Source organism: Mastigocoleus sp. MO_188.B34, assembly GCF_030065675.1.
GTDB lineage: Bacteria > Cyanobacteriota > Cyanobacteriia > Cyanobacteriales > Nostocaceae > Mastigocoleus.
Map to the genome: position 1 here is coordinate 1 of NZ_JASJDK010000020.1, position 57671 is coordinate 57671.

General features: G+C 35.3%; 54 protein-coding genes and 1 pseudogene (1 of these 55 running past the window's edge). 25 read left to right on the forward strand and 30 right to left on the reverse strand.

From position 1 onward, the window contains the following. Positions 1-729: pseudogene (locus tag QNJ50_RS07475) on the forward strand (hypothetical protein); the annotation flags it as partial. Between the two features lie 345 nt (positions 730-1074). Here the strand turns inward: QNJ50_RS07475 and QNJ50_RS07480 are convergent. From QNJ50_RS07480 to QNJ50_RS07490, 3 genes are all read right to left on the reverse strand, one after another. Next, complete coding sequence (locus tag QNJ50_RS07480; protein WP_300633717.1) at positions 1075-2214, reverse strand: mechanosensitive ion channel domain-containing protein; 1140 nt, start codon at positions 2212-2214, stop codon at positions 1075-1077. 23 nt (positions 2215-2237) lie between these two features. Continuing rightward, the gene (locus QNJ50_RS07485) at positions 2238-3395 is read right to left on the reverse strand and encodes a mechanosensitive ion channel domain-containing protein (protein WP_300633718.1); all 1158 of its coding nucleotides are present in this window, start codon (positions 3393-3395) and stop codon (positions 2238-2240) included. Between the two features lie 647 nt (positions 3396-4042). Then, entirely contained in the window at positions 4043-5041 is a 999-nt protein-coding gene (locus QNJ50_RS07490) for a YsnF/AvaK domain-containing protein (protein WP_300633719.1), read from the reverse strand. Between the two features lie 570 nt (positions 5042-5611). Here QNJ50_RS07490 and QNJ50_RS07495 point away from each other — a divergent pair. From QNJ50_RS07495 to QNJ50_RS07505, 3 genes are all read left to right on the forward strand, one after another. Then, positions 5612-6211, forward strand: a complete 600-nt coding sequence (locus tag QNJ50_RS07495) for a hypothetical protein (protein ID WP_300633720.1) — start codon at positions 5612-5614, stop codon at positions 6209-6211. A gap of 362 nt (positions 6212-6573) precedes the next feature. Continuing rightward, the gene (locus tag QNJ50_RS07500) at positions 6574-7038 is read left to right on the forward strand and encodes a CsbD family protein (RefSeq protein ID WP_300633721.1); all 465 of its coding nucleotides are present in this window, start codon (positions 6574-6576) and stop codon (positions 7036-7038) included. Between the two features lie 149 nt (positions 7039-7187). Continuing rightward, the gene (locus QNJ50_RS07505) at positions 7188-7958 is read left to right on the forward strand and encodes a hypothetical protein (RefSeq protein WP_300633722.1); all 771 of its coding nucleotides are present in this window, start codon (positions 7188-7190) and stop codon (positions 7956-7958) included. Between the two features lie 74 nt (positions 7959-8032). On the opposite strand, the gene QNJ50_RS07510 is transcribed toward QNJ50_RS07505, so the two are convergent. Beyond that, a complete protein-coding gene (locus QNJ50_RS07510) occupies positions 8033-8569 on the reverse strand; it encodes a YetF domain-containing protein (protein ID WP_300633723.1) in 537 nt (178 codons plus the stop codon). Positions 8570-9045: 476 nt separating this feature from the next. Here QNJ50_RS07510 and QNJ50_RS07515 point away from each other — a divergent pair, with 476 nt between their 5' ends. The 7 genes from QNJ50_RS07515 to QNJ50_RS07545 all read left to right on the forward strand — a co-directional run bounded on the left by QNJ50_RS07515 (position 9046) and on the right by QNJ50_RS07545 (position 14814). After that, complete coding sequence (locus QNJ50_RS07515; RefSeq protein ID WP_300633724.1) at positions 9046-9333, forward strand: hypothetical protein; 288 nt, start codon at positions 9046-9048, stop codon at positions 9331-9333. A gap of 76 nt (positions 9334-9409) precedes the next feature. Further along, the gene (locus QNJ50_RS07520; RefSeq protein WP_300633725.1) at positions 9410-9775 is read left to right on the forward strand and encodes a hypothetical protein; all 366 of its coding nucleotides are present in this window, start codon (positions 9410-9412) and stop codon (positions 9773-9775) included. Between the two features lie 432 nt (positions 9776-10207). Further along, a complete protein-coding gene (locus tag QNJ50_RS07525; RefSeq protein ID WP_300633726.1) occupies positions 10208-10747 on the forward strand; it encodes a Dps family protein in 540 nt (179 codons plus the stop codon). 120 nt (positions 10748-10867) lie between these two features. Next, the gene (locus QNJ50_RS07530; RefSeq protein ID WP_300633727.1) at positions 10868-11632 is read left to right on the forward strand and encodes a ChaB family protein; all 765 of its coding nucleotides are present in this window, start codon (positions 10868-10870) and stop codon (positions 11630-11632) included. Between the two features lie 305 nt (positions 11633-11937). Next, the gene (locus tag QNJ50_RS07535) at positions 11938-12933 is read left to right on the forward strand and encodes a sigma-70 family RNA polymerase sigma factor (RefSeq protein WP_300633728.1); all 996 of its coding nucleotides are present in this window, start codon (positions 11938-11940) and stop codon (positions 12931-12933) included. A 257-nt stretch (positions 12934-13190) separates the two neighbouring features. Further along, positions 13191-13658 (forward strand): TspO/MBR family protein, encoded by a 468-nt coding sequence (locus QNJ50_RS07540; protein WP_300633729.1) that lies wholly within the window; start codon positions 13191-13193, stop codon positions 13656-13658. Between the two features lie 166 nt (positions 13659-13824). Continuing rightward, a complete protein-coding gene (locus tag QNJ50_RS07545) occupies positions 13825-14814 on the forward strand; it encodes a mechanosensitive ion channel family protein (RefSeq protein WP_300633730.1) in 990 nt (329 codons plus the stop codon). A 93-nt stretch (positions 14815-14907) separates the two neighbouring features. Here QNJ50_RS07545 and QNJ50_RS07550 read toward each other — a convergent pair whose 3' ends face one another. Both QNJ50_RS07550 and QNJ50_RS07555 read right to left on the reverse strand, forming a co-directional pair. After that, entirely contained in the window at positions 14908-15873 is a 966-nt protein-coding gene (locus QNJ50_RS07550) for a YegS/Rv2252/BmrU family lipid kinase (protein WP_300633731.1), read from the reverse strand. A 392-nt stretch (positions 15874-16265) separates the two neighbouring features. Next, positions 16266-16448: a CsbD family protein gene (locus QNJ50_RS07555; protein WP_300633732.1), complete on the reverse strand. Its 183-nt coding sequence runs from the start codon at positions 16446-16448 to the stop codon at positions 16266-16268. Between the two features lie 783 nt (positions 16449-17231). Between QNJ50_RS07555 and QNJ50_RS07560 the strand changes: the two genes are divergently transcribed. Beyond that, a complete protein-coding gene (locus tag QNJ50_RS07560) occupies positions 17232-17666 on the forward strand; it encodes a response regulator (RefSeq protein ID WP_300633733.1) in 435 nt (144 codons plus the stop codon). On the opposite strand, the gene QNJ50_RS07565 is transcribed toward QNJ50_RS07560, so the two are convergent. From QNJ50_RS07565 to QNJ50_RS07575, 3 genes are all read right to left on the reverse strand, one after another. Continuing rightward, complete coding sequence (locus QNJ50_RS07565) at positions 17620-18027, reverse strand: Na-translocating system protein MpsC family protein (RefSeq protein ID WP_300633734.1); 408 nt, start codon at positions 18025-18027, stop codon at positions 17620-17622. The genes QNJ50_RS07560 and QNJ50_RS07565 overlap by 47 nt on opposite strands. 536 nt (positions 18028-18563) lie before the next feature. Continuing rightward, positions 18564-18980 carry a DUF2294 domain-containing protein gene (locus QNJ50_RS07570; protein ID WP_300633735.1) on the reverse strand — a complete coding sequence of 139 codons (417 nt, stop codon included), beginning with the start codon at positions 18978-18980 and terminating at the stop codon, positions 18564-18566. Positions 18981-19214: 234 nt separating this feature from the next. Continuing rightward, positions 19215-19580, reverse strand: coding sequence for a phage holin family protein (locus tag QNJ50_RS07575; RefSeq protein WP_300633736.1), 366 nt, complete (start codon positions 19578-19580; stop codon positions 19215-19217). 266 nt (positions 19581-19846) lie between these two features. On the opposite strand from QNJ50_RS07575, the gene QNJ50_RS07580 reads away from it, so the two are divergent. Then, positions 19847-20041 (forward strand): YqaE/Pmp3 family membrane protein, encoded by a 195-nt coding sequence (locus QNJ50_RS07580; RefSeq protein ID WP_300633737.1) that lies wholly within the window; start codon positions 19847-19849, stop codon positions 20039-20041. Between the two features lie 302 nt (positions 20042-20343). On the opposite strand, the gene QNJ50_RS07585 is transcribed toward QNJ50_RS07580, so the two are convergent. The 9 genes from QNJ50_RS07585 to QNJ50_RS07625 all read right to left on the reverse strand — a co-directional run bounded on the left by QNJ50_RS07585 (position 20344) and on the right by QNJ50_RS07625 (position 27843). Further along, complete coding sequence (locus tag QNJ50_RS07585; protein WP_300633738.1) at positions 20344-21108, reverse strand: histidine kinase; 765 nt, start codon at positions 21106-21108, stop codon at positions 20344-20346. Positions 21109-21442: 334 nt separating this feature from the next. After that, complete coding sequence (locus QNJ50_RS07590) at positions 21443-21811, reverse strand: hypothetical protein (RefSeq protein ID WP_300633739.1); 369 nt, start codon at positions 21809-21811, stop codon at positions 21443-21445. A 313-nt stretch (positions 21812-22124) separates the two neighbouring features. Beyond that, positions 22125-22379 (reverse strand): hypothetical protein, encoded by a 255-nt coding sequence (locus QNJ50_RS07595; RefSeq protein WP_300633740.1) that lies wholly within the window; start codon positions 22377-22379, stop codon positions 22125-22127. Positions 22380-22747: 368 nt separating this feature from the next. Then, positions 22748-22972, reverse strand: coding sequence for a hypothetical protein (locus QNJ50_RS07600; RefSeq protein ID WP_300633741.1), 225 nt, complete (start codon positions 22970-22972; stop codon positions 22748-22750). Between the two features lie 355 nt (positions 22973-23327). Then, positions 23328-24134: a glucose 1-dehydrogenase gene (locus tag QNJ50_RS07605; protein ID WP_300633742.1), complete on the reverse strand. Its 807-nt coding sequence runs from the start codon at positions 24132-24134 to the stop codon at positions 23328-23330. Positions 24135-24841: 707 nt separating this feature from the next. Then, a complete protein-coding gene (locus QNJ50_RS07610) occupies positions 24842-25192 on the reverse strand; it encodes a hypothetical protein (RefSeq protein ID WP_300633743.1) in 351 nt (116 codons plus the stop codon). Between the two features lie 183 nt (positions 25193-25375). After that, positions 25376-25675 carry a metalloregulator ArsR/SmtB family transcription factor gene (locus tag QNJ50_RS07615; RefSeq protein ID WP_366914231.1) on the reverse strand — a complete coding sequence of 100 codons (300 nt, stop codon included), beginning with the start codon at positions 25673-25675 and terminating at the stop codon, positions 25376-25378. A gap of 910 nt (positions 25676-26585) precedes the next feature. Next, complete coding sequence (hemJ, locus tag QNJ50_RS07620) at positions 26586-27170, reverse strand: protoporphyrinogen oxidase HemJ (RefSeq protein ID WP_300633745.1); 585 nt, start codon at positions 27168-27170, stop codon at positions 26586-26588. A gap of 271 nt (positions 27171-27441) precedes the next feature. Beyond that, positions 27442-27843, reverse strand: coding sequence for a GFA family protein (locus tag QNJ50_RS07625; protein ID WP_300633746.1), 402 nt, complete (start codon positions 27841-27843; stop codon positions 27442-27444). Positions 27844-28252: 409 nt separating this feature from the next. On the opposite strand from QNJ50_RS07625, the gene QNJ50_RS07630 reads away from it, so the two are divergent. The 4 genes from QNJ50_RS07630 to QNJ50_RS07645 all read left to right on the forward strand — a co-directional run bounded on the left by QNJ50_RS07630 (position 28253) and on the right by QNJ50_RS07645 (position 33568). Then, positions 28253-29002, forward strand: a complete 750-nt coding sequence (locus tag QNJ50_RS07630; protein WP_300633747.1) for an ATP-binding cassette domain-containing protein — start codon at positions 28253-28255, stop codon at positions 29000-29002. Continuing rightward, entirely contained in the window at positions 28999-29634 is a 636-nt protein-coding gene (locus tag QNJ50_RS07635; protein ID WP_300633748.1) for an ABC transporter permease, read from the forward strand. Before QNJ50_RS07630 ends, QNJ50_RS07635 begins: the two co-directional genes overlap by 4 nt. Positions 29635-30538: 904 nt before the next feature. After that, positions 30539-31531 (forward strand): effector-associated domain EAD1-containing protein, encoded by a 993-nt coding sequence (locus tag QNJ50_RS07640; protein ID WP_300633749.1) that lies wholly within the window; start codon positions 30539-30541, stop codon positions 31529-31531. Positions 31532-31762: 231 nt separating this feature from the next. Then, positions 31763-33568, forward strand: coding sequence for a HEAT repeat domain-containing protein (locus tag QNJ50_RS07645; RefSeq protein ID WP_300633750.1), 1806 nt, complete (start codon positions 31763-31765; stop codon positions 33566-33568). 67 nt (positions 33569-33635) lie between these two features. On the opposite strand, the gene QNJ50_RS07650 is transcribed toward QNJ50_RS07645, so the two are convergent. From QNJ50_RS07650 to QNJ50_RS07670, 5 genes are all read right to left on the reverse strand, one after another. Beyond that, the gene (locus QNJ50_RS07650) at positions 33636-35612 is read right to left on the reverse strand and encodes a DUF3857 domain-containing protein (protein ID WP_300633751.1); all 1977 of its coding nucleotides are present in this window, start codon (positions 35610-35612) and stop codon (positions 33636-33638) included. 474 nt (positions 35613-36086) lie between these two features. After that, on the reverse strand, positions 36087-36431 hold the full coding sequence (locus tag QNJ50_RS07655; RefSeq protein ID WP_300633752.1) for a hypothetical protein: 345 nt from the start codon (positions 36429-36431) through the stop codon (positions 36087-36089). A 334-nt stretch (positions 36432-36765) separates the two neighbouring features. Next, the gene (locus QNJ50_RS07660; protein ID WP_300633753.1) at positions 36766-39849 is read right to left on the reverse strand and encodes a GAF domain-containing protein; all 3084 of its coding nucleotides are present in this window, start codon (positions 39847-39849) and stop codon (positions 36766-36768) included. A gap of 846 nt (positions 39850-40695) precedes the next feature. Further along, a complete protein-coding gene (locus QNJ50_RS07665; RefSeq protein ID WP_300633782.1) occupies positions 40696-41313 on the reverse strand; it encodes an NUDIX hydrolase in 618 nt (205 codons plus the stop codon). 221 nt (positions 41314-41534) lie between these two features. After that, entirely contained in the window at positions 41535-42740 is a 1206-nt protein-coding gene (locus tag QNJ50_RS07670) for a phosphoglycerate kinase (RefSeq protein ID WP_300633754.1), read from the reverse strand. An 89-nt stretch (positions 42741-42829) separates the two neighbouring features. On the opposite strand from QNJ50_RS07670, the gene QNJ50_RS07675 reads away from it, so the two are divergent. Continuing rightward, positions 42830-43240, forward strand: coding sequence for a universal stress protein (locus tag QNJ50_RS07675; RefSeq protein WP_300633755.1), 411 nt, complete (start codon positions 42830-42832; stop codon positions 43238-43240). A 331-nt stretch (positions 43241-43571) separates the two neighbouring features. On the opposite strand, the gene QNJ50_RS07680 is transcribed toward QNJ50_RS07675, so the two are convergent. The 7 genes from QNJ50_RS07680 to QNJ50_RS07710 all read right to left on the reverse strand — a co-directional run bounded on the left by QNJ50_RS07680 (position 43572) and on the right by QNJ50_RS07710 (position 51590). Then, the gene (locus tag QNJ50_RS07680) at positions 43572-44429 is read right to left on the reverse strand and encodes a 2OG-Fe(II) oxygenase (protein ID WP_300633756.1); all 858 of its coding nucleotides are present in this window, start codon (positions 44427-44429) and stop codon (positions 43572-43574) included. A gap of 272 nt (positions 44430-44701) precedes the next feature. Further along, positions 44702-47065: a peroxidase family protein gene (locus QNJ50_RS07685; RefSeq protein ID WP_300633757.1), complete on the reverse strand. Its 2364-nt coding sequence runs from the start codon at positions 47063-47065 to the stop codon at positions 44702-44704. A gap of 706 nt (positions 47066-47771) precedes the next feature. After that, a complete protein-coding gene (locus QNJ50_RS07690; RefSeq protein WP_300633758.1) occupies positions 47772-48242 on the reverse strand; it encodes a hypothetical protein in 471 nt (156 codons plus the stop codon). A 35-nt stretch (positions 48243-48277) separates the two neighbouring features. Continuing rightward, positions 48278-48883, reverse strand: coding sequence for a VWA domain-containing protein (locus QNJ50_RS07695; RefSeq protein WP_300633759.1), 606 nt, complete (start codon positions 48881-48883; stop codon positions 48278-48280). Positions 48884-48944: 61 nt separating this feature from the next. Beyond that, positions 48945-49547 carry a VWA domain-containing protein gene (locus QNJ50_RS07700; RefSeq protein WP_300633760.1) on the reverse strand — a complete coding sequence of 201 codons (603 nt, stop codon included), beginning with the start codon at positions 49545-49547 and terminating at the stop codon, positions 48945-48947. A 350-nt stretch (positions 49548-49897) separates the two neighbouring features. After that, the gene (locus QNJ50_RS07705; protein ID WP_300633761.1) at positions 49898-50782 is read right to left on the reverse strand and encodes an RNA polymerase sigma-70 factor; all 885 of its coding nucleotides are present in this window, start codon (positions 50780-50782) and stop codon (positions 49898-49900) included. A gap of 229 nt (positions 50783-51011) precedes the next feature. Further along, positions 51012-51590: a carboxymuconolactone decarboxylase family protein gene (locus QNJ50_RS07710; protein WP_300633762.1), complete on the reverse strand. Its 579-nt coding sequence runs from the start codon at positions 51588-51590 to the stop codon at positions 51012-51014. A 164-nt stretch (positions 51591-51754) separates the two neighbouring features. On the opposite strand from QNJ50_RS07710, the gene QNJ50_RS07715 reads away from it, so the two are divergent. The 7 genes from QNJ50_RS07715 to QNJ50_RS07745 form a co-directional block, all read left to right on the forward strand. Beyond that, positions 51755-53536 carry a M61 family metallopeptidase gene (locus QNJ50_RS07715; protein WP_300633764.1) on the forward strand — a complete coding sequence of 594 codons (1782 nt, stop codon included), beginning with the start codon at positions 51755-51757 and terminating at the stop codon, positions 53534-53536. Positions 53537-53895: 359 nt separating this feature from the next. Continuing rightward, positions 53896-55131, forward strand: coding sequence for an NAD(P)/FAD-dependent oxidoreductase (locus QNJ50_RS07720; RefSeq protein WP_300633766.1), 1236 nt, complete (start codon positions 53896-53898; stop codon positions 55129-55131). A 239-nt stretch (positions 55132-55370) separates the two neighbouring features. Beyond that, positions 55371-55862 (forward strand): hypothetical protein, encoded by a 492-nt coding sequence (locus QNJ50_RS07725; RefSeq protein ID WP_300633768.1) that lies wholly within the window; start codon positions 55371-55373, stop codon positions 55860-55862. 178 nt (positions 55863-56040) lie between these two features. After that, entirely contained in the window at positions 56041-56244 is a 204-nt protein-coding gene (locus QNJ50_RS07730) for a hypothetical protein (RefSeq protein WP_300633770.1), read from the forward strand. A gap of 214 nt (positions 56245-56458) precedes the next feature. Further along, positions 56459-57163: a protein-L-isoaspartate(D-aspartate) O-methyltransferase gene (locus tag QNJ50_RS07735; RefSeq protein WP_300633771.1), complete on the forward strand. Its 705-nt coding sequence runs from the start codon at positions 56459-56461 to the stop codon at positions 57161-57163. A 14-nt stretch (positions 57164-57177) separates the two neighbouring features. After that, the gene (locus tag QNJ50_RS07740; protein ID WP_300633773.1) at positions 57178-57315 is read left to right on the forward strand and encodes a hypothetical protein; all 138 of its coding nucleotides are present in this window, start codon (positions 57178-57180) and stop codon (positions 57313-57315) included. 241 nt (positions 57316-57556) lie between these two features. Then, positions 57557-57671, forward strand: the start of a protein-coding gene (locus tag QNJ50_RS07745) for a SprT family zinc-dependent metalloprotease (protein ID WP_300633774.1). It continues 542 nt past the right edge of the window; only the first 115 of its 657 coding nucleotides appear in the window; its start codon is at positions 57557-57559; its stop codon lies off the right edge, out of view.

Genomic DNA, 57671 nt, shown 5'->3' on the forward strand with positions numbered 1-57671 from the left:
AGTAGACTATATACACGTGAAGAAAAAAATAGTTATGTGAGGAAACTTGCTAAAAGCTTAAATAAACCACCTGAGTTATTAAACTTAAAGTTAATTGAAATTCCTACTGCATCTAATGAACTTATTAGTTCCTTAGCAGAAGAAAAAAAAGAAACGATAGAATCAGCAGTAGTTACAATTCCTAAATTACATGCCGATTTTGCTCAAGAAATAGAATCTGCAGTGAGCGATCTGCGACTACCACCACCAGCAGAAATGGTTGATTATGAGGTTACCATTACTCGTGCAAGGGCATTAAATGTTCGAATGATTTATTTAAGCGAACGTGACATTAACCCAGATGCAAAGGTGATGCTAGCAGATGAGATCAAAACAAGATTAGAGTATCCATCTGCGGTAGTCAGTACGAAGAGAATTCCTCGGTTCGTGGGAGATATATCATTTACTAAAAATAAATCTCAACTCACCCAAATCGATATACAAAAATTGGATAATGTCGCTAAAATTCTACAACAACAACCGACTTTACGTTTAGAAGTAAAGACTCACAAACAAATTGACGAATCCGAAGAAATTTTACGCGATCGCTCCCAAGTGATTACCCAATATCTACGTTCGAGATGGCAAATCAAACCTGAGAGAATAATACTCACAAACGGAGAGATTTATCGATTTAATGCGGTACTCAAATTAACAACAAAATCTTCAAATAAAACCTTTACTGTTTAAAATCTGCATTAATATGATTTATCGAGTAATTAACTAAAAAATATTTCCAACAGCAAGGTGGAAGAATTTATGTAGAATCTCAAGTAGGACAAGGTTCTACATTTTCCTTTACTTGGCTAAAAACTAAACCGGAATAATGTAAATTCTAGTAGTAAGCGTATAGTTAGACTGCTATCTTTTCTTAAAAGGGAACGGGGAACAGGGAAGAGGTAAAATATCCCATTATAAAAAAGTAGTATTATATATTCAATAACAATTGCTCCGCAGAATATATTCAAAATCAGTTTGGCGGTGGAATTAGATTAAAAAATCAAATGTTATTATTTGTCTGAATAGATGCCTGACCTAAATCGTCATTGGTGAATCAATATAAATCATTGGTTCTGGCATAGAAAATTTAAGGTCATAAGTTGATAGCTTGAAAGCGATCGCTTGATCAGCCAGTTCAACTAAACGTTTGCGCAATTTGAGAGAATCTTCTCCCGAACTCGTAAGGAAAAAGTTAACTCTAACCCGAGTTTTTAACTGATCTTCGGTGTTAGAAAAATAAATTCTCGTATTACCTTTACTTATACCCCAAAATGTATCTGTACTTTCGATAATTACTCTTTTTACTAAAGCTTGTTCGCTTTCTTTGAGTAACCTAGAAAAATCCAGATAAAACATCGCTACAACTTTTTTACCCCTAGTAATATTTTCGATATGCTTACTAGCCATAATTGAGTTAGGAACGATGATGATTGTGTTTCTAGCAGCGGTGCGAATTTTAGTCGAGCGCAAACCAATTGATTCGACTCGTCCATAAACATCTTCACCATAGGGATTGAAGTTTACCTGAATATACTCTCCTGGTTGATAAGGACGATCCAAAAATAGCTCTAAAGTACCAATTAATCTTTCTAAAGCTTGTCGCGCTCCAAAAGCTACCGCAACACCCCCAATACCGATACTAGTTAAAATTGCAGTTAGGTTAAGTTGTAAACCTGAAGCAAAAATAATGACAGCAAGTAAGATAATTATGACATTAGTTAGAGTTTCAAATACTAAAGCTACTTCGTTAACTTCTCCACCTAAACGTTGAACAAGATCGATCGCATGAAGGCGAATTGCACGTTGAGTCAATCGTGAAGCAAACCAGGCGATACTAATAGCTAAAGCCAAATATATAAAAAAGCCCAATAATTGATAAATTAATTGATATTTCCACAGTATATTCAAACAAAGAGCAATAAAAACTAGAGTTCCAATATTAATAAGAGAGTTTTTGACTGGTTTAATAGATTCAGCATTAAAACCTTTGATATCTAAGCGAAAGAACCGCACCACAAACTTCATTATCCAGCAGAAGAACAAAGGCAAAAATCTCCCAAATATGGGTGCTATAAAAACACCAAACAGAAATAGTCCAAATCTCCAAAATAATTCTAGGAAAAAGTTTTGCGTCTCCTCATTCAGTTGTAGAAATTCAAAATTGAATCCTGGCATAATTTGCTTTGCTATTTTATGATTTAGATATTCATGGGTTGGGTAATATCGAGGGTTTGTTCTTCAAAATAGCAATTTACTCCATAGTTCTGTAGTCGTTCGATAATATTTTCTCTAGCAATCTCGAGTAAATTCTTCCGTAACTCCATCGAGTTTTCAGCTGCTCCGAGAATATAAAAAATAAGTTTAGCCTGGACATAACCCTGACCTGAAGCATCGGTTAAATCTTCAAAAGCAATTTGTGTTAAGGTGCGATCGATTCCTAAGATATCTTGAGTGCTTTCTAGTATTGATTGGTGAGTTAGGGCTTTTTCCTCATCAGACATCGTCTTAAAAAAGTTTAACTTCACCACAGAAATTACTCTTCTTGCCCTGGTCATATTTTCGATTTTAATTTGAGCAAGTTCGCTGTTGGGAATCACAGCTAAAGTGTTTTTACCTGATAATCGAACTTTGGTAGAACGCCAACCAATTGATTCCACTCTCCCGATAGTGCTATCGGGTAAATGTATATAGTCGTCAACCACAAAAGGACGATCAATAATCAGGACAAGACTCCAAAGTATTTGTTCGATAATTTTTTGGGATGCAAAGGCGATCGCTACACCTCCAAGTCCTAAACTGGCGATGAGACCGAGCAGGTTAATTCGATGTATTTGTGCAAACACAAAGATAACACTTAAGATTATTGATGAATTACAGAGAAATCTGCCAAGAACAATTAACTCACTGTTTATTTTATCTTGGTTTTCTAACGTGACTCCCAACAAATAATTATCAAATAGTTCTTTAATTAGAGTAAACCCAAGAAAAATAACATTTAAGGCGATAAGTAAGCTAATGGGGAATTCAAAAAAATGTAACCATTCAGGAGCAGGGAGAATCAGAATAACTATGTCAGCGAGACTAATAATAGTAATACAGCTTAGCCATGTCTGATGAGGCAGAATTACGTTCTGATAAATGTTTTGGGTTTCAATCGAGAATAAACTAACATTTAGCGAACCAATTGCTTTGGGTAGTTGTGAATAAGATAAACTTACTACAAGGACAAAAGTCAATAAAGTAATTATACCCGTTATTAAAGTCATGCTTACCTGAAGTATATCTGGTAAATTAGTAACAAACCCGGGGGGTATACAGCGAGTGAAAATTTCAAATACTTCTAAGTAATAATTCATACTAAGCTAGCTCTAATGAAAGAAATTAACCATTGAAGAGTAAGAGGATGTTTTAAAAGTATACTTTGTTACAAGTATTCACGGTTGAGATCCCCCAACCCCCTTAAAAAGGGATTTAGGGGGATCCAAGATATATTAAGTAAATAATATGACTTTTGAAACATCCTCTAAGAGGGGAAGAGGGAGCAGATTTTAATTATCCTCTTTTTCTCTATTCGATATTGGTGTTCTCTACTGCTTGGAATTTCTTCCCTTAGCTTAATTCTGTCAAGTTCAATCTTGTAATTAGAATCATATGCAGCAAAATGTTCGTTCTAAAGAGTAAAATACAGTGCCTAGTACATAATGAAGGGTGCACCAAAAGCTAAAACAACTGTCACTAGTGGCGACAGTTAAACATCTTTTATATCTGGCAAATACTGAAAATCCTCAGTCTAAAGACGTGAGGAGTAAAAAGTAATCTCTCAGGCTCATACTTTGCTGTTACTCCCTTATATAGTAAGGCTTGAAGCCTCACTACGAATAAAATTCTAGGAAGAAATTAAATATACAAAGATATTCAATCTAAATACCGATTCACTCTATTTTTGCAAGATATCGGAACGTACAATTCATGACAGCCCAAGTATAAAATCTGAGATTAGTATTTAACCCTGTTTTTTAACTACTGGGTTACCATCAACATCAACTTCCAATTCTTCACGACGAAGTTTTTCTTTTGCTTCTACTGTATCATGCTCAACTTCTTTACGAACTTTAACTTCTTCACGAACAAAAGCTTGTTTTTGTATATCCGCTGACTCTTCATAAACTTCCATGCGAGCAACTTTTCCACCGGAAAAGTCAGTAGCGCCAGGAGATACTTGACCTAGATTTGTGGGGTTACTTCGCTCAACCACAATTCTCTCTTTTTCAACGGGAACAGAAACACTCGCAGTTTCTGTTTCTACGCGTTTACCTACTGATAACTCACCAGCCTTAGCCCGCTCTTTATCTGCGACCAGACGTTCTTCATACAGCTTTATATTTTCAGTTTCTTGAACTCCAGTATATTCAGAACTAGCAACTGGTGTAACCGCTTCTGGCGATGAAGAACCTTGTGATGGTGTATTGTAAATTCCAAATTCTTCAACACCACATTCCTGCATATATGTTTCAGCTCTGATAACTTCTTTCGCAGTTCCAGTCACCATCACTAAAAAGCTACCACTAGCGACCCGATCGCCATAGATTTTTGCTTTTTCCTCAGGGATACCTAAACCGATCAAAGTACCAACCAAACCACCTGCTGCTGCACCAATAGCACCACCTGCTAGAGTCGTCGCGATTGCAGTTGCTTCAGCTCCGGCTAAAAGAATAGGACCAACACCAGGAATAGCTAACGTTCCTAAACCTACTAATAAACCAGCGATCCCGCCTAAAGCTCCGCCAGTCAGAGCTCCAGCAGCAGCACCATCATCAGCTTTATTACCAATCTCTTGAGTAGTTTCGGTTCCAACTATTTCATCAGCGTCCCGCGCTACCACGGAAACTCTATTCATGTCAAAGCCAGCATCTTTTAATTTGCGAACTGCTTTCTCTGCTTCTTCACGACTGTAAAATAAACCAACAGCGCGTTTATATTCGCTATTATATGCGGTAGTCATCTATTAAACTCCAAAATAAAGACAATAAGAATTTTCTACTCCAACAAAAAAGTGTTTTTCAGGCTTCTTATTGGGAAATTTTTTTTACCTATATTTGCATCATCTCAAGTTGCCAGAAAAAAAGAGTCTATCTTTTGAGTAATTTATGAGTTGTTCAAAAGACATAAATTTTTTCCCTCAACTCAGACTTTAGGCTCTTAAGATTAGTTAATTAAAATAACAAACAGAACTTTTATATATCTCCAATTCCTCTTAAGACCTATTTCAAGCTACAAATCTTATGTCATTATGTAACAATCAATAACCTGAAAAAGCACTATATGACCTGTATATAGCTATCTTCTAGAATTCCAATTTCAAAGAGACAAATTATTTATAACTGAAGATTGATACAGTTCCTAACTGAAGAGTGATGTAGTTTGAGCAAAAGTTAGTCAATATAGGAAGTATTACAAGACATTCAAAAATTGCTTATTTAAGCCATCTCTATTTAATGGTTTGATATATTCTTCATACTTTTTTCCCGATAAGAAGTTTCTTTGTCTTTACAAGTTATAGCAGTCGAATCTTATGCAATCGAAACATTTGACCTTAGGAAAATTTCTACCTTTGTCACTATTTATGCTTCTCATTCCTCTTGCATCGTGTCAAATTAAGCAAGAAGAGGCAGGTCGCTTACCTGATGTTGATATAACACCCGGGAAACTGCCAGAATATGACGTTGAAGGACCAGATGTGAAAGTTGGAGTGACAAAACGTACTGTTACAGTACCGAAAGTCATTGTAATACAAGAACAAGAAACTGTTGAAGTTCCTTACATTGATGTTGATTTACCCGGAGCAAGCCGAAGAGAGCGAACTATAACAACTGAAGTTGAAGTCCCCTCTGCTGGTTACGATCTAGAAGTTCAAAGTGTATATGCACTAAACAACGAGCTTTGGGTAGTTTCTCGACTTGAAGAAGAGAATCCAAATGCTCCAAAAGCAACTGTGCGCGTTTCTGATAATATTGTAATCAATGCTCCAGACATACCAGTGCGTCACTATATTATTGGCAAACGTCCTCAAGGTAATTTCAACGAACAGTATACATTTATTGATAGTCGTCAGCAGATTGCTTCTCAATTAGATTCTGGACGACAGTTATATCAACAACAAGCTACTAGCTAAGAAAAGTTACGCTCTAATATACTAGTGCTTTGTCCCCTTAATTTTGACAGGTTTGTAATTGTGCTTTGGCGGATAAAACATATATTAAATAGAGCTAAAGCCCAACTACAGACCAAAAAATTACCTGTCAAAATCTCTACGTTCAAGTACTAGAGTGAATTATTTATCTAGGATAGGAAAAGTGGATTATATTTATTATTTTACTGATTAAACTACATGCATGAATCTTTAGACATAAGACTGTAGAATTAATTTTTTTACCGAATAAAGCATAATTTTTAACTAAAGATTGATTTAATTATTAATATTGATTTGGTATAAATATTTTTAGTAGATAATATTTAATTAATTGGAGACTTGTTGTGATAAATAATAGTAAAAATGAGAATCATATTTCAATATTTAAAAAGTATGTGCTATCCATCTTTTCTTGTTTATTCATGCTAACCTTTGTTTGGTCTGGCGTATTTACAAACATTAACTCTATTGCTGCAAATGCTCAAGGGTTATATGTACAGACTAGTCCAAATTTTATTGCCTTTGATTATAATGAAAATAATCTTAAACAAAAGGCAAAAGGTAATTTTGATAAAGTTTTAGGTGCTGGAAGCAGCGATAAACTGGAAGGTAATGTAGAGCAAGCTGTAGGTAACACTCAACAGAATTTAGGAAAAGTAACCGGGCAATCAAAAGGTTTAGCAAAGCAAGTTGAAGGAAGAGCCAAACAAGACATTGGTAGAACAAAAGACGCTGCACAAGATTTGGCTTCTGATATCGAAAATAAAACAGATAATGCTGTAGACAGTATCCGAGATTTTTTTCAATAACTAAACTAAATTATTGAGCAATTTATCCTCTGATATCATGATTTGCGTATTGCCGGAATACAGCTGGTAATATGCTTTTTAGCGTTTTGCTCAGATTCAAATTATTTATACCTGATTACTTACTTAATTTACCCTAATAATCATTATTCATGTTGGTAAAAATGCCGATTACTTTTGCTTTATCAGGATTCTTAGCTGTTATTTTGGCATTAATACATTTATTTTGTGGTAAGTTACGTTTTGTTGATATACCTCGTAGCCGCTGGCTTAGTGGTGCTGGAGGTGTTTCTGTAGCCTATGTTTTTATACATTTATTACCAGAGCTAAGCGAATATCAATTCTTATTAAGAAAATCGCAAACGGGGATAATTTTTTATATAGAAAACCATGTTTACCTGATAGCTTTAATTGGTTTGGGAATATTCTATTGGTTAGAACGCTTAGCAATTGTATCCTGTCAGCGGCAACAAAAAGTAGGAAAAGGCAAGGTTACAACTGTAGAAATTTTTTGGTTGAATATAGTTTCTTTTGCGATTTATAATAGTTTAATTGGCTATTTACTACTACATAGAGAACAAACAGATATTGCCAATTTAATTTCATTTACATCAGCCATGGCGCTACATTTCATTGTTAATGACCACGGCTTAAGGCAAAATCATAAAAGTATTTACGACCGTTTCGGTAAGTGGATATTAGCTTTCTCAATTATTCTTGGCTGGGTTATTGGTAGCGCGACCAAAATCACTGAAGCTGCGATCGCTGTATTATTCTCTTTCTTAGCAGGTGGAATTATTCTTAACGTTTTGAAAGAAGAATTACCAGAGGAAAGAGAAAGTCGTTTTTGGGCTTTTGCTTTAGGTGCTTGTATTTACGCTATTTTATCTAATACTCAAACAATAATAGAATTTTACCGGTAAATTAATTAACTTTAAGTTAATCTATCCTGCTATTATAGTGAAGCGATTATTGTTGAACCTCAGATATATGAGAATCAACTATTATCTGTGGGCGATGATTTTTCTTGGAGTATAATGCTAATATCTCCATTAGTTTCTAAACGCGCTATTTTTACTAAATAGTAATCGTCAATTTTTGCTTGTAGGCGCAATGAAGAACGTAAATCTTCATAGGTTATGTTACCTGCTCTCATACCTTGACGATTAATTTTACCGTCACGAATTAATATAATAGATTTTCCCTTGATTAACCTTTCAAACCTTTTTGCATGAAAAGCAATAGTTGCAAATATCCAGTGTATTCCCATTAAAACTACCCCTGCTCCTAAAGTCGGGAAAAAGGGAGCAGAACCATTAATTGCGCGACTTAATGTTGCACCAAAAATAATACTTAAAGTAACATCAAATATTGCATGTTTCCCTAAAAAACGTTTGTCTCCTCCTAATCTTACTATTCCTAATGTAACAATATAAACAACACCTGCCCTTATCCCCATTTGCCACAGGCTTAGTTTTTCAGCATGTAATCCTAGTAACTGATTTATTAAATTTCCAATTATGTTAATTATCATAGATTTTTAGTTTCATACCACATCATCAATTACCATTTCACCCTTTAAGCTGTTATTTTGTAGTCGGTGTGCATGGAGGATTTCTGGGATAAATAAAATATAATTAACTTTATTTCCTCTATATTCTCTTTCATCTCGTCACTATAAATAAGTCAACTAATTATTCAGTTTATTTACTGCAAAAATAACGAAAAAATTAATGTTAAATGAAGATATTTTTCTGCTAGATTAGATATTTATATTTTTTATATTAAATTTTATTTTCTCTTAGATTTAACGCAATCATGACTCTATCTAAAGAAATAATTATGATTAAATTTACACTTTCTTTAGATAAAATATATTTTTGTCTGTAGATTGATGATAATTAACTTGAATTTTAGGTATAAATAATATAGTGAAATTAATTAAGCTAATATATTACCTTCATGTTATTAGCTTATTTCAGATTTTAATTGATTTACTAGGTGTTTTATATGGAAACTAAACAAGAATATCAACAAAAAATGGAAGCACAACTTCAAAACTTGCAGACAAAAATTGATGAATTGAAAGTCAAAGCTTCTTTAGCTAAGGCTGATGCAAAAGATGCCTATGACGAACAAATTTCAATCCTAAACACTAAGCAACACGAAGCTAAATTAAAGTTTCAAGAGATTCAGAAATCTAGCGAAGATGCTTGGGAAGATATGAAGTCTGGTATGGAAAATGCTTGGAATGACTTGCAAACATCTTTTAATAAGGCTACTGCTAATTTCAAGTAATTTATAAAAAGATAGAAGTTTTATTATTTTTGCTGTTTATTCACAGCTTGATTACTTAATTACACGGAGGAGAAGAATGGAGAACATTCATAAATTTTTTGCAAATATTCGCCCTTTACGATTTCTAGTCGCGGTTTTTACTTGTCTTACCCTATTATTTAGTAGCGCTTATCCTGCATTTGCAATTGGAAGTTATAAAAGTAGTCCTTCAGAAGGCGAAACTAGTCTCAATCAAATTCAAAAAGAAACCGATAAAGTCGCTAGCTCAAAAGCTGGAAATCCCGATTTAGAAGAGTCTCAGGCTAAAACAAAAAAAGGATTGAATTCGGTTCAAGGTAGTGCTGATAAAAATAAAATGAAGCGTCCATCTAACTCTCAGAGTGCAACTACCGTTCAAGATAAAGTAGAAGGGTTTTTGGAAAACGTTACCGGCAATTCATAAATAGCTTTTTCTTTACTTTTCTGAAAAAATAGTTTTTTTAGGTTCCGCTCTCATCAAGTAACTTTATTATCGTTCGAAAATAATGTTTGTTTGTTGAGAGTAGCTTTTAAACTTAATATTTTGTCTGACAATCTTTTGTTTTAAGATTTGATTAATCCTTAAGTATAAGCCATGTAGTTAGCTTACGCTTAAGGATTTTAAGTATTATTAATAGCAAGTAATTATTCTTTTTGTAAAAATTTTTCTCAAAATAATTAATACTAAATTCACTATAATGTTATGGCAATGAATCTGAATAATAATTAATAATTATAAGTGAATGAATGCAAAATAAAACTCTATCTATAGATTCTAACTTATGATTGATTTTTGGGAGTGAAGGATATGTTGAAATATTAATAGATGAATGAGACGAAATGTAAAGAGTCAATTATGCGAAGTATTAATATTGGTTTAACCGAAGAACAACGTCAAGGAGTGATTAATTTATTAAATCACGATTTGGCAGATGCTTATGTGTTACTGGTGAAGACCAAAAAATATCATTGGGATGTAGTTGGACCCCAATTCCGCACCCTACACGAAATGTGGGGAGAGCAATACGAAACTCTAACTGAGAATATAGATTCTATAGCGGAGCGAGTTAGGGCTTTGGGTGGATATCCCATAGGTACAATGCAGGGATTTTTAGAAATTACAACTTTGAAAGAAAATCCCGAGAATCTTCCCTTAGCAACCCAGATGGTAGAGAGTTTAGTAGAAGATCACGAGCAGATTATTCGTAATCTCCGCGAACATATTGATAATTGCTCAGAAGATTTTCATGATGAGGGGACTGCTGACTTCTTGACTGGGTTGATGGAAGGTCATGAAGAAATGGCTTGGATGCTGCGCTCCTTTATTGAGGGAGAGTCTATCAGTTCAGACGAGCAAAAACTACAATCCCGTCAAAAAGTTGCAGCAGGTGTATAGAAGTTAGTTGAATTTGATGGGAGTAATAGAATTACTCCCTAATGTAGCTGAATTTTGCAAAGATACTAAATTATCGACTGCAACAAAATAACAAAATTAGTAGAATTTAGAGGGGTTTCGATGCCTGATTATAAAGCAGAACGTACAATCTCAGGAGTTTTTAAGCAGGAAAGTCAAATAAACGACGTAATTCGACGCTTGCTAGATAGAGGTGTACCTCGGGACTATTTATCGGTAATGGGTAATAATTTTCAGTCCCAAACGAGGATTTCAGGTTTTATTTCTAAAAAAGATGTAATTCTTGGTGGATTGCGAACCGGAGCAGTTTTCGGCTCTTTGTTTGGTTCCTTGTTAGGTCTACTCAGTGGTGTCGGTGTTTTGTTTATTCCTTTTGTTGGATCTGTAGTTGCAGCAGGTCCAATCGGAGGAGCATTACTTGGTGCTGCTAGTGGTGCTTTGGCTGGTAGTACAGGTGCAGGTTTAGCATCAGTACTCATTACCTTAGGAATGTCTGAAGATAAAGCTGCTATTTATGAAACTCGTCTTAAGGCTGGTGAATTCATCATTATGGCTGAAGTCCCAGGGGATCGAACGGGCGAGTTTCAATTATTAATGGAAAGTGCTGGTGGTGAAGAGGTTCATGTCATTGAAAAGACATTACCTCGTCCTTGTCCCGGTCGTTGTAAAGGTCCTCAAGATTTAGCACCAGAGGTTCGCTCTCATCTATCCGAAGCAGCACAAGAAACGTTTATCGAACACTACAATTCAGTTTTTGATGAGACTAACGACGAGACAAAAGCTGAAGAAGCAGCTTGGGCGCAAATTTATCAGCAATATGAAGAAGACGAAAATGGTGTCTGGTCTAAGGCTAAAGTGACAGTCTAAGGAAATGAAAGCCAGTAATGTAAAAATGTTCCATTAAGGAGAACACCCAAATTTTGAAAAACACACTATGGTGGGAGCATATCGCTCCCGTTATGGGTGACGGTAGATAAGATGTTCTCCTCAATAAAATCTCTACAAAAAATCAATACTGTTAACCAAACAGACATAATAGTATTTTTGGCGTTGCATATTTAAGGGATGATAACCAAATTTATATAAAGTGAAACTATTGATAAATAAGGAGAAATTGTTTTGCATATATTTAAATCATCCCGTATTGATGCAACACCATAATATCTAATACTATGAATACTGTAAATATACAAATAAACTCTCCTGGTTTTAGTCCCATTAACTACAACAAAGACACTTTAAGAACTTATTTACTTGAAATTGGTAGAGAACCTTTATTAACTCCTAAACAAGAAGTATTTTATGCCCAGCGAGTGCAAAAAATGAGGAATTTGCTAAATTTAAAACAAGATTTAGTAAATAAATCTCAACAGCAGCCAACACCAGAAAAATGGGCATCAGAGGCTAATATTACTGTTCCCGAATTACAGCGAATCTTGTATAGGGGAAAAGATGCGAAGGAAAAGATGGTTCGGTCAAATTTAAAATTAGTAGTATCAATAGCCAAGAAATATCAATATCATAATTTAGATTTAATTGACTTAATTCAAGAAGGAAGTTTAGGTTTACAACGTGCTGTAGAAAAGTACGACCCCTCTAAAGGTTTCAAATTTTCGACTTATGCTTATTGGTGGATTAAGCAAGGAATTACCCGTGCGATTGAATATCAAAGTCGAACTATTCGGCTTCCCAGCCATGTTTGTCAAAAGTTGAAAAAGATTAAGAAAGTACAAACAGAACTGACACAAAAATTAGGTCGTGCTCCTACGATTGCAGATATAGCTGGCTACATTTCTGTTTCAACAGAAAACTTACAAAAATATCTACAAATTGCTCGTAAACCAGTTTCTTTAGAACTGAGATTTGGAGAAACACAAGATACAGAATTACAAGACTTGCTTGAAGATCCAAATTCTTCTTTAGAAAAGAAAACTAATGAAAATTCTGTGCGGGAAATTTTACAAGCGATGATTTCTGATTTGAATCCCCAGCAACAGGAAGTGATATCCCTACATTTTGGGTTACAAGATAGTCATGAGTTATCGTTAAGAGAAGTTGCCAGGCGCATGGATATTTCTTACACCAGAGTACGCCAAATAGAGCGTCAGGCATTTTCACATTTGCGGCGAAAAACAAAAGGTATGAAGGAATTTTTTCTACATAACTAGTCCAAAGAAGAAGGAAATAATAAGCGGTGAGTAATGAGTAATAGGTAATGAGTAATGTTAGCGTAGCTAGCGTCAGCGTACCGGATCCGTTGGTAGCGCAGCTGGAGGCAAAGACGCACCTTACGGTGAACGCCGTCGCCGCAGGCTCTAGGTATTGCGGGGCGCGACCTAGCGTAAGCGTACTGTAAGTATTGCGCACAGTAATGAGTAATAAATAATCTATTAAAGATGAAGTATAAAAAAAAACAAATAAAAAAATGATTAAGTCTTGGATGATAATTGGGTCTGTAACCTTTGTGGTTGCTCTGGGGTCTAATATCCTCAGACCTAAAGACATTAAATGGTTTAAGCGCTTACGTCGTCCTTCTTGGCTAACTTTTGAAAATGTAATTCCAATTATTTGGACAGTAATTTTTATATGTGGGGCTTGGTCTGCTTATATTGTTTGGGAGAAAAATCCAGGTACCTATCAAACCTGGTTTTTGATGGGACTTTACTTGTTATTGGAAGTATTAATTGTAGCTTACTCACCCGCAACCCTGTGGTCGCGAAATCTTAAGGTAGGAACTTTTGTTGGTGCAGCTGGTTCAGCTTTGGGATTCATTGTTACCTTGATTGTTTTACCAATTTCAGCATGGGCTGCTGTATTACTATTGCCTTATCTGATTTGGAGCCCAATTGGTACTTATACGACCTGGGTAATGCATCGTTTAAATACAGTTTAAATACAATTGATGGGGAATTCAACACGAACCATTAAAAAACTATATCTAATGTTATATACGCTTTAATCTCCAGACAGAATTAAGTTTTGGATTTTTTGGTTATCATCTGCATAGGTCTTTAATTTAATAACTTTAATTTAATAACTTCTGGTCTGAGTAAAAAATTATGAATGCAGAATTATCAACTGCTTGGGAAAGAGTGCAAGCAATGATAAATGGTTTCATTACTTTGTTACCAAGTATTGTTTTAGCATTAATTCTTTTTACAATTATTTTCTTTTTAGCTAGAGCGATTAAGAGACTGGTTAGAAGATTAACTCGTAATCGCCGGAATGCACGTAATTTGGGACTCGTTTTAGGAAGACTAGCTCAAGGAGCTATAGTTTTAATAGGCTTATTTCTCTCCCTAACAATTGTTATTCCTTCTTTAAAAGTAGGGGATTTGGTACAACTTTTGGGAATTAGTGGGGTTGCGATCGGTTTTGCTTTCCGAGATATTTTGCAAAACTTTTTGGCTGGAATTTTAATCTTACTGAATGAAGCTTTTGAAATTGGCGACCAAGTAGTATTTAAAGGTTTTGAAGGTACTGTAGAAAATATTGAAACTAGAGCAACTACAATTAAAACCTATGATGGTCGTCGAATAGTCATTCCCAACGCAGAGCTTTTTACTAACTCAGTAACTGTAAATACAGCTTTTGAACATCGCCGAATACAATATGATGTTGGAATTGGATATGGAGACGATATCGATTTAGCAAAACAGTTAATTTTAGAGGCTATAAATGAAACAGAAGGCGTTCTTAAAAATCCATCACCAGATGCAATTGTAGTAGATTTAGCAGATAGTACTGTAAAAATTCGCGCTCGTTGGTGGATCGCGCCACCTCGTAGGGCTGAAGTTTTAGATTTTCGAGATAAGGTTCTAGCTGCAATAAAAAATAAGCTTACTGAGTCGGGTATTGATTTACCATTTCCCACGCAACAAATATTGTTTCACGATCAAACAGAAGAGACTGACGGAGATAGATTGCTTCAGAGAGAGGGATGGCCCGCAGGTAATGGAAAAACTCCTAAATCTCATACTATCAGCAGCTATCTCCAAAAAATTGCCCAAATTAAGCAAGTGAAAGACAAAAATCATCATAGTACGTGATGCAAGATAGTGTGTAATGGAAAAAATTCACATTTTCCAATCGTTTTGGGAATACTATATCTAGAAATGTGTTCCCTATTCCCGTTTCCTAGCTTAATCCGACTTGATTTCCACTTCAAGTCCGGGTAATCCTTCAATCTTTTCTGTCAATTCTTCTGCAGGTATAAGTGGGACAAAAACATTTAAACCTTTAGGGACACAGACCACTTCAATAGGAGTTTCACCAATCAATTCTCCATCTAAAACCACCTTTTGTGGAGGTTCGGTAGTGACTTTGACTTGCTTCACCCGTAAATAACCTATATCATCTCTTGTCACTGCATCACCGCGAAGACCGGTTTGCAGCAAATGATAAGAAGCAGCGATCGCACTAGTCCAGCTATTTGAAGTAACTATAGTTATATCTAGAAACCCATCATCGCAAATAATTCCTGCTGGACCCTGAGCTAAAACAGAAGTCGCCGGAGCAACATTTGCTACAGTTATTGCAGTTGCAGTAGTGCGAATAATTTTTTCCTCTGTTTCAATTTCAACTTCAAAACTATCTATATCATTTAGCTGTTTAATCCCAGAAAGTAGATAAGCCAGAGCACCCCATTTACTTTTAGTTTCTCGAGAAGCTCCTTCCACTGTTTCTGCTTCAAAACCAACTCCAGCAAGTAATAGCATGGGTTTATTATTACACTTGGCAACATCTAATCTGCGCAATTTGCCATTAATAATAGTTTGACAAGCTTTATCAATTATATCGGGAAGACCTAAAGCTGAAGCAAAAGCATTCGCAGTTCCTCGTGGTATTACACCCAAGGGAATATCAGTTTGTATTAGGGCTTTAGCTACTGCTGAAAGGGTACCATCACCACCAGCAGCGATGACTATTTCTGCACCATTTTTAACAACTTCTTGGGCTATTTTGTCGGTTCTTAAGTCTTTTTTAGTAAATTTAATATCTAAATCAAATGTAGGTGACAGTAAATCGCGTATTGTATTTAAATCTTGTTCGGAATCACCTTGACCTGCTGCAGGATTAAAAATTAAACTAGCTTTACGAGTCCTCATAGATATCTACGTTTTCCCAAAAGGTTTGTAATTTATATTGTCTATTCTGTCATTTTTATGATTTTCACTACTTCTTTCCCTACTTATTTATTTTTACTATTTCTCAGTAGTTTGGGGTTATCTCAATAACTAATATTTACCTCATAAGAGAGCAACTATAAATAAAATTTAATATAGTTAAATTGATAAATTTAATCTTTAACGGCAAATTATATTATGAATTATATCTAATTTTTTATAATGGCAATGCATACCTCTAAATTTCTTAATATACTAGTGATAAATAATAGGTATTAGCTTTATCAAGAATGCTATGAATAGCAAATAACATTAAATAAGTCTAGGAATTAGACATTACCTAGACTACTAATTTAACCCAATAAAAATGCAAATCAATCAATTGCTTTTTTTATCTGTTCTTTGGCATTTTCAACAGTATGTTGTGCTTTTGCTTCTGCTTGTTTAGCTTTACCTTCAGCTTTATCCTCAGGATTTCCAGTAATCTCGCCCATAACTTCTTGAGCTTTACCTTCAATGTTTTTTGCAGTTGCTTTAATTCTATCTTCTGTGCTCATGTGTATTGACCTCTCTAAAATGAAAATCTCATAAATCACATTAATAAATTAGCAATAATACATATACTTTCACTTCGGACAAAGGGTGGAATAATTGTAATATTAAATTCAGTATTTGGTTATATATTTTTAAGATTTAACTATGTCTTTCGATTGATTGTATTTATATCAATTGAATCTCATGCTTTTAATATCAAGACAGACCGCGCCTAGAGGCTAGAGGCTATACCGACGCCGAAGGCTCTAACTACGTTACCTATCGCTGCGCTACGTTCCGAACATCTGCCGACGCCGCAGGCTCTGACTAACGTCACAAGATGCGGATCCGGCGAACAAAAGCCAAAACACAGCTAAAGCTGAATAACAAAAAATGTGCAATTTTCACTCGCCATACAGGTTGTGACCATTTTTTGAATTGTTTTGACCGTCAGGAATGGCAATAGAAAATTTTATTTTTTGTAAGTACCTAACACTTGAACTTTCAATTTGACTCATGTAAAACTTTTAATACCTGGTGAATTGTATAACATAAACCAAACAATTAAATTTTTGTTAAGCTTTTAGGGTTTGTGTGTATAATGTGGAAGTAACGCTATTCAATATATCTTATATCAACTTCAACAATATTCACCTCTAAGAATCCTACCAGAGCTGCATGTTGTTAACTTGATAACGATAACCACGAGCCAATTCATCCGGACTAAACGCTATTAACCGCTGGAGAAGTGCCTCGTCTGCTATATCGTGAAGACCACAGCAGATGAAAATAATAAGGGGTAAACGATGAAATCAGATATTTCATTCTCCAAAGCACAACAGTCGGTTCGCTCACGACCTTTAATTCTGGCAGTTGAGGATCACGAGGATAACCTATTAATAATTAATTATGTTGTTGATTCTCTTGAATGTGAGTTTATGGGCGAGTTCAATGGTGAAAGAGTTCTCAAAATAGCCAAAAAGTATCAACCAAACTTGATATTGTTAGATATAATGCTACCTGACATCAGTGGCATTGATATCTTTCGAGAGCTTCAACAAGATCCGCTTACAAGTTCCATCCCTGTTATAGCTGTTACAGCTTTAGCTATGTCAGAGGAGCAACAAATGATTTCAGAAGCTGGTTTTCAGGCTTGTGTTACTAAACCTTATTTGTTAGAAGACTTAGAAAATATTATTCGCCACCATGTTCTTGAGATTGAGGCTGAACTTGTTGCTTGATGGGGTTAACTTTAGATGTTATTGTTTTGGAACTCGGTTTCATCAAAGCAATCAAGCTAACGTAATCAGCCTCGGGATGAGTCGCAAAAAGTAGTTCAGATATCTTTGTATCGACAGCTTCTTCAATGATTTTTTTTAGTTGTGGTTGTAGAATTTCCTCGATACTATCCCTGACTTTCTTTGCTATTTCTATGTAACCATTGAGTATTAGTAATTGCTCTGCTTTAGTAAGACCATTTCTTATGACTATGATTAATTGATTATCATAGGATTTGCAATGTACTTCGCTCGGTTCATGTTTGAGTTGAGTCCAAAACAGGGAGTAAATATTTTGAGATATAATTTGCTCTGTATTATTCATGACACAATTAGATAAATATATGCATCGGCGGTGCTATAGCAATAGTTAAGTTGTTAAATGTTGACACGATTTAGCCGAAGGAAAAATATTCTTTTGGGGAATATTGGTATTTGCACAAATTAGACAAGGTGAAGTGTCAAAAAACTAGCGCTGAAAAAGTAAAATCACAAGTGATATTCAAGGATTAACTTTTAGATCGGACAAAATACTTACTAAAATATCCAATCATATAGGAACTCTGTTTGGTTGATGTTCCTGTAGCGTTACACAGTCAAAATCAATTCTACAGGTAGGGAATAGATGATGGGAAAAAACGGAACTCGCAGCAATGCAAATTGCAATTCGGTGCAGTCATTTCATAGTATTGTAATTATACTGTTAGCAAAATGTCCCGTAAGTATGATTATCAAGGACAAAACGCAGGCAATAATACCTACGGTACGCTATAGTATACTCTACGCCGTCGGCGGAGAGAGTCTCTTACTATTATCACATTAATGTTAACAATCAACAAAATCTACGGAGGAGTCCCATACTTATTTTTTCTTATCCGAAGATTTAGTTTTTACCTTTGGGATCGTATCTGGGTTACGAACTGAAGGTGTTTGCGATAGAACAGCGATAATACCACTGCGAGCAGTTTCTAATGTCGCGTCAGATAATAAGTCAAGTACATTAACTTCCAGAACTTCTTCTATTAATTTCTTCAGCTTTGGTTCAATTGCTTCATCCAAACCAAAACGTACCTGTTCTGCTAAGTCTCCTTGACCTTTTTTCATCAATAATTGTTCTGGTTGAGTGATACTATCTTCTATAACAATTGCTAGAGTAGCATCAAATAACTGACAGGTAACCTTAGTAGGTCTATGTCCTAATTGATTTGAATACAAAGCTTGGATACTTTGTGAAACATTTCTCTCTAATTGTCCCCGAGTTGGTATTGCACCAGTCATTCATGAACTCCTTGTTAATCTTGACCACCATTAATAAGCCAGCATGCTGTTAATTAATACAGGTTATTACTAACAGCATGATTTCTTTAAAGAAATTACAGGCTGAAAGGAAAAAGCTGTATGAAATATAAACCTGCCCGAGTTACAAATAGTGGTGTGAATTAGTGTTGTACCTAAGATTTTTCAATTATTAATTTCTAATTGGTATTTTACTACTTAGTAATCGGTGCTTCACTACTTATCAGCAACTGGTACTTTACTGTTTAATGTGTAATTCATCAAGAAAGAACTGACCAAAGATAAAATCACAGGTCCCAGTATAAATGCTAAAGGTCCACTAACAGTAAATCCTGGTGCAAACAGAGAAGCTAACCAAAAACAAATACCATTAACGACTAAAGAAAATAATCCCAAACTGATTAAATTCAAAGGTAAAGTAAGCAAAGATAAAATAGGTTTAATGAATGAATTAACGAACCCTATTATCACACCTGCAATAATAGCTGCGGGAAATGTTGCTATATTTACTCCTGGAAAAATAATATCAACTACCAGCAAGCTTAAGGCTGTACCCAATACAGTAAAGAAATATCCTAACATAGTAATTTCCTCAATTTAATAAGCAATTTTCTTACGAGTGTTTCTCTAATTCCTTTACATATATTATGTACAATAAAGCATTTATAACCCTCTCTATAAAGATATATATATTTATTTACTATCTATGCTAAAAAGTATGTTTTTTTAAGCAAAAAAAATAACTCAAAATCTAACTCTTGAAAATTTGTAACCAATCTCTAGATAGAGGAAAAGCAACTAAATATGATTGCAGAATATAAGTGATTGTTTGTTGTAGATAAATAAATATGAAGTTATTACGAATCATTCTTGGTATCGTACTACCACCTGTAGGTGTATTTCTTACCTATGGTATAAGTCCCGCTTTGCTGATTAATATTTTGTTAACTTTACTTGGAATTCTTCCTGGTAGTATTCATGCACTTTGGGCAATTACTAAGTATTACGAAAAAGAAAATCAAGGAGGAAATGCAGCATATTAACACTTGCTATTTGCTAAGTTATTTACTAAAAAATTGTTGCATATATAGGAGCGTGAAGGAATCACGTTCCTTATTTTATATTTATCTATATTACACGTATCTGAAGAAGATTGTAGGGACGTAAAATCTTCGAGGATGTTTAGAAAGCGTTTATTGAACAAAACCCAAAACCATTGTTTATATCCCCCAGTTCGCTTGTGAAGAGGGCAAAAGTCTAACTTTCCAAGGGGTATTTAGGGGAAAGCAAGATATATTAGGTAAATAATATGACTTTTGAAGCATCCTCTTAGATCTCAAATCAGTTAACTTTTCTGGGAATGAGTTAAGGAATACCACAATTCTTTAAGAATACGCTTTAACTCCTTCTCTTTACGTGCTACTGCTGCTCCTGCCTCACTCATTTTATTTTCAAACTCTGTTTGCTTTGCTTCTACCAAAGTAGAACCTTTTTTTTCTGATTTTTCTTTAGTATTCTCATACCAAGTTTTAGCATTATCTAGATGCTGCTTAACCTCTTCGTAAGGTTCACCATAACGAGCAGCTAAATTGGCTTGTAAGACTGACAATTCGGCTTGTAATTGAGCATAACGTTTTTTCATTAGTTCAACTTCTTCGCTATTTTTGATATTCTCAACAGCTGTACTAACTATAGAACGAACATCAGAAGAAGTTTTTTCACTTACAGCTTCAATCTCCGTCAAAGCTTCCTCAACAGTTGACTGTAGTTGATTCTCATCTTCATCTAAGCGTGTTTGAAGCTTCTGAATTTCTGATTTAGTTTTTGCGATAGCTTCTCTTTGGGAGTGACTAATTCCTTCAATCATACCTTCTATAGAAGCCGTAACCTCTTCTTTTGTGTTTTGTCCTTTCTCTTTTACATTTTCTAACAGTGTGGCAAAGGTATCTCTGATAATATAACCCAATTCTCCAGAACCTTCTTTGAACTCACTAATAGATTGTGAAATTGCAGCACTAAAAATTTTTTTGATTCTTCCCGAACGCAATGTACCTTCTTCTTTTACTTTTTGTAAATCTGCTTTAATTTTATCCTTGGTAGAATCAGGCATATAAAACTCCTAAAATTTTTATAGATTCTAAAAGATATTTGACTTGATTTTATTTCGATTTTAAATAACTTTTTTTGCACTAAATTTGATTTGTCATATTACACCCCATCTTTTTTATCTAATTACATTATGATTATAGCTAAATAAAAAATATAAACATCAATAAAAGTGAAAAAATAACATTTGTTTTAAATTATGGCTTTTTAAAGTAAGGAAAATAGTTAATGCAAAAACACAAATACCCGGAAGATAAATCCCGGGCATAATTATAGAGAAAAATTCTGTAATTATTCAAATTTCTCTAGTAAAATTATTATTCTCAAGATTTATTTTCTTAAATAATACCTACTCCTTTACCACGATTATCACTTCCCATTGAGAGTTTTCCATCTTCGTCATTATTATTGATTTCAGCTAATTCTTTAGCTCTTCTAATAGCTTCTGCTTCTTCCTTTGCTTTTAAATCTCCACGTTCTTCATAATACATTTCTGGTTCGACTGCATAATTATTTGCTAAGCCCTCATTATCTATTGTGTAGCCACCTGTTGTATCTAATTCGTCTTCGGTTTCTTCTGGTTGTTGTTTGAAACCTTCTCCTTCACGTTCTATGCGTGCAGCAGTTTCAGCAGGTATAATATTGCGATCATATCCATCTTTTTCTGTTCTCTGTTTACTATCAACTACTTTTTCATTATTAGCCATAAATTTTTTATCCTAAATCTGCTTAATATTTATTATCGGATTAGTGTAGTAAATTTTGATTCCATCTCTGGAGACAAGTTAATATAAAAACTCTCTCTCTAAAGATATAAGTAGCAGTTAAAAAATATTAATCAAATAATTTTATGAAAAACTAGAATGAAGATTAGATTTTATTTATCTGGGATGATCTATAGCAATACTAAATTATTTAGGACTTATGCAAATGGCATAAGTCCTGAGGGAATCTACAACTCAAAGAATAATCGAATTAGTAGAGAAAATTCAAATCAAACTATTCTAAAAAAAATACAGATTAAAGTTTAGTTGAGGTATCAGGAGCAATCTCAACTCCTGATGTTTCTGAAATATTTTGCTCTAAAGAGATTAAGTCTGAAAAACTGTTTACATCTATACCCATTGCATTACAAGCTGTTTTTAATTCATTTTCAAAATTGCTAACACTATCACCATAGCCACAGCTTTTAGCTGCTATTTCTATTCCTTGTTTCATATTAGCACGGGCACAGTCTATTAATTCTGAACCTTTAAGGGGTGTTGATGAACTCATAATGTGTATAATTCCAATAACAAAATAACTTAAATAACACCATGGCAATTACATATTAATTTATTGCACGGGTTTATTTGAAAAAAAAAACTATTTATATTTGATTTATCTTTAATGTATCCTTACAAATCTAAATTAGTAAATTTTCTATTTCCTGTTTCTTTATTAAGAAAATATAATTTCCTGAGCCACATACTTACTGCTATATCATTTAACAATTAATTATTGCTCATATCGCAAGTAATATAATCAGTAGTACACAAAAAAAAGTCCGTTAAAGATAGCTTTGGATAAATAATAGTGTCCACAAATATCATGAGTGAACACTAATTTTTGTGTTGATTATATTTCGTATTATTTCTGAATTTTTATAAACCAGGATGTTCTTGTTTTTCTACTTTTGGTACGATATTGGGACGCTCTTGATTTTCCCAACCTGGGGGTCGTTTAGAGTTGTACCAAGCAATGGAGCCAATGGTTACAGCTGCAATAAATCCGAGAAAAATCACACCTGTTAGAGAAAAAGTATAAGTAGAAGCACCTTCTGGATTCGCAGAAATTTCTGCAAATATATAATTAAACAACAAACTCATTAAAAATATCCCCCACAATTTAACTTTGGGATGTGTGTACTTATTGATTTGCTATTAATAACTTATCTTTTTATATAAAGCTATACTTCGACCAGAAGAATATCTTTGCTCAAAATAATGTGCTTCTATTTATATACCTTCTGGATTTGAAAACTATTCCCAAGATAGAGATGAGCAAATATTCTTAATTTGAGATATTGAATTTACCTATTCTCCCAACTGATCCTAGAGATGCGATATTATTCCCAGTGCTAAGGCTTAAAAGACCAGTTCCCTACAGAATAAAGTCGCGTTTCTAGGAAATTTATATATCTCTGCAAATATAGATTTACATTCTTTGTAGTTAATTAAATAATTAAGACCAAGGTTGACGGAAATCAGGATATAAAGTCAAACCACCATCAACAAATATAGTTTGTCCGGTGATGTAAGCTGCTTCATCAGAAGCAAGGAAAGCCACTACCGCAGCCATTTCTTCGGGGGTACCAGCTCTACGCATAGGGATGTGAGTTTCTACTTCAGATTTTTCACTTGGATCGCTCGCCCAGCTATTAATAGGTGTAGCTGTTGCACCTGGTCCAATAGCATTAACCCTTATACCACGATCTGCGTATTCTAAAGCAAGAGTACGGGTAAGATTTTCCATTCCACCTTTACTGATGGAATAACCGACGTATTCTGGTCTAGGAATGATTTCGTGGACACTAGAGTTGTTAATAATAACTCCTGCTTTTTTAAGTTCTAGAAAATGTTTGAGAACTTCACGAGAACATAGATATGCACCCCGAAGATTAACTGCGATCGTACGGTCAAATTTATCTATTTCTAATTCATGGGAGGCTGCAGAACTCTGAATTCCAGCATTGTTAACAAGAATATCGATACCACCAAATTTTTCAATTGTTGTGGTAAACATATCAATTACATCTTGTTCTTGAGAAACATCTCCTTGAACTAATAAATGTTTGACACCACAATCTTGAATTTGGGTACAAGCTTGTTCCATCAGCATTTGTTCTTCGGTTTCTTTTGCTTTTTCCGCAGATTTGTAAAAGTTAACTGCTACATTTGCACCTTCTTGAGCAAAACGAATCGCAATTGCTCTACCAATCCCTGTTGCTGCTCCAGTAACCAAAATGTTTTTTGCTTTTAGACCTTTCATAATTTTTGTGCGGTGAATTTAATTCTCAAATTTGTTGCTAATCAAATTTACTTATTTAGAGTTGTTTATCTACATACATACAGAAACTTCTACTTCCTGATTCCACAGAGCTAGATACTTAGGTTCAGGATTCACATTTTTTTAGTGTTTTACGCTAGTGAGATCGTGATAGCAATACTAATTGATAAATCAATAATAATGACTTACGCGTAGCGCTATAGCTGCATGTTTTACAAAAAAAAGCATGTTTTAATATCAATGACTACGAATATTTGTAATATATATTTGTAATATAAGCTACCTTTTTTCAAAAAGGCTCTATCGCTAGTCTAATTATCTTTTTAACTTCAGATAGGTACTCATTGATAGTCACAGTTGTTTATTATAAGCCTATTAGCATGCTTTACCAACAATACAGAGTCATTGTTCTCAAAGGCTGCATAACATACAAAACCCCGTCCTCCTATGAGGCGGGGAGTTTATAATGCGTTTAATTTAAAGCCTCTAATTTGAATGTTAGGCTATAGCTAAAGCTGTCTGTAAATCTTGTTTACCTGCAGATATACAGATTTTCTATTTTTTGTTTTGCTAAAGTCATCTTCAAAGGGTGTAATGGCTTAAAAAATTCCCTATCACTAAGAGTCTCTGGTAATGGGTATAGTTTATGGGATTACTTTCACTCCTTTTCAATTAATATTTTTTGTATACTAGAACTTCTGTTGTGCTGCATCAAATTTATCCATTTTCATCACAAGCACAATCAAAGGAAATATAAGGAAAAACTTCAACAAAGAAGGGGCTAAAATAAACCCTAATATTGACAATATCGATCCACTTACTATTGCTGCAATTCGAAGAATTTCGTCTTGGAGCTTTAATCCTCCCCAGATAGAGCCAATCCCGATAACTAATAAAACCAAACAGGTTGCCAGCATTTTCAATTCTCCATATTCAAACTTGGGTTTTCTGTTACGCCAACGCTTAACAACCGTACTAAATTTAGAAATATCGAAATAAATCGATGCAAACGGTTTAAAGCTACGATCAACAAAAACCAATAAAGTTTACCCTTAAGTAGACTTAGCAAAATACCATATAAGTCTAACACTTAAATGAATGTCATAGAGATATTTGATGATTTATATACAAATTTTTACAAAAGTACATCAAGTAATTATATATGTATCAAGCTAATTATGATTTAAGCTAAATTATGGCTAAAACGAGTTAACCCTAGAGGATCATAACTCATTGGCGACTAAAGATGCAAACTCTGAGAAAGCTTCCTCGTTCCGGCGATAGTAAGTTGACTGTCCTTGACGGGTTGAGATTACCAAACCTGCTGTTTCGAGCATGGACAAATAATGAGAAACTGTGGACTGAGCCAAACCAGTTTTTTTCTGAATGTCACCAACGCAAATGCCAACTCTAGCCGTGTCTATCCCTTGTGATGGGAAATGGACTTCAGGATTCTTTAACCATTGAAGTATCTGAAGTCTTGTTTCATTAGCGAGAACTTTAAATACATCTTTCTTTTCCATGTCATCATAATATCGCGAAGGTTGGATATTTTCTTCTCTTACTAGTTCTTTATAATACGTTTGGTTTGATGTTGGTAGATAACAAATCGACTCTAATGTTATGCAAACATTAATATGACTGTTACTAAGCATCATTTAGTGTAATGGTTTCAATCCCTTTGCCTGTAACTATTTGGCTTTATAGTATCCCAATCATATCTTGAAAAAATAGGTTTTTCCATAGTCCCCATGAATCATTTTATTTGTAAATTAGGACAACATTGATAAGATATCTTCAAGAGTAAAGTAATACTTGCGAACAAGTATCACTTACTGAAATGCCTGCTTTTTCACCCAATTCATCACTCGATAAAATGGATAGTTCTGTAACCGAAAAACACATTTCAACCTAAAACTAAAGATAAGAGGTTAGAAATAATTTTTAACATCTATATATTAATTTATTATGAACCGCTACAAAATGTATATTTTTTTGGCAATAATTTACAGGTATATTGTGTAAAGTTAAAGTTTTTAGTCTTATAAGTTTTCAGTTTTGCAATTTTCATTAGGGGCTTCCCATAAATTATTATTTAATTAAATATTTCATTTGCAGTATGTGATCGCGACTTTAGTCTTAATGCACCGCACAATAAATTAATGTAAATTATGGGAACATATGGTATTTTGGCATTTTATTAGTCAAGTTGTCAGCCTTGTTTTTTCTAAAATCATCCCTAGAGACGCTGCTGCAAAGCAACGTCTCTAAACCTTCTGAGGATAACTAAAAAATAGCTATAAAGTTAGAAAAGAATATTCCATAGTTATCATACATGGTAAATCACGATGGATTTTATAGGTGCAACTTTTCCTTTTTTTAGCTTTGAATTAGGTTGTTTCCCCAAATTTTATCCAAAAGTACTAACTATTTTTAAGCTTGCTCCTGAGGGATTTGTGTTAATTGGGCTGCTAATTTTTCTTTATCTTGGCGACGTTTTTTTGCATAAAGTTGAATTGTTGCAACCATGGTGACAATCAAACCAAAAATTACCCAAACTGTGGCGTTTGTCGGTAGACTATTTTTAAAAACAGCTAACAATACAATCACCAATAGCATAACTGTAGGTGCTTCATTTAAACCACGTAGTTGTTTGCTACCCCATTTGCAAGTATTTTCTTCTAGCTGCTTCATTAAGCGTCCACAATAAAAATGATAGAACAGTAAAGCAGCAACAAAACCTAATTTAGCGTGCAGCCAACCCTGCTTTAAATACTCAGGTTGGGTAACTAATAAACCAATAGCACACCCTACGGTCACTACCATTCCAGGAGTGGTAATGATGTTATAGAGCCGTTTCTCCATAATTTGGTATTGATTTTTCAGGATGCTTTTGGCTGGTTCCGCTTCTTGATCGGCTTCGACATGGTAGATAAACAAACGTACTAAGTAAAATAATCCGGCGAACCAAACTACCACACCAATGATGTGAAATGCTTTAAACCAAGAATATGCCATAAGTTCTCCCCTTGCTCAAACGCTCGACAATTTTTGTTGTTTAATTCCTGCAAGTCATATCAATTAGGGTACGCCAAAATGCTTCACAGAAATTGCTATTACTGCTGTTAAAAATATAAAGAAGTGCAAAGTTATGATTGATTTTGGTGATTGGTGATTGGTGATAGCACTGCGTGCCACCGCAAGCGGCATATGGTAATTGGTAATTGCTGATTGGTGATTTTTAGTCGTTTCTAAATTTCTAATGCCCAACTCCTAAGCATGAATTTTCTCATAATGTCTTTCTAGAACGCAGATTCCGAATATTTTGCTCCCAATTTGCTCCATCAAAGGGTGTAATTTCGAAATCTGAAATCGGGTTACCATCAAGACAACGTAGGTTTACATCAATGCAATCTGGATGACTGCGGGGGATATAAAATGAGTGCACCCCGCAAATTTTACAGAATTTATGCTTCGCAACACCAGTATTGAAAGTGTAAGTTGTTAAAACTTCTTCACCCTTGAGGAGAGTAAACTTATTGTGCGGAACAATTAAATGCAAAAATCCTTTTTTTTGGCAAATTGAGCAATTACATTCATCTACTTGGTATTTTTCCACTACGACTTTGAAGCGAACAGCACCACAATGACATCCACCTGTATATATTTTTGGCTGCTTAGAACTTACCATAATACAAACCTCAAATAAGGTTGAAATCGCTTTTAACCTACTCCTACACAGTTTCAAAAAGCAAGATTTTTTGAGGAATTTATATCTTTGGAATAATAAAGGTTTAAGTCTGCATTTCCCAGCGTTTAATTGACGGCTTGGAGCATCCCAATCCAGAAAAAGGTAACACAGTACAAAAATCTTTCTCCTCCAAAGTGTAGTGCTATTTAGTTTTTAAAATATATGCTTTGCTTGTCATTGACTTAAAGTCTTTACCGTTGAAGCCTTGATGGTAGAGTATTTATGCTTGCACCTTTAGTTTCTTGGAAAGTTAAAATATTCAAGTTCTTATTAGTTCATAATCTACCTTGGGAAGTCAAAATCACTAAACTTAAGTTAACTTAAATCAAACTCGAGTATAAATTTATTCATGTCGTCCAACAATCAAATAGCAGTTGAATTCCGTAATGTTACTCTAGTCAAGGGCAATCGGCCTTTGGTATCCAATCTTAACTTCAGTATTAATCAAGGGGAAGCCTTGATATTACTTGGTCGTAGTGGTAGCGGTAAAACTACTACGATGAAACTAATAAATCACCTATATATGCCAACGGAAGGTGAAGTATTATTCAATGATATTCCAACTACCGAGTGGAATGAAATTAAATTACGAAGACAAATTGGTTATGTTATTCAAGAAATTGGTTTATTTCCCCATTTTACGGTAGAAAAAAATGTCGGATTAGTTCCTGCCCTAGAAGGCTGGAAACCAAAGCAAATTCAAAGTCGTGTCTCCGAACTGCTGCGGTTAGTTAGTTTAGACCCAAAACAGTTTGCTCATCGGTATCCCCATCAACTTTCTGGGGGACAACGTCAACGAGTTGGTGTTGCAAGAGCGCTAGCGGCAGATCCACCTGTATTATTAATGGATGAGCCCTTTGGTGCATTGGATCCCATTACCCGTTTGGAGCTACAACAGGAATTTCGAAGATTGCAGGAAGAATTGGGTAAAACCGTAGTTTTTGTTACCCATGATATCCAAGAAGCCTTTGTTTTAGCATCTAGAATTGCTTTGATGGATGAAGGAAAAATGGTGTTTTTGGGGACACCAGAAGAGTTTAAGCAATCTAAACACCCAGAAGCTCGCGCTTTTCTTGAATGTATTGAATTTGCACTATGAATAACTTTTTCTTGATTAAATATGGCTCAGAGATTTGGGAGAGTACTCTGGAGCACTTATTTCTTGTATTTGTCTCCATCGCCATTGCTACACTAATTGGTCTACCCCTAGGAATTTTAATTACCCGTGAAAAGAATTTTCGTCAACCAGTTCTTGGAATTGCAAATGTTTTGCAAACTATTCCCAGCTTGGCGATGTTTGGTTTACTAATTCCCATACCTGTACTTGGTGGAATCGGTAAAGTACCTGCAATTGTTGCGCTCACCCTTTATTCTTTACTACCAATAATCCGCAACACTTACACTGGTATATCCGGTGTAGATCCAGCAATTAGAGAAGCTGGGAGAGGTATGGGAATGACCGACAAAGAATTATTGATGCAAGTAGAAATACCCTTAGCGATGCCGGTTATTTTAGCTGGAGTTAGGGTTGCAACGGTAATTGCTATTGGTATTGCAACCATCGCTGCTGCTATCGGTGCTGGTGGTTTAGGGATATTTATTTTCCGAGGGATTTCTACAGTTAACAACGATTTAATTCTAGCAGGTGCTCTTCCTGCTGCTGGGATTGCTTTGTTTGCCGATCTTGCAATTGGTGGACTTGAGAAAAAGTTGAAAGTTGGGAAAAAATAAGTGGAACGGAAAATAGGGGATTATGGGAAGGGGAAAAAAGAACGACAAGTCGCAAACAATTAAGATGTTTTGCAGATAAATCGCATTTGCTGCTCGCGAATTACACACCATAGGATTTCCCCTTCCTATGTTTTGTCTTAAGTTTGAGTATAATTATTATTTTTTTAGAATAGCGATCAATTCTGTTTTTATCATTTGCTTCTGATTTTGTAGATATTTGCTAATTGGGTCATTACACATTACTCACAACAAAAATATCTCCTACAAGATTACAGTAAATAGCAAAATAGTTGACACAATCAATATAAAAAATAAATATAATTTGGAAATAAGTTAAAAATATTGAATACTTCAAGAAAACAGATAATTTAAAATATTTCAGCCAAAATTAAAGAATTTTTAGATTTCTTATTGTATTTTAGGATAATTATGTTTCTAGGGTTATAAGCCAATACAGTTCAGTTAAGACTTTTTTTAAACAAATAACACTGTAGAGACGCGACATGTCGCGTCTCTACAAAAGAAATTTAGGCTTATCTGAACCGTATTGGGTTATAAGCCACCCAATAAAATCACATTACAGCTCTAAAAATATACAAATTATGTAAAAATCAAACTTAATTCTATTATTTGTAATCGCCTGTAAAGGTATACAATAACAGTGAATTTAGAAAGCTGTCATTTGCTGTGTTACACTTGTATATATAATTTAGTTTAAATATTCGATGAATAGGTTCTACATGAGTATATTTACTAAATGCAGACATATTGGAGATACTTATAATTTGTTCTGTGCTTAAGTAGATAACAAGGATAATGAAAAATATATTTTTACCTTAAATTATCTTTTCAGAAGAACTTAGTTAAGCCTTGAAGTACCGATCATAATCATGAGTGACAGATTATGGATTTAAATGGCGAACAACGCAGTTACTTACATCAAGCAATTATGAGCGCTTATCCAACACAAGATAAATTAGCGATCATGCTTGATTTTAGTTTAGAAGAAAATCTAGTAGAAATATCAGGTGAGACAGATCTTCGTACAGTTGTTTTTAAATTAATTCAATGGGCTAAAACAGAGGGTAAATTAGAAAAATTAATTGAGAGTGCATATAACAAAAATCCCGGTAATCCAGAACTAGAAAATTTTTATCGCACAGTTTATAAAGAAGTAAAAATACTGGAAAAACTTAAAAAAGCAAGAAGTATCAATCAGAAATTAGAACAAAATTTAGAATATGAGAAAAGTAAAAACCGACAATTGAATACAGAACTTGAAAAAGAAAGGAATATAAATCAAAAATTACGTCAAAAAATTGAACTACATCTAAATCAAAATCAACAAAACAAAAGTAACTTATATAATTTAATTGTCTCTCTAAAATCTCTGCTTAAAGACCATAAATGGGAAGAAGCTAACCAAGAAACACTTAATATTATCAGTCAAATATTACATCATCTTTATAATAAAAACCCAGAAGAATCTTTGGATAAAAGAGATATTCATATTTTGCCTTGTTATTTGCTCTATCAAATTGATTTAATGTGGCAAAAATACAGCGACAATTGTTTTGGCTTAACTATTCAGAAAAACATTTGGCAAGAGAATATTTGGCAAGAGAAAGAATACACTAATTTAGAAAAATTTGGTTATTACTTAGGTTGGTATGATTATGACATGAAAAAATGGCATTTGTTGTCAGAACCAGCATTTAGAGCAAAAGTTAGTTGCAATAGGAAAAAATACAAAGGTATTTTGCCAACACTTTCTTCTGATTTGGAAGTGAATGCTATTCTTATCCCTTGTATCATAGAAAAACTTGGTATCATAGAAAAACTTGAATATTGTAATTACGACCTATTTTCTCCAATGGAGATAATTAATAATAACTGAAAATGGATAAAATTAATCACAAAACTCTGCTTGAAAAAGGAAATAATTAAGTATGTCATGAAAAATTATTATTTCGAAAATTATTTGACTAGAATATAATTCATAAAATTGCTTATAGAGAAAGTTGACTCCAGTATTTGAGGAGGTTGTGCTCCTATTTAAAACAAGGATGTAATGAGATTATTTTGAGTAATTCTTACTAATACTTTGAAAACATTAAGGATTTAGGTAATGGAACAAGCTAAAAATTCCCAAAATACCTTAGAATTTTTGGTTTTTTCGGTTGAGGAACAAGCTCACGCACTCGACTTAAATAGCTCAAAAAATAGATATGAAAGACAAGCTGCAGCTTCTAATTTAGGTTATATAGTCGCTTGGATTATTGAGAATAAATATACAACAGCTTTCTTAGAGTTATTAAAAGCAGTTGAATCTTTAATTCATGCTATGCGTAATGATTACATGAAGCCAGTTCGCGATCGAGCCCGCGAAATAGGAGGAACTATATATTATTCTCTGATCGAATACCATTCAGAAGAGGGTTCGGATTTGAGATTAACAAATATTCTAAAAAAACTTCGACGCGCTCTAATACTAGCTGGAGCAGACCTAAGCGATGAAAAAAAGGAAGAATTAACAGAAAAAGATCCAGCAATATTAATACAAATCATAAATGATTTAGAAGATATTGATATACGAGAACCTGCAATTGAAAAGCTAGGAAATTTAAAAGCCCAAGAAGCGATCGGACTCCTTGTTGATTTACTCATAAACACTGCTGAAAATCCTGATATTAGAGCATCAGCAGCATTTGCTCTCTCAAAAATAGTAACGCCTAAATTAAAAGAATGTGAATTAAATAAATACGAGCAAATTATTGCTGCTTTAATACAGGCTTTAAAATATAATGAGCCAATTGAAAATGATAATTTTGTACGTTTGCAAGCAGCAATTGCTCTAGGTAAATTAATACCTCCAGAAGCTGTAGATGCTTTACAAAAAGCTATTAAACAAGATAAGTTTAGTAATGTACGTGAAGCTGCAAAAGATGCACTCAAAAATTATATTCGAACTTCTAAGACATCTATTAGAGACAAAATTAGAGTCTTTGGATATTTGCAGCTAGCTTACCCTGAGGATACCAAAAAACTGTCAAAAGAGAATTTTCCTGAATTCGACCTCATAAAAAAATTGAATCCGGTACAAAATACTAATTTTGACAGAATGAGTGTAAACGAACTTATTAAATCCTTAAAGTACGAAAGTAATACAGATAGATGTGTTGCGATCGCTCAAACTCTAGGAAGAATTGGGGATTCTCGTGCATTGAAACCACTAATTGAAAAACTGAAAGCATTAGAACATGATTGGATTGCACGCAAGTATGTAATTCAAGCCTTGGGCGAACTGAATATTTCTAGCGATCTATTAGATGACACACAATTAGTACAAGATATTCTTGTCGAATACTTGCGGAATGATATTATATCAGATGTTAGAGATGCTGTAGAAAAAACTCTATTTAAAATATATAAAAAAAATAACTATAAAGGTGCTGAAGAAGCTTTACATAAATATTCTAGCGATCGCTTTATATTGACAAATAAAATAATAAAACAGAGAGAATACTATTCGCCAAAAAGTTTTATGGCTGATATAGAAACCACTGGAAGCAAAAAAATAAATCTCATGGCTCCAAGAGAATATTCTAATGACTATCTCACTGAATTTACAAGAGAAATTAATCAATCAGAAACTAACGAAAAAGATACACAACCAAATAAACATGTAGTAAAACTAAATAAAACTTCAGTTATTAATGCAAATATATTATTAGCGTTAATAAGTTTTTTATTGTCTATTTTGAGTTTGTCACTGGGAATTTATTTCAGTGGGAATAAAAATTTTTTAGTATGGTTTTTCATTATATTTTCATTAGGAACTAATATTTTTTTAGGTTTATTGTTGGTTTTTTTATTAGGAATAATAATTGGCAATGACAAAATCCGCGAAGTTTTCAAACAACTATATCAATAGAGCCAAAAATAAGTCTGATAAATTCCAGAATTGATAATAGTATTTGGACTTGAACCTTATATTTGTTTCAGACAGATTTTTTCTCGAAAACTATAATACTACGAGCATCATTAATCGGTTTATGGATTAATTCCTGAAAATCAGGATATTCTTCAGCCTTATAAACATCCTTATTAATAATTAAATTACGTTTTACTACAATGTATCCTTCTTTTTGTTCATAGCTACTTATATAGGAACCAGTTGTATTTAAAAAATTCCTATTCTTTGGTTGGCGGATAATTTTATATCCGGCAGGAATATTAATTTTATATTCCCAATTATAACTTCTAGCACCTACAATAAATGGATACAAGCGCTTATCAAGTGTAAGGTATCTCCTTAACCATTGAGAGTTGATAGTATTAATCCCAACAGGTGTATTGAAATATATTTGGTCTTCCACATCGACAGCATGAGGACTGTTCCATTTGGCTTCTACTTTTACAGGTACATCTAAATTATTTAGCTCGTTAGTCTTTAAAGTTCCAGCGCCACCTTCAGGAGTACCAGCTAAGATTTTATTGGCAATTTGCTTTGGTGTATTAGATGTAAAGTATTGCCTGTAACCACTATTAAAATTACCAGAATATTTTAATTCACTTTCACCTTTGATTGTTCCGTTTTTTTTGATGTTAATTGAAGCTTTCATCTCATAGCGATTATTTTCAGCCAAAGATTTTGGTGTATATTTAGTTAAGCCTTTTTCTGTGAGTAAGATAACAAACTTATTACTTACAGAATCATCTAACTCCTCTAAAGCAGCATAATTATTAGTTGGATCAGAAAAAATCTGATAATCGGGTAAGTAAATTATGGCATGATTAAACTGTGAGGATGTAGGTAATAGCAACTTTTGGTACATATCTCCCGAACTGACCAAAGTAGGAATAGATTTAATACCTATTGCTTTAAGTAAAGTATGCATTAAAAGTACATAATCTTTGCAGTCTCCATAGCCATTGCGCAGAATTTGCGTGGAAGTATGAGGAATGTAACCTGCTGATTCGTTGAGATAAACAGCTAAGTATTCAATATTTTGTGCAATCCAGTTATAAATTGACCTTGCGGCTTCAATACCCTCTTTATCCTTTGTTATTGTCAAGGCTAGTTTTTTAATTTCTGGTGTGATGATGATTTTATCCCGCCATTTATCCCAAATCATCTGACCTATTTCTTCCCAGCTATCTAGATTGGAGAATACAAACATAGAATCAAAATCCCAGGTGTTAACCATACGATTTTCAAAGTCATAGCCAGGTCTATTGGTTATTACAGCTTTAATTCTGCGAAGATTTCCCTCGTCAGTGTCTGTTACAGTATAATCTCCTCTCTTTTTCCAATGAAGTTTAAGGGATGTGGGTAATTCTATCTCTATAGATTCCTTAACTACTGGTATGGAAAAGAATGGAGTCTCAACATCACTCAAACCAACAGTAAAAGGTTTTTTCTGGGTCAGCTTCCATTGTACGAAAGTTTTAGATCCAACTTTGAGTTGGGGAAATACTATCGTCATCCTTAAATCGTTGGTGAAACCCGGTACATATTCAGGACTAGAACGAGTGAAAATATTTTCTTTGGTAACCTTAATTTTTTTCCCATTTGGTTGAATGACATAAGCATCAATTAATTCTACAGATTGGGTATCGGGAGAATAATCAAGATAATCTCTTTTCCAGTCTTCAATTCCTTGTTTAGTGAGCAAGGTTGTTTGTTGAGTTTTTAAGCAAGTATATGTATAGTCGGAATTAATTAAATATTTATTTTCATAATTGTCTATCCTTACATTGTGGATAATATTTTTATCTTTACCTACTTGAGGAATAGACTGTATTTTATTTTGCTCATCCTTAATATTGGTTCCTATTTTTATAGGTGAGCTTATCTGGCTAGAACTTATAACCTGTGCAATATCAGCACCATAGCTAAGATTAGGTACTATGTTGAGTAATATTCCACAGCAAAAGGCGATAATAAATCTAAAAAGAAGTTTGTGATATTTCATTTTTCGGAATACAAGCAATAGCCGCCAAACACTTGTATTAGAATCTACAGGTGTTCATGTAGCAAGTAGTACTATTAGCTTATTATCGCTAAATTGCTTGTGATTTAAATCACACACTATTCTGGTGTTGGTTATATTACCACGACATTTTTATTTCTTCTCGTATTTATTTCTTCTCGTACAAAGAGAAATAAGAATAATTCATTTCGCCTTTAGGTACTCGTTGATTTGGTAAATATTATATTTTTTAAAATTATATTTTTTAGAATTCTCTTTTTTAAAGAAATTATCCACCAACAGAAGATATAAACAGTTGGGACAATGTCAAAATTATTCAAAATTTAGACAAGGACAAATTTCCCGTTTCCTAACTTATCTTAAAGGAGGGGAGAGAATATTCTCATTTAACTGTATTCGCAGATCGGGAAAAATTACCTAACTAAATGATTATCAGAGATGTATTTTCTGATTTGGTTAAGCGACTAGTCGTAGCAACACATTATCATCAATGTTTTCGTATTTTTCGATCAAATTCATCACGTACTGGAGTGTGTGAGGAATTATTTCCAAGGTACAACTATCGAGCATTGATAAGTGTAAGGAAATAATATCAATATCAGACGAAGATTCCCAAGCTTCAATCTCGATCGGTTTTTCACTGTGAACATTCACACAAATAGAGTAATTATCAAGATGAGGAAGACGAAAAACAACATAAAATTGGTAACCACCTTGAAGTTTTAATTGTTTGACGGTATGAAGTCCAATCTTCTCACCTATTTTAACGATTTGTTCTAAGGTTATAGTTTGGTTAATCATAATGTTTAGTCTATTTTAGTTTTACTAAACATAGATACAGCTTTGAGAAGACCAATTACACATTAAGTTGTACTAAAATATACTATTGTTACAAAATGGAAATTTTATCCAATATTTCCTAACTTTGGTTTTATCAGATTAGGAATAGCTATATAGCTATTAGTATTTCTCATTTTTCGTTGAATATTGACCAAAGCGATCGCTGCTTGCTTGTAATTAATCTAGACTCGGTTTAAAAGCTAACGACATCCTGAGTGGGATTTAACAGTGAATGCTAAATCCCGGGCTCATGGTTTGTACAGATATATGGGATTTCTTCCCTATTGTTAGTGTTTTAGTATCGGAAAGGTTCAATAGGAAGACTTTGTCTGGTAGGAATTTCAATTAAAAATTCTGTTCCCTGACCCACCTGAGAAAAGCACTTAATTTGACCTTGGTGTTTATCTGTAATAATTTGATGACAAATACCCAAACCTAATCCTGTTCTAGAAAAAACTTCTTTTGATTCGGAATCTTTCATTTGAAAACCCTTAGTTTTAGAAGTTAAGTCAAAAATTGTTTCCCTTACCAATTCCGTCATACCTGGACCGTTATCAGTAATTTTAATGCTGATTTTGTTACCAATAGATTTAGTGACAACCCAGATAAACAAGGGGATATAAGGACATTCTGATGACCTTCCTGAATGTTCTTTTTCAATTGTGGTAAACTTCTGTTCTAGGGCACTTATGTTATAAAGCAAGATATTTATTAATGCTTGATTTAACTGTCCTGGATAACATTCAGCTAACGGTATTCTGTCATATTTCTTTATCGCCTCAATTCCAGGATATTTACCCTTGGCTTTTAATCGGTGCTCTAAAATAAGTAAAATATTATCTAACTCTTCATTGATGTCCACTAGTTTCAATTCGCTTTCATCTGCGCGGGAAAATTTTTCCAACGATCCTAAGGTCTGACTCAGATGTTTAGCTCCAATTTTCATGGAGTTAAGAGTTTCATATAAATCCGTGTTTTGCAGATCCAGATTGAGTTTTTTGAGTCGCTCTTCAATAGCTGGTGAAGCGTCAGGGTAACTGTGATGGTAGAGGCTGGTAATTTCCAGTAAGTCTCCAGTACGTTTGCTAACTTCATTAATATTCTTTAGGATTGAGTTAACAGGATCGTTCATTTCACTAACAATACCTGTCAATAACTCTCCCAGATTTGCCATTTTCTCGCCCTGGATTAAGTATTCCTGAGTTTGTTTGATTTCCTCAAATGCTTCTGCTAGTTGTGTCGCTTGATCTTTTTTCTGCTGGAGCAATTCTGCTTGCTGAATTGCAACCCCCAACTGAGCCCCAAGTTGGTTGAGTAATTCGATTTCCTCACTTTTCCAATGACGGGGATAGGAGTTTTGATAAGCAATCAATAATCCCCATAATTCTTTACCTTGGGAAATAGAAGTAAAAACTTCATGACGCGGTAGTTTCCCATCCTTATTATTTGTATTTGTAAATGTTGGTAATATCGCTGGGTGTCCTTTTGACTGGGGTTGCAAACCATCTTTAAAGGAGTCTGCAACAAATTCACCTCTCCAGTCAGAATCAAAGCGATATATTGAAACTCGATCAACTTTTAGTAGTTCCCTTACTGCTTGGGTACTAGTTTCAAAAATAGTTTGGATATCAAGAGAGCGACGTATCTTATCTACAGTTATAGCTAATAATTTTTGCCGTTCCATTGTCTGTTTATGTTCGGCAACTTTTGCTCGCATATCGCTCTGAACTTGCTCCCAATAAGCATCCTGTTTCAATGCAATTCCTAATTGTTCGCCAATTTGATAGACAAACTCTATTTCTGAAGATTGCCAGTCTCGAGTCCGCTCGCATTGATGAATGCACAATAAACCCCATAATTCACCAGCTTTAATTAAAGGTGCAACAATATTTGCACGTACTTGGAATTTTTCTAGGATTTGGATATAGCATTGTTTGAAATCATGTTTGTAAATATCTGAAATCGCACTTATTCGACCTTGGCGATAAAGTGGTACGTAGTTTTGGGCAAAGCAATGATCATAGACTTTATCTTTAAGGGCTGACTTTAAGCCCAAAGTCACATCTTCGTAAATAATTTCTCCTTCCCATTTGTTACCCGGATCGAAATGGAATATAGCAACTCGGTCGGCTTTGAGTAACTGACGTACTTCCGTAACGGTGGTTTGGAAAATATCCTCTAAAGATACAGACTGTCTGATACGGGCAATTGTACTAGTCAATGCTTTTTGCTGCTCGATTTCGTAGCGGGCTTTAGCTAATAATTCGTAGTGACTTAATGCTACAGAAATCTGGGAAGCAATTTGAGCTAAAATTTCAACTTCATCAGCTTTCCAATTTCTAGCAGAAGAATTTTGATATACCCCAATTAACCCCCAAAGCTTATCCTCTTTTAAAATTGGAATGACTACAAAAGCTTTAGCCTGAAATTCTTCTAGTAGGGTTATATGACATTCACTGAGCCCAGCCTGATAAATGTCGTCCACTGCAAAACTCTCGTTATTGGCGTACCGTCCCCCTTGAGTATCTTGGAGATAAGTATCGTCAATTGTGGGAGAAACTCCTACTAAAGGCTTCCAAGCTTGCTCGAATGACTCTGCAACGAAATTACCACTCCAATCCGAATTAAATTGAAAAATAGCAACACGATCAACCTTTAAAAGTTGTCGAATCTCTTGAGTCCCAGTTGATAATATCGTATCGATATCAAGTGAATGACGGATTTTTTCAAAAATTTCAACAACCATTTTATGTTTCTGTTTCGCAGTGGCTAGTTTTTTAGCTAAATCAGCCTTTTCAATTCGATCCAGTTGTTGAATTGCAACTGTCAACAGCCTAGCAATGGTAATTACAAATTTGATTTCAGAAGATTTCCATTCACGGGCGCTACTACATTGATGAATACATAGTAGACCCCACAACTTCTTGTCTTTAATTAAAGGGATGACCAAGTTAGCTCTGACTTGGTATTTTCCCAGCATTTCTGCATGACAATCATTAAGTTGAGCAACACGAACATCTGTGACCGCTTGTATTCTACCCTGGGAGTAATCAGCAGAAAATTTTTCGGCAAAACAGCGATCGCGAATTGTTTCTCCTAGGATTGAATCCCAATCTGCACCAACATCTTCAAAGATAAATTTCCCTTCCCAATCATCCCCCGGTGAAAATCTTAATACCGCAACCCGATCAACATTCAGTAACTGTCGAACTTGAGCAACAATAGCTTCAAATGTTGCATTCAAATCTATGGGTTCGCGAATTTCTTCAATGATATTTGCCAATACTTTATGTTGTGCTGGCTGCTCTTGAAAACCCTTAATAAAAAAATCAAGTTGTTTCTTTAATTTTTGCGAACTTAACTGCATAGCCTTAACCATTTAGAGAACTTTCTTAAAACATTATTACAACCAAATTTTTTGATTTAAAACAGCATTAAATTAGCCAAAGAAATACGTGTCTTTGCAATCATATAAGCATTCAAATAAGCAAAAATATGGTTGTTTCAGAATTTAGACGGGTAACACAGAAAAACTTTTAGTAAATTAAATCATGAAAATAATCTCTTTTTTTGAAGAATAAAAAACTTTAGAGTTTATTATTTCAGATGGTTAGATCTTACATCCATGATTTTATTTAGTTTTAAATCACTTTCAAAATATACGCAGTATCCACCAAGCGGAGCATGAGGATATTACTATAATGGTTTAAATTTACCAGGATGACTCACTATCTTAACTTTTTTTAGTTCAGCTTCCAATGAAGCAGGAATCTTTTTCAAGATAGTATTATTTTTTGAAAATGCCATCTATCAATAGATTTACTATTGAGGGTGAATGATATTATTTTTGAATTTATTCCCTTAAAATGAGCTAAAAATAAATTAATAAAAAACAAACCAGATTACAATTATTACTAATAAGATATATGGTGTAATACCACATCTATCGTATGAAATATTTCTTATATACTTACATTCTTAAAAAATGTATTAAACTGAACAAAAAATAAAATAATCCAAGCTATCATTTATTTTATTTTTTTGCAAAATTATTATTAGCGATAAAAATTATCTGAGTATATCTAAGATACTTTATAGTAAAAATCTAGGTGTGAGTAAAGTTTTATTTTTCAACTTTAAAAAATACAAATAAATCCTTCTTTGAATTTGCTTCTGCAATTGATTTTCGGTTTTTATTTAAATGTTTAATTTTAAGTTTTGAACATTAATCAAAATCTGTAGGTAAATCTGGGTGACGGTAATGTTCAAACATTAGTTGAATCTGTGCTTTTGTTACTCTTCCAATTGATAGCAGAGGTATATTATCTTCAAAGAAAAAATCAACTTCCTCAGTTTCAATGGAAGCAGAGGGGGAACCACCAATTAATTCACAGAGAAAAAAGAGTTTGTAGCAGTGAAATGGAAATGGCGTATGCCCTTGTCTATCTCGGTCGTATACGGCAACTAACTTGAGGGCGCGTGTCTTATAACCCGATTCTTCTCGAATTTCTTTGACAACAGCTTCACTCGGCGACTCTCCCACATCAGCCCATCCACCGGGTAAAGTCCATAAACCATCCACTCGTTCTTTGACTAGTAAAATTTTATTGTCACGAAATACTGCACCACGGATATCGATTTTAGGAGTTGCATAACCCACTTCCCCTGTAAATAAATCGAGAATTTGTTTATGCTTTAACTCCGAATAGGTGGATACGATTTCAGCAGTAATATTTTGTAAAGAATGGTAACGTTCAATGTCAAACTGATTTTCTGAATAAGCCAGACCATTTTGGGTGATTGCTTGTAATTTTTGCGCCCATTCCAACCATTGTGGCTTTATGGTCTTTTGTTCCTCCATATAGTTGTCCCATAAATATTGAGTGCTCCAACGCATGCACAATACCACAAATTTAGAACTAATTTTTAGCGATCGTAACTAGTAAACAACAAAGAGTAAGATAAATTACTCTATTGTTGGTAATTACTAGTTACTAGTTACTTGTTACTTATTACTTATGGTTTATTGTTTATTACCATTTGCTTCTGATAAAAACTTAGAGTTTATGCATCATCTAAAGCAGCAATTCCGGGTAATGTTTTACCTTCAAGTAATTCCAAACTCGCACCACCACCAGTAGAAATATGACTCATTTGGTCAGCTAAACCAACTTTTTCTACAGCCGCGACGGAGTCACCACCACCAATGATTGTTGTAGCGCCGGTTTTACCGATATCAGCAAGGGTGCGAGCGATCGCTTCAGTTCCAACGGCAAATTTATCAAATTCAAATACGCCCATGGGACCATTCCAAATCACAGCTTTGCAATCAGCAAGGGCTGCTTGGAAGGTTTTAACTGAATCTGGACCAATATCTAAACCCATCCAGCCATCAGGAATACTATCAATGCTCACGGTTTGGGAGTTAGCATCAGGAGCAAAGTTATCTGCAACTACCACATCGGTGGGAAGTAACAATTGTACTCCTTTTTCTTTTGCTTTAGCTTCTAAAGATTTAGCTAATTCTAACTTGTCTTCTTCTACCAAAGATTTACCAACGCTCAAACCACGGGCTTTGTAGAAAGTGAAAATCATTCCACCGCCAATGATGAGTTTGTCACATTTTTCCAGTAAGGTTTCAATTACACCAATTTTGCTGGAAACTTTAGAACCACCAATAATCGCTGCTAAAGGACGCTGGGGATTTTCAATTGCACTTTGGAGATACTGTAATTCCTTCTCAATCAAATACCCAGCAACAGAAGGACTGAGATAGTGGGTTACACCTTCTGTAGAAGCATGGGCGCGGTGAGCAGTACCAAAAGCATCATTTACGTAAAAATCAGCATTTGCAGCCAATTGCTTGGCGAAATCAGGAACGTTTTTTTCTTCTCCGGCATGAAAACGGACATTTTCTAACAAAAGTACTTGTCCATTTTGTAACCCGGTAACTTTTGTTGTGACCTCTTCACCGACACAATCATCACATTTAATTACATCTTTCCCTAATAATTCAGAAAGACGCTTAGCAACTGGAGTCAAGCGCATTTTATCGTTTACCACACCCTTAGGACGTCCAAAATGGCTTGCCAAAATGACTTTGGCACCTTTTTCTGTTAAATCCTGGATCGTTGGTAGGGCTGCTCGAATCCGCGTATCATCGGTGATTTTTCCAGATTCGTCTAAAGGTACGTTAAAATCTACCCGTACCAAAGCACGTTTTCCAGATACTTCACTCGCTGATAAATTTGCTAAAGTTTTTTTGGACACAATCAAACCCTCCCGATCGCCTTTTTGTTATTGTTTTGAAAGTATAACCATCCAAATTTTACAGACTCAGGGGGGCAGAGGTGAATGCCATGTTCAAGACAGTTTTATTTCCAGTCGATCAAAGTCAAGAAGCACGCAATGCTGCGGAGGTAGCAATTGATGTTGTAAAACAGTACGAAAGCCGCTTAATACTACTATCTGTGGTGGAAGAAATTTCCTCTGATTCGTCTGAGGAGGAAAATCCAATGAAGTCACCAACAGCTGTTGCAAAACTTTTAGAAAATGTTGAAGAAATTTTTTCAAAGCAAGGGATCGAGGTCCAAGTTATTGAAAAACAAGGGAAACCAGCATTTACTATTTGCGACGTTGCTGATGAAGTTAATGCAAATCTAATTGTTATGGGGTGTCGCGGACTAGGACTTACTGAAGAAGGAGCAAATGACAGTGTTACTAACCGCGTCATTAATCTTTCTCCTTGTCCGGTTTTGATTGTCCCGTAATAAAAATTTAATTTATTGCTGAGCTTGAAATCGGTTTTGGCATAACAAGTTATATCTAATCTACCCAGCAAGTTACCTCTTATGTTAATCAGGAGTAAAAAATATGTGGATTTTATTGATAACTACATAGCCAAATGATATTTTGATTTTGTTATTTGTTTTTGTTTTTTGTTTTATTTTCTCTTTGAAGCTGAAGAAGATAACGAAAGTACAAAGCAAATAACTTTTGATATTTATTTGATCAAGACGTAGCAACGCTACGTCTTTACAGTATAAAAAATCGAACCAGAAACCTATGATGCTAGTTTATTGGTTACTACAACTGATGCAACTAGCTCCAGTATGTCAAAGGTTTACCTTGAGTGCGGTATCCAATAAACATGGACATAGAAACTCGAGGTCCACCTTGACAGGAACGAACAGCGTGGACTCTTCCAGAATCAAATAAAATTAATTCGCCTTTTTCTGGCTTAATTAGTAGAGTTGGTCTGGGAAGAATATTACGGTCAATAATACCTTCATACTTATAGTCTTGATCGCGAATTTCTTCTTGCTTGAAGGTAGATGGTTTTAATTCCCAAACTTCTAATTCACCACCCGATTCAGGAATTTGAAGATAGATATTTGCAGATAACTGAGCAGTCAAATTTTCGAAGGGACGAGTTGGAGGAATTCCTGAATCCGAGATATCTCGCGCAAAAATATCTTGGTGGGGTGGTAATTCAAAATTATCTTCAAATACGCGTCCGATTCCCGCTAACATCGTTTTGTCATGGATATTCTCAATGTGAGCACCTGCAACCCACATCTCTTCTAATTCAAGTTTGAGCTTATCGAGGGGTGATAGATTAGGAAAACAAGCTTGTCGCAGAGTTTGGATCGAAACTTGAGCATGTTTGTAATAGCGCTGGAGCATTTCCACGCAACAACTAGTTTCAAAGAAAGTAATTGCAGTTCTCTGTACTCCCACATCTGGTGCTCTGTCATAACGCTCTAGACTTTTTTGTTTAATCAGTTCTTGGCTAATTTCTTCTGCTTCTTTTTGGGGGTAGTAGTTAGGAATCCTAAGTGCAAGATATTTGCTTTCTAATAGATCGAGTAGATCTGTTAGTTGTAGGCTTTGTGATACTCTTACTAGTGCTTTTTGAGGCTCGTTACCTGAGTTTTGTTGGTTATTATTTGAGTTCATATAAGACTTTATTTGAAGGTGAATAAAGAAAAATTTTCAGAATCAGCAAAAGTCAGAACCATTCGAGTCTCAGACTTAACGAATAAGAAATATTCCTCAAGTCACAAGCATTAAAAGGGAACATTTGAACATTTGGGAACTTTTATTTAGGAATTTTTTGTTTGTAGTCGCGCTTTTTTGCTGTTAACCCTTTAGACAAACAAAGTCCAACCTGGGAATTTAACCCGACTGTACATCTAGAATATTAGTTAGATTGATGACCGGATTTACTACTAAGTGAGAGTAATTTGCATCACCATGTCGTTGAAATCGCGATCGCTTTGCGCATGTCCTATGGACTGATCGCTACCTCCACTTCCAGAACTATTCAAATCCTCAAAAGCAAATTTGAAAGTATCATTACTACCATTACCGAGTTCTAGGACATGATGTGTTCCATCGCTATTAGCCGCATCAAAAGCAAAGAATGCTTCTGTTCGACCATTTTCAAAATCATCAATGTCTCCATTTTGAATTAGATATGGAGCTAAGAAACTTCCTACTGGTAAATCAAAATTAAAGTTCGCAGAACTGAGATTGTCTTCTACTTGAAAATTCGCAATACTGTTAGCGATCGCAACTCGAGCATAATCTGCACCTTGTTCGGGTGTCCAAGTTTCACCAGTAACAGAGTCGATAATTGTTCCTTCGCGATCTGTGACAACATAAAAGCCGACTGAGTTATTAAACGCAGCTTCTCTACTAATAGTTACTTGAGCTTGTCCGGTAAAGCCGGTTAAATCTAAAAGCCCATCATCAATATTATTATTTTCTGAAGGAGTAAAGAAAACATCATCTACAAGATGAGCAATTTCACTATTGAGCTTGATAATATCGCCAAAAGTAGTTTGTTCAATTTCTGCAATTTCTTCTGGAGTAAAGAAACCACCTTCAGAAATCGGTCTTTCATACCAAAAACGATCTGATGCTCGGGAACGCTCAAATTGGTCGGCTAAAATTGCTTGGATGGTCTCCCCTGCACCAGATGGAGCAACTCGATCTTCTGCAAATAATCCAACTAATAAGTCTATGTCTTCTACACTTTTATAAAGAGTTTCCAGAGATTTTGCTAATTGAGGATCAGAGGTAATCTCATCAAAGCTAGTTACTCTTTCTAAACCAAAACTAGCCCGCACTTGGTTATAGTCAGCTAAACCTCGGTCGCGTCCCCGTTGCATGTTTGCAGAATACAAATCAAAGCCCACACCAGCAGGAGGAAATAAAGCATTACGCAAGTCAAAAACTACATTAGTATCGACTTCTTCTTCAAGGGTATAGGTGTTACCGCGTAAAATACCGTCAACGTCACTTCCTGTATTGATATTTGGCGCACCAAATGTAGTCAACAAAGGTAAAACAGTAACATTACCATCAGCATCAATGCTCTCTATTTTATTACCTGTTTGGCTGTGACCGAGACGTAAACCTGCAGCATTAAATTCGTCGCTTACTTGGGGAGATACAGTTGAATCGTAACCGGTATAAGCATCTATGACATTGCCTATTTGTAAAGGTAGCCATTCATACATGACAACCTTCTGATATTGGGCAATATTGATTTGACGAGCGCGTTCAAAAATTTGCTCATCAGTCCAGTCAGAATGGTATCTGGATAATTCTACAGCCAAACGATTATGATTTCTGACCCATAAAGTATGTTGGGAAACTAATCCATCTTGTTCGCTCACCCGATCGTCACCAGCAAGAAAACCTACGCCTTGGAAAAATCCACCACGGGTGATGTTTTGTTCATCTGCAGGTAGCAAATCATCGTTAACAGCCCAGGTTTCTTCAGAAAAAACCTTTAATTTACCTGATTTAAAAGCACGAACGGCTGTAGCAAATTCATCATTAGAACCATAAACAGCTGAAAGATCGAGCCAGTGAGTCAAATCATTGGGTGCTTCTGCTGGAATTACAGTTCCATCATCAAGAACTACTCCGGTACCATCTGTAATCGAATTCCTGGGAAATTCAAACTGTAAACCACCATCTTCTTGGCGAGAGATAGTTGGTAAAGGTGGAGTTTGAGGTGGAAAATTAACGTCATCTTCGGGGATATCAATGGGAAAATTAACTTCACTTACCCGAGCTAAATTATTATCGTGATTAACAAACTGACCAAAAGCCCAATTTAATGCACTTAAACCATCCGGGTTAGGAAGAGATTCTCCTTCTTCCAATGAGGATAAAGTATTACTGATAACACGCGCGCTAGGACGGTCGGAGGGTTCTAGCCATATAAAAGGTGCATCAGGTACATTACTTAATTTTTCCGTATTATCAACAACAGTTAACCCTAAACTTATTAACCTATTTTTTTCTGTTTCCGTAAATATTGGGATTGGTTGACGAGTGACTAAATTTCCATCTGCACCAATAAATTGATTACCCTCAGCATCTGAAGCTAATCCAGCAGGTGAGGAAAGCCCATCTTCAAACTCTGCAGGAGCCAAGCGAATAAATGGAGTGCTAGTTGCTCCCAATTCAGGTTGCCCTAAATTATTGTTAGAACCGTCAATCGTTCGAGTAGAAATTCCTCCATCTCCCACAACCAAACTACCGTCAGCAAATGGGTCTCGTGACAGGATTGACATTATTGTATGGTTTATAAAAATTTACATTACTTTCTCTATCGATCTTATCAATTTTAGGTATGAAGGGAAGTATAAAAAGTACTTAAATGCATCTAGTTATTGAATTTAACATATAAATCTTCATACATATGACATACAAGCACTTTTCATTACTAAATCTAGGTTTAAATAATAAAATAAGCACACAACTAAACACACCAATGGGTATTGAAGATACAAAATTATTTCTAAAATCAGGAATTCAGCTTTGTTTGAGGGGATGCTTATCTTAAAATATTTGCCGTAACATACTGGAATAAGATAAAAACCATAACCGATGTCCTAACCTAATTAGGTCACGCTATACCAATAAAAAAAGAGAGAGCTACTTGAGCAGCTCTCCAGATCATCAGGGTGCATCTACTGAAAATAATATAGCACATTATCAAGGGGTGACACCCCTCTTGACAAACTGCAACATTAAAATTAAATTAAGATTAGGTAAATAAAAATAAATATAAAATAGAGAGCTAGCTAAGTAGCTCTCCAGTTCATCAGGGTGCATTTGTTTATCAAATTATATCATTATTAAGACAAGGGGTTTCACCCCTTATTTTTATAAGTGTTAATTTTTAGGAAATTTAAATACCTGTGTTTTTTGGTATGTTCTGTGGATAAAAACTAATACAAAAAGAAATACAGGTTTTATTTGTATTCGGCGGTCAACCTATGTATTTTCCTGTTCCGCTTGTAAATATTCTATAGCTGCAGCTAATTTTGATGAATATCCTTGAGCAAATTTTTCAAACCAAAGACCTTCATAGGATAGAGGATCTAATTTAGAAAGCCAGTCTTGTGCGCGTTTTTGAAGCAGTTCTTGCTGTTTTGCTTGGAACTCTTCCCGTTCGAGATGCTGTTGTTCCAATTCTCGCTGTATCTGCAAATTTCGTTCTAAATCTTGTTGCTCAAAATCAGCTTTAACATCTGATAACAAACGATCCATCGGATCACTTTGGTCAAAATCAGGAGAAATAGGCGATTGTTTCGTAATGTGTGAGCTTGCAAATTTTGATGTCCCTCGAATTGTTTTTGACTGAAGCTTTTGACACTCATCAGTATCTTCATTCTCTTCTGTGGGTGATGAAGTGCGATTGTATTCACTTTTAAGCTCAGCCAAAAGCTTCTCGATGGGTTCCATTACTTATCTATTCCAGTTGTTCTGGTTCAATATATTCAATCAATAATGGCGTTTAGCAATACTTCTTTGAGGCTAGTATCTTCCATTTCACCCATAGTAATGGTATCACAAATGTCAAATTTCGCACCGGCACCTTCTAATTCATCATCTAATACTTTTAAAAAGCGACTTGCGTGGGGATCTTTTCCAACTTGAATAAAAGAAATTCCCAGTTCTTCATCCCTTTCCATGCGACGTGAAGCTTCAATAATTACCTTCATTACTTCTTTGCGATCATCTGGTTCGCCATCAGTAATGACTAAAATGATTTCTCCATTCGGTTTAATTTGACCTGCGGCTTTACGCTCAAAATAATTGTCAGTCGCATCTTTTAATACAGCGGCTAAATCTGTAGTCCCAGAAGGATCATTTTCTTGAAAAACTTGATTTACTTTGCTAGAAGTGACATTTTCATAACGTCTAAACTTCCCAGAAAAGACGTATACAGTAATACCATCAGGGTCAAATTGTTCGCATTTACTAGCTAAAGCGAAGGTAGATTCCTGTGCTGCGAACCATCTTGTTCTACCACCTTTTTGGTCTGGGGTAGCCATGCTGCCACTTTTATCAATAATTAAGGTGTAATCGCGATTTTCCAGCATAGTTGTATGTTCTTAATGATTATTGAATAAACTAAAAATAAATTAGTAGTAGATATACAGATTAATCAACTATTGCATTAGTTAATATTTCGACGATACTCATATCTTCCATGTCTTCAAGGGTAACTGTATCGCAAATATCAAATTTTGCTCCAACAGTTTGCATTCGATCATCTAAAGCTTTGAGGAACTGCGTTGCTTCGCGATCATTACCAACTTGAATTAGAGAAATTGCTAACTCTTCATCCCGTTCCATCTGACGAGATGCATTGATGATGGTCTCAAATACAGCTTTGCGATCATCAGGTTCGCCGTCAGTAATCACTAAAATTGTTTCTCCGTTTGGTTTTGCTTCTCCAGCAGCTTTGCGTCTAAAGTAATTTTCAGTTGCATCTTGAAGAACTGCTGCTAAGTTAGTTCTTCCCATTGGGTCATTTTCTAGAAATATCTGTGATACTTTTGCTGAGGTGACATCATCGTAACGTTTAAATTTGCCTGAAAATACGTATACGGTAATACCATCAGGGTCAAGTTGTTCGCATTTCCTCGCTAATGCTAAAGTAGATTCCTGAACGATTTCCCATCTTGTTCTTCCATCTGTTCCATCAGAAATGGACATGCTTCCACTTTTATCTAAGATTAATGTATAGTCCCGTTCTTGCATTGCTTGTTTTTCTACTAAATATTTCTGTGTGCGTATAGTGTAACGTTTGGTTATTAAAAGTGAGAACCATTCAGAAATCAAATTTTATTGTTAACACTATCGAGTCTGCTGTGAGATGAGACCTATTTTTATTATTATGTTCGATAGGATTTTAATAATATTCAATAGGATTTTACTCAAAAAAAGTATGTATAAGTTTACATGTACTGTGTACACATATATTTATACAGTTCGCTCGTAATATATTTCGGAAGGAAACTTGAAAACTTCCCAGCAAATTTACCTGAAATCAGATATCTTTGATTTCTTTACTGCAGATAAGAGGAAAATATAAATGTACTAATTAATTATTAATACCAACGATAGCCGTCAGTTTGATAAAATCGTTCTAATTTCTCTGGATTCCTGACGCTGTAAATAGATTTAATGTAACCATCTATAATTTCGAATGTGGTGACGCTGTGAATTTCACCATTAAGAAAAGCGATCGCGCCAGGTTGTCCATTAATCTCGATCGCACGAAAAACTGCTTTTGAAAGCCATTTGCGGCGCAGCGCGAGTAGAAATCGAGTTACTTTCATTGCTCCATGTAACGGTTTCAGGGTTGCAGGAACTTGTCCACCACCATCCGACCAATAGGTAACGTCTTTTGCTAAAAGTACTACTAAATCTTGCAAATTACTTTGATGCAAAGCCTCTAAGAATTTTTCTGTGATTTGCTCCTGTTGCTGATGGGAAACAGGAAAACGAGGACGTTGAGCTGCTATGTGCTGACGCGAACGCCGCAAAATTTGGCGACAGTTAGCTGGACTTTTATCCACTATCCGAGCAATTTCGTCATAGTCATATTCAAAAATCTCCCGTAGAAGAAAGACAGCTCTTTCAATTGGCGATAAGCGTTCCAAGATGACTAAAAACGCTATCGAAAGTGAATCAGCTAATTCCACTTGAAACGCCGGGTCATCCCTTTGCTTAGTTAGAATAGGTTCCGGTAACCACGGTCCTACATATTGTTCTCGTTGCACACGGGCTGAACGCAGGTGGTCAATGCAGAGACGTGTAGTAATCGTTGACAAATAGCTTTTAGCTGATTTTACCGTCTCTCCCCCTGTTTGTTGCCAGCGCAGAAATGTTTCTTGCACCATGTCTTCAGCATCAGTTAATGTACCTAACATGCGATAGGCAATGGCAAGTAGCAAAGGACGATACTGGTTAAAGCTTTCAAGATGATTCATCTTTTTCTGTTGATTCACCTTTCTTGCATACTAGAACATTTAAGGAGTAAATTAGTACTTTGCGAAATTAATTGTTCCGGGTGTATATCTAATCCGCCAAAGACTGCAAGTCCCTGTCTAATAGTAAAAGTCCTCTAGAGAAGACTAAGTAAATACCCGGAAAAATTAATGGGGTCTAAACTGGTATTTTGAATGGATCCAAAAGTATCTAATCCAATAATCTAAAGTATTAATTCACAGATAAAGTTTCGGAATCTTTGCTATTTTGCAATTTTTGAGGTTCATAACTTCCCGGAACTACTCGGGTTGTAATAGCAATGCGATTCCAAGCATTAATTGTAATGATTGCCATCAGTATATTAGCAACTTCATCCTGAGTAAAATAACGACACACATCATCGTAAATTTCATCTGAAATATGGTCAGCTGAAATCATGGTCACGGCTTCTGTAAAATTAAGAACTGCTCGTTCTTCTGCTGTAAAAAACGGAGTTTCCCGCCACGCACTAAGGGCATAAATTCGCTGTTCTGTTTCACCGTATAGTCTGGCATCTTTGGTGTGCATGTCAATACAGAAAGCACAACCATTAATTTGAGATGCGCGAATTTTAATCAGTTCCAATAATTTCGCATCAATACCACAACCTCGGACATATTTTTCTAATTGAAGCATTGCTCCATATGCAGCAGAGTCAACTTCAAATTCCATTCTGGGTTGCATTTGTAAACCTCCTGAGAAAACATGGGAAGTATTTACAAATAAAGACGAGATAGTATTATCTGTTGTGACAACTGATAGATAGATCATATATAAATTGCCACTGAAGTATGGCATTTGTACTCAATGCGTATAGACTATAGTACGTATGCTCGCCTCTTTCGGTTTAACAAACCGTTAGGATTTATAAGTTATGAGTTTTCTGTTAATTAACCCTTGACTCTTAACGAAGGTAACCTAAATCTGAAACAAAGATGACCCAAGTTACAGCGCCTCTTCTCAACAGTGAAATTTCCCCTGCCCAAGTTAAAATAGAATATCAAGTAGCAATGCCTCAACCTCAAAATCATTTATTTGAGGTTACCCTGCAAGTTAGCAATTATTCATCCCCACTATTAGATTTAAAATTACCTGTATGGACTCCAGGTTCTTACTTAGTAAGGGAATATGCCAAACATCTCCAGGATTTTGAAGCTTTCAGTGGCGAAGAACCCCTAACCTGGCGAAAAGTTAGCAAAAATCATTGGCAAGTAGAAACAGAAAATGTTGCTCAAATAACAGTTAAATACAGTATTTTTGCCAACGAACTTACAGTTCGCACAAATCATTTAGATGCTTCCCACGGTTATTTTAACGGCGCAGCAACATTGTTCCGGATTCCAGGACTAGATAAGCAAACAGTCAAAATTACTATCATTCCGCCAGCCCCCCAATGGCGAGTCACTACGGGATTACCGCCGGTTGCGGGGGAGAAAAATACTTTCCTTGCTGCTGATTATGACACTGTTGTAGATAGCCCATTTGAAATTGGAACCCACCAAGTACATCATTTTGAAGCTTTGGGTAAACCCCATGAGTTTGCAATTTGGGGTTCGGGAAACTTAAAAGTAGAACCAGTAATCGCCGACTTGCAAAAGATTATTGATGTCGAAGCAAAAATGTTCGGTGGGTTACCTTACGATCGATATGTTTTTTTCTTACATTTATTTGCCCAAGCTTACGGTGGTTTAGAACATAAAAATAGTTGTTGCTTAATTTATCCCCGTTTTGGTTTTCGCGATCGCGAGAAATACGAACGGTTTATGCAATTAGCCGCACATGAGTTTTTCCACCTGTGGAATGTTAAGCGGATTCGTCCTAAGGTTTTAGAAGTTTTTGATTACGATGGAGAAAATTACACACCTTCCCTATGGTTTTGTGAGGGAGCAACTAGTTACTACGATCTGTTAATTCCTTACCGAGCAGAGATTTATGATGTTAAAACTTACATCAAGAATTTAAATAAAGAAATCACAAGATACGAACAAACTCCAGGACGTCGGGTTCAACCGGTTTCCGAATCAAGTTTTGATGCTTGGATTAAACTTTACCGTCAAGACGCTAACAGTGGCAATTCGCAGATTTCCTATTATTTAAAAGGAGAACTCATATCCTTATTATTAGATCTACTAATTCGGGAACGTCACAAAAATAAGCGTTCCTTTGATGATGTGATGGTGCAAATGTGGGAAAAATTTGGTAAATCAGAAATTGGCTTTACCCCGGAAGAATTGCAACAAGTTATCGAGTCAGTTGCAGATACTCAATTACATGACTTTTTCCAACGTTACGTCCATAATACCGAAGACTTACCATTCAATGAATATCTAGAACCTTTTGGTTTACATTTAGTTGAAGATTTACCAGAAGAACCTTATTTAGGTATTCGGGTTAATAGCGAAAATGGACGGGAAGTTATTAAATTTGTTGAAGCCCTATCGCCAGCACAGCAAGCAGGAATTGACGCCAAAGATGAATTACTTGCGATTGATGGGCTGAAAGTAACAGCATCCCAATTAAGCGATCGCCTCAAAGATTATCAAGCAGGAGACACGATTCAAGTTACAGTATTCCATCAAGATGAACTGCGTAGTTTCCCTGTTACTTTGGATTCTCCACGTCCTAACAAGCATTACCTCAAAGTAGTAGAAAAGCCATCTCCTACTCAGCAAGAAAATTTTGTTGGATGGTTGGGTAAACCGTTGGGAGATATTTGATAATTGCTTGGAGATTTGAGTAATGAGTAATGAGTAATGTTAGCGCCTAGCGCAAGCGTACCGTAAGGTATTGCGGGGCGCGTAGCTAGCGTAAGCGTACCGGATCCGTAGGTAGCGAAGCTATAGGTATTGCGCACAGTAATAAGTATTTTAGCGCCTAGCAGTTGGCGGCGAAAGACGCACCTACGGTGTTTGTTGACGCGGCTTAGCCGTTCGCCCGCCCGCCGGAAGGCGTGTACTAACACGTAGTGCGTCCAAACGCGTAAGCGCAACCTGCATGATGTTAGTCAATAGTATACCTTTGGTATTGCAAGGCGCGTTTTACTCACACAGTAATAAGTGATTAATGACAAATACAGATGATAAATAAGCAAAAAATAGTTGTTGTGGGTGGTGGTGCTGCGGGATTTTTTGGTGCAATTACTGCAGCGAGAACTTATCCCCATGCAAAGGTAATATTACTCGAGGGTAGTCGCCAAACACTTTCCAAAGTTCGTATTTCTGGTGGTGGACGCTGTAATGTAACCCATGCTTGCTTTGAAGCAAAAGAATTAGTGCAAAATTATCCTAGGGGTGGTAAAGCTTTAATTGGTGCTTTTAGTCGCTTTCAAGCAAAAGATACAGTAGATTGGTTTACTAAACACGGTGTCAAACTCAAAACAGAAAAGGATGGGCGAATGTTTCCCATCACGGACAATTCAGAAACTATTATTGACTGTCTGAGTAAAGCTGCACATTTTGCAGGAGTAGAAGTTCGCACCGGTGAAGCTGTAAACTTCGTTTCACCTACGGGAAAAGATGGGGGGTTTGAAATTACCCTGAAGTCGGAAGAAAAATTACAATGCTACTCTGTCTTATTAGCAACTGGTAGTAATCCCTCAGGTTATAAAATCGCAAGGTCTTTGGGTCATAAAATTAAACAACCAGTACCCTCATTATTTACCTTTAATATTCGAGATCCAGAATTTCAAGAATTATCTGGTGTTAGCGTTAAGTCGGTGCGCGTACGTTTAACTGTTCCAGAAAATCCCCATCTCGAACAAACTGGTCCAATATTGATTACTCACTGGGGTGTAAGCGGTCCTGCTGTCCTCAAGCTTTCCGCTTGGGGTGCAAGGATACTACACTCAAATAATTATCAAGGTAGTTTACAAATCAATTGGTTACCCGACCTCAAGCAGGAACAAGTACGACAACAAATCTTAGCGGTAAAAGATGAATGGGGAAAGCGAGCGATCGCATTACATCGAGGAGTAGATCTACCCCATCGTCTTTGGCAATATATGGTTAGTCGTGTTGGGATCTCTGCAGAAGACCGTTGGGCGGAATTATCTAAAAAACATCTGAATAAATTGGTTCAAGAAATTACCCAAGGAAGATATTCTATTAGTGGTAAAGGTGTATTCAAAGAAGAATTTGTAACCTGTGGAGGCGTTCATCTCAAAGAAGTAGATTTTAAAACCATGGAAAGTAAATTAGTTCCAGGTTTGCACTTTGCGGGGGAAATTTTAGATATAGACGGTGTCACCGGAGGTTTTAACTTTCAAAGTGCTTGGACTACTGGTTATTTAGCAGGTTTGGGAATGGGGAATTAGGGATTAGAGTTAGCGGATCCGAAGGTAGCTATAGCTAGAGCGTGCGCGACAAGCCAGTCGTCATAGAGCCTGCGGTGCAGCGTCGGTGGAGAGAGCCTCTGGCGACTGGGGATTGGGAATTGATGACCTGCTTACTCTAGGGATTGTAAATCAAAACAACGAGAATTTTGGCAGAAACAAAAAATAAAATTTTCAACTGTGGAATTTTTCTCGATATTAGCGGTCAGATTTAAGTAATTATGGCAAAATTTGGAGCAATATATCTGTCCTTTGATGAAGGATTGATTGAAAAAGTAGATGAGATTTCTCAAATACTCATTCAAGTTGGTTACCTATTTATAGTTCGGTATCACCGTGAATCACCTTGGATTCAATTATATGTGGAAGAACCAGAAAACGTATCTGATTATGCTTACAAGGTGTCAAAAATATTTCCCAACAGACAAGTGATGGGTCTGGCTGCTTATACAGTGTATGATTCAGTTAGTTTTTCTCATTTCGAGAATGGAAAAATTGTTCGTTTGTTAGAGTCTGGATTTGAGAAAAAACGTCTATGGGACAAAATTGAAGGAAACACTCAACCTTGGGAATCCCAAATTTTTGGGAATATGAAGATGGAGATTGGTAGTGTGGGCATGGTAAGTTACCATATTCAGAAAATAGGTCAGTTTTTTCAACTACCGGGTTTTGGAATACCACAACAAGGAGAACCCTGGACTAAAGAAATTTAAGTCATATCTCGAATAAGAGCTAATATCGTTCAGTTCAGGCTAAATTTCAAGATTGATGCAGGTTGCTCTTAGGGACTGACCATAACATTTATCAAATTATTAAACCCTCACAATTTCCCCAAATTTTTTGCTTAATCTGAAAATAAGGTTCTTTCCAAATGGAAGGGTTTGGTAAATTATGGATGCCAAAACAATTGAAGTAAAACAAATCGCAACCCAATTACTAGCTGGTATGATTGCGAATCCCCATATTTATCCTACCTTCAGCGATGAAATGGCTAGGGGACAAAAAGAACAAGATTTAATCTTACTGGCTATTGGGATGGCACAGAGTTTAATTGAAAATACTGAGGAGAAAATCCATTCAAGAGTCCTCCAATGATTCAGGATAGTAGGGGTTAGCCGAAATAAGGATTGGAGATTACTTTCTAGCGTCGTAATGACGTAAATACGCGATCCGTGTGTAAGTCCCGATGAATTCAGAATCTTAATTTAAAGCTATATCAACACTTCTACAAGGCTATATCAACACTTCTAGAAGACCTCGGAAATTTATGGCTAGTTTTTTATTGTGTTTTTGTTTTTTACTTACCTACATGTCTAGCTATGCACTTGAATTCTCTTCCAACCCCCATGGACTTGAGATAAACAAGTCCTATGCTGCAATAGATAAATTTGACTGGAAGCGTAGGCAAATGGTGAAATATCAGCTTCGTAATCGTGGTATAAAGGATAAACGAGTTTTGGCAGCAATATCCAAAGTGCCTCGCCATGAATTTGTTGATTCATCTTTGAGGGATTTAGCCTACAGTGATAGTCCTTTACCGATCGGTCACAATCAGACGATCTCTCAACCTTATATTGTTGCTTACATGACTGAAGCTGGAGAAATTTCTCCCAGTGATAAGGTGTTAGAAATCGGAACTGGTAGTGGATATCAAGCAGCGGTATTAGGCGAGATCGCCAAAGAAGTCTATTCCATCGAGATTATTCCGCAGCTAGCTATTAAAGCGCGTCGAACCCTAAGCAGGTTAGGTTACCAGAATATCCAAGTTAAAACTGGTGATGGATATCAAGGTTGGGTAGAAAATGCTCCTTATGATGCAATTATTGTTACTGCCGCTCCAGAAAGTATACCCAAGCCCTTAATCGAACAACTAGCAATTAATGGAAAGATGGTAATTCCAGTAGGTAAGAGCAATCAAGAAATATTTGTCTTGACCAAAACCCAAAATGGTACCCTTAGTGAAAAAACCATCCCGGTTCGTTTCGTACCGATGAGAAGAAAATTCCTTCAATAGTAGGTAGTGTTCGTTTGGGAAGAAAATTAGCTGAATGGTTGTTAATTAGAAAGGAATTACGAGCTAGAAGTCTACTGCAACAACAAGCTAAGGAACGGTATCTGGAGTTTATCAAGGACAAGAATATTTTTCAGCAATTTACAGCTTTTTGAAAGAAGGAACCGGGAATTAAGAAACTTTCAAATAAAAACTTCAAATAAAAAATACATTACTTGTAAGGGCGCATTCCGGTGCGCCATTACTGGTAATAACATCACAATCCTGCTAAACAAAATAATGGCTTGAATAACTCAGTCACCTGATCGTCACTATTGGTAATCAATTTTAATCATGAAATGAAGTGAAATCTTCTAAGATAACTTACAACCAAATAAATCTCTATTCCATAAACTGATGCTTTTGAACTACAAAATCATATACTCCGCAAGGAAAACTATTGCTTTAGAGATTAATCAAGAAGGTCTAACTATCAGAGCACCCCAAAGAACTCCAAAAGAGGTGATTCATA

What these genes read in the sequence shown, in the direction of transcription:
- QNJ50_RS07480 (WP_300633717.1), bottom strand. Translation starts at nt 2,214, where the DNA reads ATGCCAGGATTCAATTTTGAATTTCTACAACTGAATGAGGAGACGCAA.
- QNJ50_RS07485 (WP_300633718.1), bottom strand. Translation starts at nt 3,395, where the DNA reads ATGAATTATTACTTAGAAGTATTTGAAATTTTCACTCGCTGTATACCC.
- QNJ50_RS07490 (WP_300633719.1), bottom strand. Translation starts at nt 5,041, where the DNA reads ATGACTACCGCATATAATAGCGAATATAAACGCGCTGTTGGTTTATTT.
- QNJ50_RS07495 (WP_300633720.1), top strand. Translation starts at nt 5,612, where the DNA reads ATGCAATCGAAACATTTGACCTTAGGAAAATTTCTACCTTTGTCACTA.
- QNJ50_RS07505 (WP_300633722.1), top strand. Translation starts at nt 7,188, where the DNA reads ATGTTGGTAAAAATGCCGATTACTTTTGCTTTATCAGGATTCTTAGCT.
- QNJ50_RS07510 (WP_300633723.1), bottom strand. Translation starts at nt 8,569, where the DNA reads ATGATAATTAACATAATTGGAAATTTAATAAATCAGTTACTAGGATTA.
- QNJ50_RS07515 (WP_300633724.1), top strand. Translation starts at nt 9,046, where the DNA reads ATGGAAACTAAACAAGAATATCAACAAAAAATGGAAGCACAACTTCAA.
- QNJ50_RS07520 (WP_300633725.1), top strand. Translation starts at nt 9,410, where the DNA reads ATGGAGAACATTCATAAATTTTTTGCAAATATTCGCCCTTTACGATTT.
- QNJ50_RS07525 (WP_300633726.1), top strand. Translation starts at nt 10,208, where the DNA reads ATGCGAAGTATTAATATTGGTTTAACCGAAGAACAACGTCAAGGAGTG.
- QNJ50_RS07530 (WP_300633727.1), top strand. Translation starts at nt 10,868, where the DNA reads ATGCCTGATTATAAAGCAGAACGTACAATCTCAGGAGTTTTTAAGCAG.
- QNJ50_RS07535 (WP_300633728.1), top strand. Translation starts at nt 11,938, where the DNA reads ATGAATACTGTAAATATACAAATAAACTCTCCTGGTTTTAGTCCCATT.
- QNJ50_RS07540 (WP_300633729.1), top strand. Translation starts at nt 13,191, where the DNA reads ATGATTAAGTCTTGGATGATAATTGGGTCTGTAACCTTTGTGGTTGCT.
- QNJ50_RS07545 (WP_300633730.1), top strand. Translation starts at nt 13,825, where the DNA reads ATGAATGCAGAATTATCAACTGCTTGGGAAAGAGTGCAAGCAATGATA.
- QNJ50_RS07550 (WP_300633731.1), bottom strand. Translation starts at nt 15,873, where the DNA reads ATGAGGACTCGTAAAGCTAGTTTAATTTTTAATCCTGCAGCAGGTCAA.
- QNJ50_RS07555 (WP_300633732.1), bottom strand. Translation starts at nt 16,448, where the DNA reads ATGAGCACAGAAGATAGAATTAAAGCAACTGCAAAAAACATTGAAGGT.
- QNJ50_RS07560 (WP_300633733.1), top strand. Translation starts at nt 17,232, where the DNA reads ATGAAATCAGATATTTCATTCTCCAAAGCACAACAGTCGGTTCGCTCA.
- QNJ50_RS07565 (WP_300633734.1), bottom strand. Translation starts at nt 18,027, where the DNA reads ATGAATAATACAGAGCAAATTATATCTCAAAATATTTACTCCCTGTTT.
- QNJ50_RS07570 (WP_300633735.1), bottom strand. Translation starts at nt 18,980, where the DNA reads ATGACTGGTGCAATACCAACTCGGGGACAATTAGAGAGAAATGTTTCA.
- QNJ50_RS07575 (WP_300633736.1), bottom strand. Translation starts at nt 19,580, where the DNA reads ATGTTAGGATATTTCTTTACTGTATTGGGTACAGCCTTAAGCTTGCTG.
- QNJ50_RS07580 (WP_300633737.1), top strand. Translation starts at nt 19,847, where the DNA reads ATGAAGTTATTACGAATCATTCTTGGTATCGTACTACCACCTGTAGGT.
- QNJ50_RS07585 (WP_300633738.1), bottom strand. Translation starts at nt 21,108, where the DNA reads ATGCCTGATTCTACCAAGGATAAAATTAAAGCAGATTTACAAAAAGTA.
- QNJ50_RS07590 (WP_300633739.1), bottom strand. Translation starts at nt 21,811, where the DNA reads ATGGCTAATAATGAAAAAGTAGTTGATAGTAAACAGAGAACAGAAAAA.
- QNJ50_RS07595 (WP_300633740.1), bottom strand. Translation starts at nt 22,379, where the DNA reads ATGAGTTCATCAACACCCCTTAAAGGTTCAGAATTAATAGACTGTGCC.
- QNJ50_RS07600 (WP_300633741.1), bottom strand. Translation starts at nt 22,972, where the DNA reads ATGAGTTTGTTGTTTAATTATATATTTGCAGAAATTTCTGCGAATCCA.
- QNJ50_RS07605 (WP_300633742.1), bottom strand. Translation starts at nt 24,134, where the DNA reads ATGAAAGGTCTAAAAGCAAAAAACATTTTGGTTACTGGAGCAGCAACA.
- QNJ50_RS07615 (WP_366914231.1), bottom strand. Translation starts at nt 25,675, where the DNA reads ATGGAAAAGAAAGATGTATTTAAAGTTCTCGCTAATGAAACAAGACTT.
- hemJ (WP_300633745.1), bottom strand. Translation starts at nt 27,170, where the DNA reads ATGGCATATTCTTGGTTTAAAGCATTTCACATCATTGGTGTGGTAGTT.
- QNJ50_RS07625 (WP_300633746.1), bottom strand. Translation starts at nt 27,843, where the DNA reads ATGGTAAGTTCTAAGCAGCCAAAAATATATACAGGTGGATGTCATTGT.
- QNJ50_RS07630 (WP_300633747.1), top strand. Translation starts at nt 28,253, where the DNA reads ATGTCGTCCAACAATCAAATAGCAGTTGAATTCCGTAATGTTACTCTA.
- QNJ50_RS07635 (WP_300633748.1), top strand. Translation starts at nt 28,999, where the DNA reads ATGAATAACTTTTTCTTGATTAAATATGGCTCAGAGATTTGGGAGAGT.
- QNJ50_RS07640 (WP_300633749.1), top strand. Translation starts at nt 30,539, where the DNA reads ATGGATTTAAATGGCGAACAACGCAGTTACTTACATCAAGCAATTATG.
- QNJ50_RS07645 (WP_300633750.1), top strand. Translation starts at nt 31,763, where the DNA reads ATGGAACAAGCTAAAAATTCCCAAAATACCTTAGAATTTTTGGTTTTT.
- QNJ50_RS07650 (WP_300633751.1), bottom strand. Translation starts at nt 35,612, where the DNA reads ATGAAATATCACAAACTTCTTTTTAGATTTATTATCGCCTTTTGCTGT.
- QNJ50_RS07655 (WP_300633752.1), bottom strand. Translation starts at nt 36,431, where the DNA reads ATGATTAACCAAACTATAACCTTAGAACAAATCGTTAAAATAGGTGAG.
- QNJ50_RS07660 (WP_300633753.1), bottom strand. Translation starts at nt 39,849, where the DNA reads ATGGTTAAGGCTATGCAGTTAAGTTCGCAAAAATTAAAGAAACAACTT.
- QNJ50_RS07675 (WP_300633755.1), top strand. Translation starts at nt 42,830, where the DNA reads ATGTTCAAGACAGTTTTATTTCCAGTCGATCAAAGTCAAGAAGCACGC.
- QNJ50_RS07680 (WP_300633756.1), bottom strand. Translation starts at nt 44,429, where the DNA reads ATGAACTCAAATAATAACCAACAAAACTCAGGTAACGAGCCTCAAAAA.
- QNJ50_RS07685 (WP_300633757.1), bottom strand. Translation starts at nt 47,065, where the DNA reads ATGTCAATCCTGTCACGAGACCCATTTGCTGACGGTAGTTTGGTTGTG.
- QNJ50_RS07690 (WP_300633758.1), bottom strand. Translation starts at nt 48,242, where the DNA reads ATGGAACCCATCGAGAAGCTTTTGGCTGAGCTTAAAAGTGAATACAAT.
- QNJ50_RS07695 (WP_300633759.1), bottom strand. Translation starts at nt 48,883, where the DNA reads ATGCTGGAAAATCGCGATTACACCTTAATTATTGATAAAAGTGGCAGC.
- QNJ50_RS07700 (WP_300633760.1), bottom strand. Translation starts at nt 49,547, where the DNA reads ATGCAAGAACGGGACTATACATTAATCTTAGATAAAAGTGGAAGCATG.
- QNJ50_RS07705 (WP_300633761.1), bottom strand. Translation starts at nt 50,782, where the DNA reads ATGAATCATCTTGAAAGCTTTAACCAGTATCGTCCTTTGCTACTTGCC.
- QNJ50_RS07710 (WP_300633762.1), bottom strand. Translation starts at nt 51,590, where the DNA reads ATGATCTATCTATCAGTTGTCACAACAGATAATACTATCTCGTCTTTA.
- QNJ50_RS07715 (WP_300633764.1), top strand. Translation starts at nt 51,755, where the DNA reads ATGACCCAAGTTACAGCGCCTCTTCTCAACAGTGAAATTTCCCCTGCC.
- QNJ50_RS07720 (WP_300633766.1), top strand. Translation starts at nt 53,896, where the DNA reads ATGATAAATAAGCAAAAAATAGTTGTTGTGGGTGGTGGTGCTGCGGGA.
- QNJ50_RS07725 (WP_300633768.1), top strand. Translation starts at nt 55,371, where the DNA reads ATGGCAAAATTTGGAGCAATATATCTGTCCTTTGATGAAGGATTGATT.
- QNJ50_RS07730 (WP_300633770.1), top strand. Translation starts at nt 56,041, where the DNA reads ATGGATGCCAAAACAATTGAAGTAAAACAAATCGCAACCCAATTACTA.
- QNJ50_RS07735 (WP_300633771.1), top strand. Translation starts at nt 56,459, where the DNA reads ATGTCTAGCTATGCACTTGAATTCTCTTCCAACCCCCATGGACTTGAG.